This window comes from Pseudomonas orientalis (genome assembly GCF_001439815.1).
GTDB lineage: Bacteria > Pseudomonadota > Gammaproteobacteria > Pseudomonadales > Pseudomonadaceae > Aquipseudomonas > Aquipseudomonas orientalis.
Window position 1 is genome coordinate 112,855 of the sequence record NZ_JYLM01000002.1, and the last position, 57,671, is coordinate 170,525.

Annotated in this window: 33 protein-coding genes (2 of these 33 only partly in view); 18 read left to right on the top strand and 15 right to left on the bottom strand. The window is 62.3% G+C overall.

Going from position 1 to position 57,671, the window contains the following annotated elements; all coding sequences use genetic code 11:
- Positions 1-840, bottom strand: partial view of a monovalent cation:proton antiporter-2 (CPA2) family protein gene (locus TU82_RS04950; protein ID WP_057722014.1) — the start only. The gene continues 969 nt to the left of window position 1, outside the view; the window shows 840 of its 1,809 coding nt (coding positions 1-840); it begins with the start codon at positions 838-840; its stop codon lies off the left edge, out of view.
- Between the two features lie 257 nt (positions 841-1,097).
- On the opposite strand from TU82_RS04950, the gene TU82_RS04955 reads away from it, so the two are divergent.
- Positions 1,098-2,654 carry a DUF726 domain-containing protein gene (locus TU82_RS04955; protein ID WP_057722015.1) on the top strand — a complete coding sequence of 519 codons (1,557 nt, stop codon included), beginning with the start codon at positions 1,098-1,100 and terminating at the stop codon, positions 2,652-2,654.
- A gap of 38 nt (positions 2,655-2,692) precedes the next feature.
- Entirely contained in the window at positions 2,693-4,012 is a 1,320-nt protein-coding gene (locus TU82_RS04960) for an Nramp family divalent metal transporter (protein ID WP_057722016.1), read from the top strand.
- 27 nt (positions 4,013-4,039) lie between these two features.
- On the opposite strand, the gene TU82_RS04965 is transcribed toward TU82_RS04960, so the two are convergent.
- From TU82_RS04965 to TU82_RS04975, 3 genes are all read right to left on the bottom strand, one after another.
- On the bottom strand, positions 4,040-4,417 hold the full coding sequence (locus TU82_RS04965) for a type II toxin-antitoxin system VapC family toxin (RefSeq protein WP_057722017.1): 378 nt from the start codon (positions 4,415-4,417) through the stop codon (positions 4,040-4,042).
- Complete coding sequence (locus tag TU82_RS04970) at positions 4,414-4,773, bottom strand: type II toxin-antitoxin system Phd/YefM family antitoxin (protein WP_082631965.1); 360 nt, start codon at positions 4,771-4,773, stop codon at positions 4,414-4,416. Before TU82_RS04970 ends, TU82_RS04965 begins: the two co-directional genes overlap by 4 nt.
- 139 nt (positions 4,774-4,912) lie before the next feature.
- A complete protein-coding gene (locus TU82_RS04975; protein ID WP_057722019.1) occupies positions 4,913-5,845 on the bottom strand; it encodes a LysR family transcriptional regulator in 933 nt (310 codons plus the stop codon).
- Between the two features lie 114 nt (positions 5,846-5,959).
- Between TU82_RS04975 and TU82_RS04980 the strand changes: the two genes are divergently transcribed.
- The 3 genes from TU82_RS04980 (at position 5,960) to TU82_RS04990 (ending at position 7,174) form a co-directional block, all read left to right on the top strand.
- Positions 5,960-6,448 carry a DMT family transporter gene (locus tag TU82_RS04980; protein WP_057722020.1) on the top strand — a complete coding sequence of 163 codons (489 nt, stop codon included), beginning with the start codon at positions 5,960-5,962 and terminating at the stop codon, positions 6,446-6,448.
- Positions 6,449-6,452: 4 nt separating this feature from the next.
- Positions 6,453-6,908: a DMT family transporter gene (locus TU82_RS04985; RefSeq protein ID WP_057722021.1), complete on the top strand. Its 456-nt coding sequence runs from the start codon at positions 6,453-6,455 to the stop codon at positions 6,906-6,908.
- Between the two features lie 89 nt (positions 6,909-6,997).
- The gene (locus tag TU82_RS04990) at positions 6,998-7,174 is read left to right on the top strand and encodes a metallothionein (RefSeq protein ID WP_057722022.1); all 177 of its coding nucleotides are present in this window, start codon (positions 6,998-7,000) and stop codon (positions 7,172-7,174) included.
- A 110-nt stretch (positions 7,175-7,284) separates the two neighbouring features.
- Here the strand turns inward: TU82_RS04990 and TU82_RS04995 are convergent, their stop codons facing one another.
- From TU82_RS04995 to TU82_RS05005, 3 genes are all read right to left on the bottom strand, one after another.
- Positions 7,285-8,313 (bottom strand): purine-nucleoside phosphorylase, encoded by a 1,029-nt coding sequence (locus tag TU82_RS04995; protein WP_057722023.1) that lies wholly within the window; start codon positions 8,311-8,313, stop codon positions 7,285-7,287.
- 14 nt (positions 8,314-8,327) lie between these two features.
- Positions 8,328-9,278: a nucleoside-specific channel-forming protein Tsx gene (locus tag TU82_RS05000; protein ID WP_057722024.1), complete on the bottom strand. Its 951-nt coding sequence runs from the start codon at positions 9,276-9,278 to the stop codon at positions 8,328-8,330.
- Positions 9,279-9,449: 171 nt separating this feature from the next.
- Entirely contained in the window at positions 9,450-10,364 is a 915-nt protein-coding gene (locus tag TU82_RS05005) for an AraC family transcriptional regulator (protein ID WP_057722025.1), read from the bottom strand.
- A gap of 214 nt (positions 10,365-10,578) precedes the next feature.
- Here TU82_RS05005 and TU82_RS05010 point away from each other — a divergent pair, with 214 nt between their 5' ends.
- On the top strand, positions 10,579-11,352 hold the full coding sequence (locus tag TU82_RS05010) for an L-iditol 2-dehydrogenase (RefSeq protein WP_057722026.1): 774 nt from the start codon (positions 10,579-10,581) through the stop codon (positions 11,350-11,352).
- 65 nt (positions 11,353-11,417) lie between these two features.
- Here TU82_RS05010 and TU82_RS05015 read toward each other — a convergent pair whose 3' ends face one another.
- Positions 11,418-12,110 (bottom strand): NUDIX hydrolase, encoded by a 693-nt coding sequence (locus TU82_RS05015; protein ID WP_057722027.1) that lies wholly within the window; start codon positions 12,108-12,110, stop codon positions 11,418-11,420.
- 145 nt (positions 12,111-12,255) lie between these two features.
- Here TU82_RS05015 and TU82_RS05020 point away from each other — a divergent pair, with 145 nt between their 5' ends.
- The 7 genes from TU82_RS05020 (at position 12,256) to TU82_RS05050 (ending at position 20,177) form a co-directional block, all read left to right on the top strand.
- Positions 12,256-12,903, top strand: coding sequence for an isochorismatase family protein (locus tag TU82_RS05020; protein WP_057722028.1), 648 nt, complete (start codon positions 12,256-12,258; stop codon positions 12,901-12,903).
- An 11-nt stretch (positions 12,904-12,914) separates the two neighbouring features.
- On the top strand, positions 12,915-14,132 hold the full coding sequence (gene pncB, locus TU82_RS05025; protein ID WP_057722029.1) for a nicotinate phosphoribosyltransferase: 1,218 nt from the start codon (positions 12,915-12,917) through the stop codon (positions 14,130-14,132).
- A 1-nt stretch (position 14,133) separates the two neighbouring features.
- The gene (gene nadE / locus TU82_RS05030) at positions 14,134-14,949 is read left to right on the top strand and encodes an NAD(+) synthase (protein ID WP_057722030.1); all 816 of its coding nucleotides are present in this window, start codon (positions 14,134-14,136) and stop codon (positions 14,947-14,949) included.
- A 117-nt stretch (positions 14,950-15,066) separates the two neighbouring features.
- On the top strand, positions 15,067-15,534 hold the full coding sequence (locus tag TU82_RS05035) for a hypothetical protein (RefSeq protein ID WP_057722031.1): 468 nt from the start codon (positions 15,067-15,069) through the stop codon (positions 15,532-15,534).
- Between the two features lie 118 nt (positions 15,535-15,652).
- Complete coding sequence (locus tag TU82_RS28870; RefSeq protein WP_169794954.1) at positions 15,653-17,221, top strand: hypothetical protein; 1,569 nt, start codon at positions 15,653-15,655, stop codon at positions 17,219-17,221.
- A gap of 366 nt (positions 17,222-17,587) precedes the next feature.
- On the top strand, positions 17,588-18,943 hold the full coding sequence (locus tag TU82_RS05045; protein ID WP_057722032.1) for an MATE family efflux transporter: 1,356 nt from the start codon (positions 17,588-17,590) through the stop codon (positions 18,941-18,943).
- Between the two features lie 40 nt (positions 18,944-18,983).
- Positions 18,984-20,177 (top strand): MFS transporter, encoded by a 1,194-nt coding sequence (locus TU82_RS05050; protein ID WP_057722033.1) that lies wholly within the window; start codon positions 18,984-18,986, stop codon positions 20,175-20,177.
- Here TU82_RS05050 and TU82_RS05055 read toward each other — a convergent pair.
- Positions 20,156-20,509: a type II toxin-antitoxin system HicB family antitoxin gene (locus TU82_RS05055; protein WP_057722034.1), complete on the bottom strand. Its 354-nt coding sequence runs from the start codon at positions 20,507-20,509 to the stop codon at positions 20,156-20,158. The genes TU82_RS05050 and TU82_RS05055 overlap by 22 nt on opposite strands.
- Complete coding sequence (locus TU82_RS05060; RefSeq protein ID WP_057722035.1) at positions 20,506-20,757, bottom strand: type II toxin-antitoxin system HicA family toxin; 252 nt, start codon at positions 20,755-20,757, stop codon at positions 20,506-20,508. The genes TU82_RS05055 and TU82_RS05060 overlap by 4 nt, the downstream gene beginning before the upstream one ends.
- A gap of 209 nt (positions 20,758-20,966) precedes the next feature.
- Between TU82_RS05060 and TU82_RS05065 the strand changes: the two genes are divergently transcribed.
- Both TU82_RS05065 and TU82_RS05070 read left to right on the top strand, forming a co-directional pair.
- Positions 20,967-35,000: a non-ribosomal peptide synthase/polyketide synthase gene (locus tag TU82_RS05065; protein ID WP_057722036.1), complete on the top strand. Its 14,034-nt coding sequence runs from the start codon at positions 20,967-20,969 to the stop codon at positions 34,998-35,000.
- Between the two features lie 3 nt (positions 35,001-35,003).
- The gene (locus TU82_RS05070; protein ID WP_057722037.1) at positions 35,004-45,473 is read left to right on the top strand and encodes an amino acid adenylation domain-containing protein; all 10,470 of its coding nucleotides are present in this window, start codon (positions 35,004-35,006) and stop codon (positions 45,471-45,473) included.
- Positions 45,474-45,634: 161 nt separating this feature from the next.
- On the opposite strand, the gene TU82_RS05075 is transcribed toward TU82_RS05070, so the two are convergent.
- Positions 45,635-48,022 (bottom strand): TonB-dependent siderophore receptor, encoded by a 2,388-nt coding sequence (locus TU82_RS05075; RefSeq protein WP_057722038.1) that lies wholly within the window; start codon positions 48,020-48,022, stop codon positions 45,635-45,637.
- A gap of 152 nt (positions 48,023-48,174) precedes the next feature.
- Positions 48,175-49,827, bottom strand: a complete 1,653-nt coding sequence (locus tag TU82_RS05080) for a cyclic peptide export ABC transporter (RefSeq protein WP_057722039.1) — start codon at positions 49,825-49,827, stop codon at positions 48,175-48,177.
- Between the two features lie 198 nt (positions 49,828-50,025).
- On the opposite strand from TU82_RS05080, the gene TU82_RS05085 reads away from it, so the two are divergent.
- Positions 50,026-50,853: a formyl transferase gene (locus tag TU82_RS05085; protein ID WP_057722040.1), complete on the top strand. Its 828-nt coding sequence runs from the start codon at positions 50,026-50,028 to the stop codon at positions 50,851-50,853.
- A gap of 328 nt (positions 50,854-51,181) precedes the next feature.
- On the opposite strand, the gene pvdO is transcribed toward TU82_RS05085, so the two are convergent.
- The 3 genes from pvdO to pvdM are packed head-to-tail and all read right to left on the bottom strand — an operon-like array spanning position 51,182 to position 54,709.
- Positions 51,182-52,054, bottom strand: coding sequence for a dihydropyoverdine dehydrogenase (gene pvdO / locus TU82_RS05090; RefSeq protein WP_057722041.1), 873 nt, complete (start codon positions 52,052-52,054; stop codon positions 51,182-51,184).
- Positions 52,055-52,082: 28 nt separating this feature from the next.
- Positions 52,083-53,351 (bottom strand): pyoverdine-tailoring periplasmic protein PvdN, encoded by a 1,269-nt coding sequence (gene pvdN / locus TU82_RS05095; RefSeq protein ID WP_057722042.1) that lies wholly within the window; start codon positions 53,349-53,351, stop codon positions 52,083-52,085.
- Positions 53,348-54,709 (bottom strand): pyoverdine-tailoring dipeptidase-like protein PvdM, encoded by a 1,362-nt coding sequence (pvdM, locus tag TU82_RS05100; RefSeq protein ID WP_057722043.1) that lies wholly within the window; start codon positions 54,707-54,709, stop codon positions 53,348-53,350. Before pvdM ends, pvdN begins: the two co-directional genes overlap by 4 nt.
- Positions 54,710-54,851: 142 nt before the next feature.
- Between pvdM and pvdP the strand changes: the two genes are divergently transcribed.
- Together pvdP and TU82_RS05110 are read left to right on the top strand one after the other, a co-directional pair.
- Complete coding sequence (gene pvdP, locus TU82_RS05105) at positions 54,852-56,480, top strand: pyoverdine maturation tyrosinase PvdP (RefSeq protein ID WP_057722044.1); 1,629 nt, start codon at positions 54,852-54,854, stop codon at positions 56,478-56,480.
- 84 nt (positions 56,481-56,564) lie between these two features.
- Positions 56,565-57,671, top strand: partial view of a Fic family protein gene (locus TU82_RS05110; protein ID WP_057722045.1) — the 5' portion only. Its footprint extends 246 nt past the window's final position; 1,107 of the gene's 1,353 nt are visible here — the first part of the coding sequence; its start codon is at positions 56,565-56,567; the stop codon falls past the right edge of the window.

Below are 57,671 nucleotides of genomic sequence, written 5' to 3' on the forward strand. Positions count from 1 at the left end.
AAAGAACAGACCGAGCAGCAGGCCCTTGAAGGGTTCGATCTGGGATTCCAGTTCGTGGCGGTATTCGGAGTCCGCCAGCAGCAGCCCGGCGAGGAAGGCGCCGAGGGCCATGGACACGCCCACCAGCTCCATCAACCAGGCGGTGCCGATCACCACCAGCAGTGCGGTGGCGGTGGATACTTCGCGCAAGCCGGTCTTGGCGACGATGCGAAACACCGGGCGCAACAGGTAGCGCCCGCCGATGATCACCACGGCAATGCTGCCCAGTATCTGCAAGACGTGCTGCACGCCCTGGGCTTCGCTGGTCGGATGATCGCTGCCGGCCAGCAGCGGCACCATGGCGATCAAGGGGATTGCCGCGATGTCCTGGAACAGCAGGATCGCAAAGGCCAGGCGCCCGTGGGGTTGGTTGAGTTCCTTGCGCTCGGCCAGGCTTTGCAGGCCGAACGCGGTGGAGGACAGCGCCAGGCCCAGGCCCAGCACAATCGCGCTGTTCCATGACTGGCCAAACAGCCACAGCGCCACCACGCCCATGACCAGTCCGGTGAGCAGCACCTGGGCCAGGCCGACGCCGAACACTGCCTTGCGCATCACCCATAAGCGTTTGGGCGAAAGCTCCAGGCCGATGATGAACAGCAACAGCACCACGCCCAATTCGGAGAACTGCGCCACGCTTTGCGGGTTGCCGATCAGGCCCAACACCGATGGGCCGATGATCACACCGGCGAACAGGTAGCCCAGCACCGCGCCCAGTTGCAGGCGCTTGGCCAATGGCACGGCCAGCACGGCAGCGAACAGGAACACCACGGCTGCTTGTAACAGGTTGCCTTCATGGGGCATTGCAAACTCCATTGTTTACTTGGATCAACTGCTGACGCCCTGCATGGGCGAGGGCGCTATTAGAGCGCGTTTTCACATTTTGAAACTTGTATTTTTGATGCGACGATCAACGGATGCTGGGTGAAAGCCCGATTTACAGGGCGCTGACAATGTCGCGTGCCGAGCGGTCCTCGCTTGGCGACGCTTGGTGTTTTCATCTCGGCTTGATTGGCTCTTTGTTACCATGACAGTCCCTTGCCACCAGGAGTCACCGGCCCATGCAGCACCAGTGGGATGAAATGCACCGCACCCGCAAGCCCACGTTCGTCCTGTGCGGCGAGCCTCAGGGGGACGTGCTCAATCTCTATGTTCACGGTTATTCGGCGTTTTTCAGCCAGCAGCAATTGGCTGGCTTCAAGGAACAACTGGCGGGCATTGAAGGCTCGACCAACCTGATGTTGTTCTGGCCGGCGGGGCACTTCCTGGAAAACCTGTTTGCACCCTTCAAGGAAGTGATCGCCTCGATGCTGGGCGGGGGTGGCCTGGGCGCGGCGACGGTGGGGGTGGGCAAGGCGATTGCCTACTTTCTCGACCATTACAAAAGTGTCGAGGCGCGGGTCGATGAAGTGGCCAGGACCTTGCTGCCCGAGCTGGCGAGCTACCTGCACGCCGAATCGCTGCAGGTGCGACAAATCAATCTCATTGGGCACTCCCTGGGTGCGCGGATCCTGGTCAAGAGTGTGCTGGCCAGCCCTGAAGTCGCCCATGAACTGCCGTTGAACAATCTGTTGCTGATGGGCGGGGCGATCTGTACGTCGAGCCCTTGGGAGGCGGTGACGGCACCGCTCCAGGGGCGGGTGATCAATTGCCACTCCAGCAAGGACTGGGCACTGGCAATGAAGCCGGACACCGAGCGGTGCATTGGCCGCTATGCCATCGCGGTGACGCCGGCGCTGAAGGCCAAGGTCACCAATGTTCACTTGGCCAGCTTCGACCATGCCGCCTACTGGCCGCAGTTGAAAACGGTGGTGCAGTACACCGACCTGCTGCAGGAGCGTCGTGGCCTGATCCGCGCCGACCTGCGCAGCAGTGAAGTGCGCTTTGCCGAAGAGGACGCGGACTTGTTTCCGATCCTGGCGCAGGCGCGACCGGATGAGTTGAAGTTTCTTGCCGAGCTGATGGCGCAAAAGCGCAGCGCCTCGATTGATGCCAGTGTGCGCGAACCGCGCAAGCTCGCTATCGAGTTGCAGCGCATGGGTGGCGACAGTTTCATGAACCTGGCCCGTGGGCACGGCGTGGCCTATCGCCAGATCGCCGAAGCGGTGGCGCAACGCCTGGGCATCAAGTTCGACGATACCGTTGCCAGCGTTGCCCTGGCGGATATCGAAGCGCAGGTGGCGGAAAAACTGATCGAGCAGTACCAGGACAAACTCAGCACTGCCGACCGCCAGGCGTTCGACGCCGAACTCAAGGCCGCGATGCAAAAAGAGCAAGGCGTGTTCACGCGTTTCAACATGGGCCGTTCGGCCACCACTGCGTTGAGCGGCACGGCATTGGCCGGGCTTACCGGGTTTATTGTGCGGCGCGGCGCCGCCACGGCGATTCCGGTGGTGGGCCAGGCGGTGGCGGCCGCGATGTTGCTGGTCAGCGGCGTACGGGCGTTTTCCGGGCCGGCTTATTCGATCACGACCCTGGCGGTGCTGGTGGTCGGCGTGATTCGCCAGCGCCTCGAACGTGAGGCACTGAACCAGGAGCTGGGCCTGGTGGTGCAAGTGGTTGAAGCGTTTGACCTGCCTCGGGAGACGGTGATGCGCACGGTCGCGTCGGACTGCTAAGCTGGCGCCCTGACTTGTGTGTTTGCCTGGGATACCGCGTGAAATTCAGCCTGCCGAAAATTGCTACCGCCCCCTTCTGCCCGCCGGAAGTGGCCGGCTCCGTTGTCGTTGACCCCAAGGCGTCGTTCTTCAAGCGCGTGCTGATGTTCGCCGGACCCGGCCTGTTGATCTCCATCGGCTACATGGACCCCGGCAACTGGGCGACCGCCATCGAAGCCGGGTCGCGCTATGGCTACAGCCTGTTATTTGTGGTGTTGCTGGCGAGCCTCGCGGGGATGGCGGTGCAGTGCCTGTGCTCGCGGCTGGGTATCGCTACCGGTAAGGACCTGGCGCAACTGTGTCGCGAGCGCTACAGCAAGCGCTCGGCGCGCACCCAGTGGGCGTTGGCGGAGATTTCCATCATCGCCACCGACCTCGCCGAAGTGCTCGGCTGCGCCCTGGCATTTCACCTGCTGCTCGGTGTGTCGCTGACCACCGGTATCGTCATCACCGCCTTCGACACGCTGTTGATCCTGGCCTTGCAGAACCGTGGTTTCCGCCGCCTGGAAGCAATCATGCTGACGCTGGTCGCGACCATCGGCGTGTGCTTTTTTATCGAACTGGTGTTGATCAAACCCTACTGGCCGGACGTGCTCAGCGGTTTCACCCCATCCCTGTCGGCCATCAGCGACGCCGCGCCGCTGTACCTGGCCATCGGCATCCTCGGTGCGACCGTGATGCCGCATAATCTTTACCTGCACAGCTCCATTGTGCAGACCCGCATGATCGGCAAGGACCTGGCCAGCAAACAGGACGCGGTCAAGCTGGCGCGCATCGACACCATTGGCTCGCTGGCCCTGGCCCTGCTGGTCAACGCGGCCATCCTGGTGCTGGCGGCCGCCGCGTTCTACAAGACCGGCCATACCGATGTGGTGGAGATCCAGGACGCCTATCATCTGCTCGACCCGCTGGTGGGTGGCGCGTTCGCCAGTGTCCTGTTCGGCATCGCCTTGCTGGCCTCGGGCCAGAGTTCGACCTTCACCGGCACGATTGCCGGGCAGGTGATCATGGAGGGCTACCTGAACCTGCGCATCCCGTGCTGGCAGCGCCGCCTGATCACCCGTGGGCTGGCGCTGATCCCGGCGTTTCTCGGGGTGTGGCTGATGGGCGACGACGCCATCGGCAAGCTGCTGATTCTCAGCCAGGTGGTCCTGAGCCTGCAGTTGCCCTTCGCACTGTACCCGCTGATTCGCATGACCGGCGACAGGCAATTGATGGGGCCGTTCGTTAACCGCCTGCCCACGCGGATGCTGGCGTGGTTTCTGTTTGCGGTGATCAGTGGGGCGAATGCGTGGTTGATTGGGCAGTGGGTGTTCTGACTTACCCGTCTGCTGCGCGGCTGTGGCCTAGACCAGGATTGCGAGAGGGCTGTACTGGGCAACCTGCGCATCAGAGGTCAACAGCTTCATGGGTTCACTGATTGCCGTGGCGACAATCAGCCGATCAAAGGGATCTTTGTGATGTGGCTCGAGCTCCTTGACCGCAATCGCGTGCTCTGAGGTAATCGGCAATTCGATAAACCCGCTCTCCACACAGTGGTCACGAATTTCGTCCAGATCGACAGCGAGCTTGCCCACGCTGACCTTGATGGCCATTTCCCAGAAGGTCGCCGCGCTAACATACACATCGGCGGCATTTTCAATCAATCTGAGCGCTTTGCTGGATAACCTCGGATCATCATTGAGTGCCCAAAGCAGAATATGGGTATCCAGCAGTACCCTCATGAATGGACACCTTCGAAGGCATCCAGCAGATCTTCTGACAGTGGCGCGTCGAAGTCTGACGGAATGACCAGCTTGCCTTTCATCGCGCCGACTCGCCGAGCTTTGGACTTACCGATAGGAACAAGCTGCGCCACTGCGCGCCCGTGCTTGGCGATGGTAATGATTTTGCCGGCGGCAGCTTCATCAACCAGTTTCGACAGATTATTTTTTGCCTCGCCCAACGGTATGATGGTCATTTGGTTTTCCCCGTGTTTGGGCCAAATATAGCCAAAACTACGTGAGCTATCAAAAACGGCCAAACCACTTGCTGAAGCCGCCCGTTCAATGGGCGACGGTTTGCAGTACATGACATCCATGGCATTACTCCAAATAGGTTTTGCCGAAAGTCTGCCGCAGCTCGGCGCACCAGGGAATGCTGGCCCGGAAAAACAGAATGAGCCTACATTCTTCTTTAGGAATTCTCCCTCGCAGACGCCTGTTCAAAAGTCAGGAAACTCACCGATCCCAATACGGCACCGTCCCAAAACACTCCACAAAATAATCAATCACCGTGCGCACCTTCAGCGACAGCCTTCGGCTGCCGGGCCACAGTGCCGCGATCTGCTGGGGCTCCAGGGTGGTCGCCACCTCGTACTCGGTCAGCACTGCCTGCAAGGTGCCGGCGCGCAGGCTCTCGCCTATCAGCCAGGAGGGGAACACCACCAGCCCCAGGCCCTGTTCGGCAACGTGGGTCAGGGTATCGGCGTGGTTGCCGGTGATCGGACCTTTGACGCTGTAGGCGCTCCAGTCGCCCTGGTTGCCACGCAAGAACCAGCGCTCCTGGCCTTTGATGCCCTTGTAGGCCAGGCATTGGTGATTGACCAGTTCGTCGGGGTGGCTTGGCGTGCCGTGTCGCGCGAGGTAGGCGGGGCTGGCGGCGAGGCGAAAGCGTTGCGGTGCGAAGATTCGCGCCTGCATGCTGGAATCATTGAGTACGCCAATGCGAAACAGCAGGTCGGTGCCGTCTTGCAACGGGTCGACGAAGGTGTCGGTTTGCTGGATATCCAGTTGCAGCTTCGGATAGCGTCGGCACAGTTCCCCCAGCCACGGCGAAAGGTGGCGCTGGCCGAAGACCATGGGCGCATTGATGCGCACCAGTCCGCTGGGTTCGCTGTCGTGCTCCTGCAGGGCCTGGCTCGCAGTCTCCAGTTGCTCGAGCATCAACCGTGCATGGCGCCCGAGCAGGCGTCCAGCCTCGGTGGGGCTCACGGCGCGGGTGTGGCGGTACAGCAGCTGCTGGCCGAGGGCTTGCTCCATCAGTTGGATCTGCCGAGAAATGGACGAGGGCGCGAGGCCTTCGCGGCGCGCTACCTCAGAAAAACTGCCATGGTCCAGCACCGCGACGAACAGGCGCAGCGCTTTGAAACTCAACTCGTTCAAACCCTGCATCGTGTCTCCATGCTGTGCGTTATGCGCAAAGGTGTTGTTCGCATGCTGCCATTTATCGCACAAATCGACCACCGGATAATGCGCCCACGTTTTTTCTTGAAGCACGGGTGATGTATGCAGGCACGTTCTATTGAAGGTTCGGCACTAACCAGGCCGAACCGAAACATTCTTCGGTTGCTGTTGCTGCCGTTGGTCATCCTGGCAGGCATGGGCCTGTCGGTGGAGGCCGGTTTGCTCGGGCCTTTGGGAGTGCAGGTCGGGCATCTATGGGCGACTTTGAGCATCTTCGGCGTCGGCTCGGCGATCCTGTTTCTGCTGTTGCTGTTCAGCGGCCCGCAAAAGGGCCCGGCGTTCACGCAATTGCCGCGCTGGCAGTTGATCGGCGGTTTCCTGGGGCCGATGTACGTGGTGGTGCTGACCCTGGCGACGCCCCATATCGGTGTGGCCATGACGATGATTGCGATCCTGTCCGGGCAGGTGGGCAAGAGCGTGCTGATCGACCATTTCGGCTGGTTCGGCACGGCGCGCAAGCGGGTCAATGTGGAGCGCTGGATAGCGCTGGCGTTGATCGTGGCGGCACTTGTTCTGATTGCACGAGGGTAATGCGATGAATCTGATTCTGTTGTTGGTTTTGGTGGTCGCCGCAGGTGCGGTCTTGAGTGCGCAGGCCGCCATCAACGGCCGCCTGGGCCAGACCGTTGGGGTGTTGCGCAGCAGCCTGCTGACCTTTGCGGTCGGTGCACTCACCACCGCGCTGCTGATTTTTTTCTTCGAGCCCGCCCAGGCTGTCAGTTTGCTGGAGGTGCCGAAATGGCAACTGACCGGCGCCCTGTTTGGCGTGGTGTACATGATGGTAATGGTCGGCGCGGTGCCGGTGGTCGGTACGGCGGTTGCCACGGTGGCGGTGATCGTGGGGCAATTGGGCATGGGCATGCTGATCGACAACTTCGGCTGGCTGGGCAACCCGGCAATCGAACTGTCCGGCAGCCGGATCGTGGCGATGCTGTGCCTGGCCCTGGCCCTGGTGTTCATGTACCGCAGCAATACGCGCCAGGCTGACTGACGGCGCTGAACCTTGACGCCGCACCTGGAGTCACTGCTTAAGGTGTGGCGTTCGCCACACCGTGACGACCATGAAGAAGGAGTCTGACCATGCCGGATCAAACCTGCGCCTGCCCACACTGCAAATGCGTACTGGGCGTCGACGCGATAATGAAGGACGGTAAGGGCTACTGCTGCCAGGGCTGCGCCGAGCATCACCTGCACGGTGAGCCCTGCGCTGCGGCAAACGACTGCGAATGCGCCAAGTCGGCCGCCAACGCGAACTAAACCATCCAATGTGGGAGGGGGCTTGCTCCGATAGCGGAGTTTCAGTCACTGAATCTGTGCCTGAAACACCGCAATCGGGAGCAAGCCCCCTCCCACATTTCTGATCTGCATCAGGCTTCTGGGACGCCTTTTTCCCAGGCCGTCCAGTTGTTCAAAATCGCCTGTACCAGCGGATTGCCGGTGCGGTACAGGTTCTCCAACGCCGGTACAAACCCACCCTGATCGGCGTACTTGAGCAGGTTGTCCACTTCGCTGTAGCCCGGATACGGGCGGTCAAAGTCGGAGCCCGCACGCACCACCGCCAGGCGCTGGATATCTACCAGCCCTTCGCGACTGGCGCGCAGCAGCGCTTCATAGGTGGAATTGTCTTCCTGCTGGGTGGTGCAGTATTCGCCTTTATTGTCCGTCAGCAGCTTGGTCCACACCTCTGCGCGTTCGCTCAAGCGGGTGCCGGAGAACCAGGTGTTGCCCGCCAGGGTGTCGCAGCGTGTGACCTGTGGCGGCTGGTTGGCCGGGGCGGCGGGGTAGTGCTTGCGCCAGGCGGCGGATTCCTTGCTTTCCGTCAGCTCCACTGTGTGCGACAAGGCAAACGCCTTGGCCTGCAGCTTCGGGTTGAGTTCGAACACTTCGGTCTTGTAGTCCAGCGGCGGTTTTTCATTGGGCCCCTTGGTGTTGATGCCGATATAACCCGTCGGCCAATCCTTGGGTGCGTCCCGTGAGTCCAACTCCCACTGTGTGCCGAACTCCACCAGGTAATGCGCCCAGGCGGTCGTACCGATGGTGCCGTGCTTGGGGCTGATACCGGCAATCCCGGCGATCAGGAAATAACTCTGGCGCAGGTCGAACTTGGGCGACAGCGCCAGCGCCAGGGTCGAAGCAGCGGCGTTGGTCTGGCCCATGCCGGTCACGAGCAGGCACACATCCTGAGTGTTGCAGCGAATCGTCGGATACTCGGCGGACAGGCCCGGTACGCGCACCTGCTGCTTGAGTTCCAGGCGATCGATCCAGGTTTGCGCCTCGGGTGCGAACATGGTGATCAGCATCACCTTGGGTTTGATCGGTGCAGCGTTGTCCGCCAGCACCATGTGGGGCAGCAGGGCGAGGCCGATGGCTATCGACAGTCGGGTAAAAGTCTTCATTTGCAGCTCCTTGATCAGAATTGGTAGCCCACGCCGGCGTAGTAACCCCAGCCGTCGGAGCGGGCGCGAAAATTGCCTTCGCCGAAATTCAACTCGCTGCCATCCTCCCAGTTGCCGCCGTTATGGAAGTAACGGCCGACCAGGGTGAAGCGCAGGTGGGTAAACGAGTACAGCAACACGTTGGTCGCCACCAGAGAGTTGGCGGTGCGCGCCGGGTTGTCCTTGTGCAGTTCCGAGCCGAAATCGTAGTTGGTGAAGCCGATATAGGTCAGCGAGGCACCGTTGTCGAATTTGCCGATGGGCACGATGTATTTCATCTGCGCACGGTAGCCGTCCCAGGAATATTCATTGCTGGCACCGTAGTTTTCCCACTGGTAGCGCCCGTAGAAGTTGGCTGACAGGTTGACTCGCGAGTGGGTGTCGATGTCGGTGCCAAGGCCGCTGTACAGGGTGTTGGCGCGATTCTCCTTGTTGCTGCCATGGTCGTAGATCCAGTCGAACGCCACATACCATTCCTTGAACGGCCCGATCGCCAGGCTGCGCCCGGCCAGGTAGTCGATGGAGATACGCGGCTCGTGTTCCATGAACACCGGCGAGCCATGGTCCCACACGCCTTTGTCGTTACTGTTGCCGATGCCGAGGATCTTTGGCACGTCGATGTAGCCGTACAGCTCGAACGGCCCCTTGCGGCCGAAGTACTCGTATTCCAGGTAAACGTCATCCTGGGGCTTGGGGCCGAAGCTGATGTCCTTGCTGCCAATCAGCGTCAGGTCCTGATTGAACCATTCGGACAGGTAAACGCCTTTTTTCGCCGGCGGGCTGGCCTCGGGGCTGAGGGTTTCGCCCTGTGCCGAGTCATCCGCGGGTTGGTCGTGCGCCAAAATGGGTGCACTGAGTACTCCCGTAACGGCGGCCAGTAGCAAGGAAACACCAAAGCAAGCACGGGGCGTTGAGGTGGGGTGCATTGAAAGTCCCTGTTCGTACGCGGTTTGAACCCGATTGCTCGGGTGAGGTGAACCTGGCGGCCAAGTTCGTTGCGCAAACGTTTGCACAGGTTGTACCAACTTTATTCAATAGCTTGAATCAGCTTGAAAAAGTCTGAAATAACCGTCTTGTCGATCAGAAATGACTGGGTGTCATTTGTTCGAGTGGGCTGCCCAGATGGCACCGGTCTCGCGCCGATATTCACTCGGCGTCTGGTTCATCTCGATCCGAAAATGCCGGTTGAAATTGGACAGATTGGCGTAGCCCACTTCAAAACAGATGTCCGCCACCGACCTGTCGCTTTGCAGCAGTAACCGGCAGGCGCGCTGCACGCGGAATTTGCGCATCAGCTCGATAAAGCCGTGGCCGGTATTACGCTTGAAGAAACGCGAGAAGCCCGGTTCGCTCATGTCCAGTTGCCGGGCGATGTCCGACAGGCGTACGTCGCCGCTCAGTTCTCGCATCAGGTAGTCGAACGCCTTGTTGATGCGTTCGGCGCTGCGCGGGTCCAGGGTCGGCGCGTAGCACGGGCTGGCCAGCAGCTTGATTTGTCGGGGCGGGGCGTTCTTGAGGGTGTCGAGCAGTTGCAGGAACAGGACCAGGCGTTGCAGGCCCTGGGCGTCGCCGATGGCTTCCATCATCCGGGCCGCCTGCGCCGCTGTTTCACCGGTGAACTCCAGACCGCGCCGCGCCTGTTCAAACAGCGGCTGCAAGTCGCCGAGTTCCGGCAGTGCCTCGCGCAGGGCAAGGAGGGCGGCGCCGTCGAATTGCAGCACCACGTCGCGACCGCGCTGGTACTCGCCGGGGGCCAGGTCGCCAATCCAGTCGTGGGGCAGGTCGGGACCGATCAACGCGACATGCCCGACACCGAATGCACCGATATAGTCGCCCGCCACCAGCTTGCCACTGCCGTGGCGGATCAGGTGGATTTCGAATTCGGGGTGGTGGTTCCAGCGCGCGAGCTCGATCGGATAGTCATGTTCAAACCAGCGAAAGCAGTGCTGCGGCTCGGGCAGGATCACTTCACGTTCGGCGGGGCGCTGCTCGAACAGGGTGCGGACGGGCATGGCGCTGCCTCTTGTGCGTTGGATACCGCCAAAATACGCGCCTCGTCAGACACAGCGCTACCCACGGTGTCACTGGGCACTGATACTTTTTTGCATCCTTGAGGCCGGTTAAAAAAGTATCGGTCGAGGGTCTGCGGTGCGTTTGTGAGAAAACGGCCGTAGCTGCTGTAATCGAGCCTGTTAAGTAGCCGAAGTGATTGCAGAGGATATCGCCATGAAACGACTTGAAGGTAAAAGCGCGCTGATCACCGGATCGGCGCGCGGCATTGGTCGCGCGTTTGCCCAGGCTTATATCGAAGAAGGCGCCACCGTCGCCATTGCCGATATCAACCTGCAGCGCGCCGAGCAGACCGCTGCCGAGCTGGGCCCCCAGTCTTACGCGGTGGCGATGGACGTCACCGACCAGGCCTCCATTGACGTGGCAATTGCCACCGTGGTTGCCCGTGCCGGCAAGCTGGATATCCTGATCAATAATGCGGCACTCTTCGACCTGGCACCCATTGTCGACATCACCCGCGACAGCTATGAACGCCTGTTTTCGATCAACGTCGCCGGGACGCTGTTTACCCTGCAGGCCGCCGCGCGGCAGATGATCCGCCAGGGCCATGGCGGCAAGATCATCAACATGGCCAGCCAGGCAGGTCGACGCGGCGAGGCGCTGGTGGCGGTGTATTGCGCGACCAAGGCGGCGGTGATCAGCCTCACGCAATCGGCGGGGCTGAACCTGATCAGGCAGGGCATCAACGTCAATGCCATCGCGCCGGGCGTGGTGGACGGTGAGCACTGGGATGGGGTGGATGCGCTGTTTGCCCAGCACGAAGGCCTGGCGCCGGGCGAGAAGAAGAAGCGGGTAGGGGACGAGGTGCCTTACGGACGCATGGGCACGGCTGAAGACCTGACGGGCATGGCAATCTTCTTGGCGTCGAAAGAGGCTGACTATGTCGTCGCACAGACCTACAACGTCGATGGCGGCAGTTGGATGAACTAGCGGCCTGCACCGATCAACACGGTGGGGGCGAACAAGCATTCCAGCCGTTGATACTCGTCGTCGAGTCACTCGGCAAAGCTGCGATCAAAAAAGTAGACCTGCCCCGGCTTCAGCATTTCCACCGTCGCCTGGGGCCGGCCACCTTCACCCTGCTTCTTGCGCCCGGTTTCACGCAAATACCCCGCCTCAGCCAGCTTCAGCAAACGCTGGCGGATACTGGTCTTGAGCACCGGCCGGGCGAGCACCAATGAAAAAATCGTAGTCGCCTGCGGTGCGCTGAACTCACGCCCCAGGAACATCAACGGCAGGCTGCTGTACAACGATTTGGAAAACAATCGCTCCTGCACGGCCGCCACCAGGCTGTTGTGATCGAACGGCAACTTGATACTGCCATCGGCCACCGCATTCAGGGAAAACCAGGCCTGATGGTCACCCAGCGCGACTTCGTCGGCCACGATCCCCAGGTAATAAGTGGACGACGACCAGCAGCGCGGGTCGCGAAACGCATCGCCCACGGTGCCCACCTGTTCGCTCCAGACCAGCTCGAGGCCGACCTTGTCACTGCAGCGAAGCCGCTCCACCGCATCCTGCAGGCTCAGGTCCTGCACATCGCCGTTGACCACCACACCCGGCAACGCCCAGTGTCCGGCAAAAGGCTCGGCATCGCGCTTGTTGAGCAGCAGCTTCAATTCTCCGCAGGCACGGCAGTAACACAGCACGCACAAGTCGACGGTGTGCAGGTAGGGGCTCAATGGCATATGAAGTCCTTCTGGCAGCGGTGAAGCACAGTCTAACCCTTCGAACAGATATGTCATGTACTTGAGCTCAGGCAGGTAGAAAAATACTTGTTGCCACGAAAGTACATGACGTGTACTTTTGTTTCCAGGCCACCGGAGAATCACCATGACCCTCGCGAAAACCGCCATTGCCTCATTCGATGTGGACGCCCAGAAGAGTTTCACGCCGTTGTGTCCCGACGAATTGCCCGTCGCCGGGGGCGACCTGATCGGCGCCGAACTCAACTACATGGCCAGCCTTGCCGGACGCCGCATCGGCAGCAAGGACGCCCACACCCCGCAGGCGCCCTGGGTGGTCGCGCAGCACAGCCAGATGCTGCAACCCACCGGCCTGGCTCACGCCGATGTCACCTGGGTCAGCCACTGCGTGCCGGGTACCGAGGGCTTCACCTTGCTGGATGAATTGCCCAGTCCCTATGACTACGACTACTTCGTCTGGAAGGGCGTTGAACCCGACCTGCACCCCTACGGCGCCTGCTACCACGACCTGCACGACAAACTGTCGACCGGCGTCATTGAATACCTCAAGGCCCAGGGTATCGTCCGCGTGCTTGTCGGTGGCCTGGCCCTGGACTATTGCGTCAAGACCACCGCCTTTCAACTGCTCAAGGCTGGCCTGCAGGTGGTGCTGCACCTGCCGGCGTGTCGAGGGATCACAGAGGAAGGCAGCGTGCTGGCTGTCAATGAGTTGCTCAAGGCCGGTGCCGCCATCAGCCGCACCCGCGAAGAACTGGCCGCGATGGCCGCGCGTTAAGGAGACCTACCATGGAAAGCGCCTATGACGACGAGTCCCCGGTCATCCAGGGCTTGCTCGACACCGATTACTACACCTTCACCATGATGCAGGCGGTGCTGCACCAGCATCCCAATGTGGATGTGGAATACAACTTCATCGTCCGCTCCAGGGAAAAACTCGGGCACCTGATCCCGCAGTTGCGAACCGAGCTGGAAAAGCTTGCCGGCCTGCAGATGCGTGAAGGCGAGCTGCGCTTCCTGTTCAACCCGCGCTTTCGCGAATACCTCACGCCGGATTACGAGCGCTTCCTCGGGCTGTTTCGCTTCAACCTGCGCTATATCCATGTCAGTGAAGTGGACGGGCAATTGAACATCCGCGTGATCGGCCCGATGCTGCATTGCATCATGTTCGAGCAACCGGTACTGGCGCTGGTCAGCGAGCTGCGCAACCGCGACAAGTACCCCGACGTGACCCTCGAGGATGTCACCCGCAAGCTCTACCAGAAGTTCGACTGGCTGGAGAAAAACCTCAGCCGCGACGAGCTGGCCGACCTGCGCGTTTCCGACTTTTCCACGCGCCGGCGCCTGTCATTCAAGGCCCAGCGCGAGGTGGTGGACATCATGCGCCGCGACTTCCCCGGCCAGTTCCTCGGTACCAGCAACGCACACCTGGCCTATGAATTCGACTTGCCGCTGATCGGCACCATGGCCCACCAATGGCTGATGGTGCACCAGCAATTGGGGCGCCTGCGCGAAAGCCAGAACGCCGCACTGGAAAACTGGGTGCGTGAGTACCGTGGCCGTCTCGGTATGGCCCTGACCGATTGCATCAGTACCGATTTTTTTCTCAAGGATTTCGATCTGTACTTCGCCAAGCTCTACGACGGCCTGCGCCAGGACTCCGGCGACCCCATCGTGTGGGCCGACAAGGTACTGGCCAAATATAAGGAACTCGGTATCGACCCCATGACCAAAGACCTTATGTTCTCCGACGGTCTGAATTTCGAAAAATGCCTGCCGATCCTGCGGCACATCCGCGGCAAGGCCCGGTTCGGCTTCGGCATGGGCACCAGCCTTGCCTGCGATGTGGACGGCGTGGAGCCACTGAGCATCGTGATGAAGCTGGTGCGGGTACACGGCGAGCCCGTGGTGAAATTCTCCGATGATCCGGTGAAGAACGTCTGCGAAGACCCGTCGTTTTTGCAGTACGCGGCACAGGTATTCAACGTTGGTAACGTGGAGGTATGACATGCACACTCAAGAACGCATCGCCCGTGAGCTGAACGTCGATCGCTCGCTGGTCGCAGGCGGCGAGCCCCGGGAAATTCAACGGCGCATCGATTTCATCAAGACGACGTTGCGCGCCTCCGGCTGCAAGGCGCTGGTGCTGGGTATCAGCGGCGGTGTCGACTCACTGCTTGCGGGCCGCCTGTGCCAGCTGGCGGCGCAGCAACTGCGCGACGAAGGCTACGCCGCGCGCTTTATCGCCATGCGTCTGCCTTATAAAACCCAGGGCGACGAACACGATGCCCAGGCTTCGCTGGATTTTATCCTGCCGGACCATATCGACACCCTCGACATCGCCGCCAGTGTCGACGGCCTGATGGCCAGCCTGGCCGCCGCCGAAGCCAGTGCCGCGCAGCTCGATTTCATCAAGGGCAACGTCAAGGCCCGTGTGCGCATGGTCGCGCAGTATGCGGTTGCCAACCTGCACAATGGCCTGGTGGTCGGCACCGACCAGGCGGCCGAAGCGTTGATGGGGTTCTTCACTAAATTCGGCGACGGCGCCTGCGACCTGGCGCCGTTGTCCGGCCTGACCAAAACCCAGGTGCGCCTGCTCGCCACCACCCTCGGCGCCCCGGCGAACCTGGCGCAAAAACCGCCCACCGCGGATCTTGAAGAACTGGCGCCGGGGAAACTCGATGAAGACGCCTACGGTTGCTCCTACGACGAGATCGACGCGTACCTGATGGGTGAGCCGGTGAGCGAGCGGGTGAGGGCGATTGTCGAGGAGGCGTATGGCAAGACGGCGCACAAACGCGCGCTGCCGATTGCCCCGCAGTAAGCGCGGGCTGCAAGCTATATCAGGAAGTGTCTGGCTATGAAATGGAATTTTTCCTACATTCTTGAAGGATAGGGATTCTTTACGCTCTGAGCTTTCAATGAGTTCAGGATCAAGGGAATGGCTTCCAGCGTATTGAAAGCGAATGATTCAATAGCCAGCGTTTTGCGCCGTTACCTGCCAGTGCTTATTGGCACGACGGTCATGGCGATTTTGTCGGGCATCCTGGTGACAGTATTGGATGATTCGACCTATCTGCGCAGGTTCGACCCGTCGCTCAAAGCACAGATGTCCGGCTGGAGTCTTATTACGCTGGCGGCTGTTCTAGTATTTTCCAGTGTGATGATGGTGCGTGGGCGGCACTGGGCGAGCATTGTCCTGGCAGGCTATTTTGCGCTGTGTCTGATGCTGGTGGTACCGAGCATTCAGTACCACCCCCATAGCCTGGCCTATTCGTTGGGGGTCGTGTGCCCGTTGTGCGGATTGCTTCTGCTCAATACCGAGCGCCACCGCGAGATGCGCCAAAAGCTGTTTGAACTGCGTGTCCAGCGCTGCGGGGCCAGGCGTTCAGTCCTTGAGGATGCCTGATGGCCTCTGTGGGTTGGAACTGCCCGATTCCAGCGGGCCACATATGGCACGTGGGTCGCGGATGGCTTTTCCAGGACCGACACGTGGGTATTTCAGTTTCTGGACTTGGGGTCGTGATATGACAGACATAAATAACAGGCAACTCTATTCGCAGGTTGGGATTTACTCGCAGGCACCGAGCGTTTCACCAGAAAACGAGTACAAGGCAAAGTCAGACAAAGAGATCGCAGCGCTCTTCGGCAGCAACTTCGACTACTTTGAGCCTAAAGATGGCTTGGTGTCGCAGGATAAATTACGCACTATAGCGAATCGTCCGGTGCCGAGTGGTAATACAATTCATGATGCCATGACAATGTTGGCGCGTGAGATTATCAGTCGCGGTTCACTCAACTATCGTTTGGATAAAGTAGACGGTGAGTATAAAGGACCGGCCGATGGGATGATTAGTCTTAAAGGTATTGAATACGAGATCGCCTCCAACTCGAATAAGGAACCTCCCACGGATAATCGCTTTGCAGGCGCGCCCCGTAGCTTCAATAATTCGGTGGGGAACGCGAACCGCGGCCTGATGAATCCTGTGCAGAATCTTTCGATGGCACCTCAAGGGTTCAGCGGTCAGCCTGAGCCTGCAGAGCTGCCCTATGCCAAAATTGCCACTGATTTTGTAAACAACTTTAAAGAATTTCAGGACGCCGATGGTTTCGTGTCGATGGCTAGCATCGCGGCTATCGCCTATTGCCCTATGCCAGATGATCCTTTCGCCGACCGGATGATCTGGCTAGCCCAGGCAATCATGAGCAGTCCGCTGATGAGATTCATGTTGGACTCGAAGACACAAAACGGTCAACAGGATGGCCTTATCAGTTTCTCTGATGCGCAGGGGGTAGCTGAGCATTTCAATGGTGCGCCCAACTTTTCGACTGGGCAACAATTTCCTGTTGGACGAGGAGCTTACCAACCGTCCATGTATTCAGGGCTTAATGATTTTCCGCCTCAGTCGTATGGGCAGGTTTTTCCACAGCAGCCGCCGTCGCATGAACAAGCCATGGCTCAGCAGCCATATTATAATAATGGCCCCCTTCAGGAAGTTACGACGACCAGCAATAATCGTTATGCCTACGATAGCGATGAGGGATTTTCCAAAAAATTATTGCCCTACTTCGGCGTGCTGGAAGATCCCGCCACACCGGGTTATATATCCGATAACTCGCTTCGTTCAGTCGCATCGGGTTTCCGACCGGACGGGAGTAGGGCGACTTTAGAAGAACAAGAGATTGCTGAAAACTTTATGAGTCGAGGTGGTTTCTTTAAAAAACTGGACCGAGGCTCCAGCGGCAAACTTGATGGCCTGATCTCTCGTTCGGATCTGGGTGGATTTGCAACGGATTATAGCGGCTCAACTGATCACGATGTATTGAAGGGTATAAAGAAATATTTTCATGAGTACACGGCCGGGAAGGATGATGCTTATGTTAATTTCAATGAATTGCGAGAGGCTGCGGGCGAAATTCCGTCGACACGCACCTTCCCTGATGAAGCGCGTGAATATGCAAAAGAGTTTCTAAAACGTGTCGATCTGGCGGATAAGACCGATGTTGGGGTGTCCTGTTGGGGGTTGTTCAATGGTAAACGGGATGAGCGTTTTGATATGGACAACCTTGATTACATGCTCGACCAGACAAAATGAACGCCTGATTGCAGTCAGTGTCAACTGACTTGACCGTGGTCGGCGGCCGCCAGATGCCGCCGGATCACCCTCGCATGATGCCGCGTTCGGCGCTTTACAGCACCTGTCATGGTAGATACGCATGGGTTTTTTAAGCGGCGGCGATTCGCGCTTCCTGGGCTGCGGTGCTTATGTTGGTGATAGTATCAATCATGCGGACGATCGGCGGCGAACGGTCAGTTATCACGGGCTTCTCTCGCGGTATTTACCAAGACGGCGCTGACCATCGAGAGATCACGCATCGTCCGCAGGACATGCACACTTACCTGGCCTGGCTGTCTTGCATGCTTTTACTGCCTGATTCTTATCCCGGAAATTCGAGTCCCCATGCAAGTCACTCAACAACGGCCGCTGTGGCAGATCTACCTGTTCTTTCTGGCACCCATGGTGCTCTCCAACTTTCTGCAAAGCTTTTCCGGCACCCTCAACGGTATCTATGTCGGCCAGATGCTCGGCACCCACGCGCTGGCGGCGGTATCGGGCATGTTCCCCATCGTGTTTTTCTTCATTGCCCTGGTGATTGGCCTGGGAGCCGGTGCCTCGGTGTTGATCGGCCAGGCCTGGGGGGCCCGGGAGACGGGACTGGTCAAGGTAATCACCGGCGCCACGCTGACCCTTGGCGCACTGATAGGCTTGTTCGCTGCCGTACTCGGGGGGCTGTTTGCCCGCCCCGCGTTGCAGGCCCTGGGAACCCCCGTCGATGTGCTGGACGATGCGGTGGGCTATGCCCAGGTGATGATGCTGATCATGCCGCTGCTGCTGGTGTTTATTCTCTATACCCAGCTGCTGCGCGGCGTCAGCGACACGGTTTCGCCGTTGCTGGCGCTGATGGTGTCGACGCTGGTGGGCTTGGTGCTGACGCCGGCGTTGATCCGCGGTTGGATCGGCCTGCCGCCCATGGGTATCCAGAGTGCGGCGTACGCCGGGCTGGCGGGTAATGCGTTGGCGATGCTGTTCCTGATTCTGCGCCTGCGTCACAAGCACCATGTGATGGCGCCGGATCGCGACATGCTCGCCGCCCTGCGCCTGGACCGGGTGATTCTCGGCAAGGTCCTGCGCATCGGCCTGCCCACCGGTCTGCAAATGGTGGTGTTGTCACTGTCGGAGCTGGTCATCCTGGCGCTGGTCAACGGCCACGGCTCCCAGGCAACGGCGGCGTACGGTGCGGTGACGCAGATCGTCAATTACGTGCAGTTTCCGGCGCTGTCGATCGCCATCACCGCCTCGATCCTGGGGGCGCAGGCGATTGGCGCCGGACGCCTGGAGCGCATCGGGCCGATCCTGCGCACCGGGTTGTTGATCAACACCGGTCTCACCGGTGGCCTGATCGTGCTCGGCTACGGGTTGTCGCACTGGTTGCTGGGGCTGTTCATCACCGACGACACCGCGCGCATCAACGCCGAGCACCTGTTGCACATCATGCTGTGGAGCATCCTGGTGTTTGGCTTCCAGGCCGTGATCGGCGGGATCATGCGCGCCAGCGGCGTGGTGTTGATGCCGGTCGCCATTTCGATTTTCTGTGTGCTGTGCGTGGAATTGCCGGTGGCGTACCTGTTCAACGCGCACTTTGGCCTCGAAGGGGTGTGGATGGCGTTTCCGGTGACTTACCTGGCTATGCTGGTGCTGCAGACGGCCTATTACCGATTGGTATGGCGGCATAAGCAGATCAAGCGGCTGGTGTGATACAAGGTTGCCCACACAAAGGAGAGAAGGCGCTTCAGCAATGGCAAACCCCTACGCCGCGTTGTTCCAGGTGCCGGGCGCTCGCGCTTTTGTCCTGGCGGGCATGCTGGCACGCATGCCGATCTCCATGACCGGTATTGGCCTGATCACCATGCTCTCGCAGGTGCATGGCGGTTATGGTCTGGCGGGCTCGGTGGCGGCGGTATTCGCGTTGGCCACGGCGTTTTGCGCGCCGCAGGTATCGCGTCTGGTGGACCGCTACGGCCAGGGCAGGGTGCTGCCCATCGCCGCCCTGATTGGCGGTGGCGCGTTGTTGATGGTGCTGCTGTGCACGCGTTTGCAGGCGCCGGACTGGACGTTGTTCCTGTTCGCCGCGCTGGCTGGCTGCATGCCCAACATGTCGGCCATGGTGCGGGCACGCTGGACCGAGTTGTACCGCGGCCAGCCCAAGCTGCAAACCGCGTTCGCGCTGGAGTCGGTGCTCGATGAAGTGTGCTTTATCATCGGCCCGCCCATTTCGGTCGGCCTGAGCGTGGTGCTGTTTGCCGAAGCCGGGCCGCTGGTGGCGGCGCTGTTGCTGGCGGTGGGCGTGACCACGTTCGTGCTGCAACGCGAGACAGAACCGCCGGTGCATCCACATCACGACCACCATGGACGCTGGCTGATTGCCTCACCTTCGGTGCTGATCCTCATGACCCTGTTGCTGGCCATGGGCGTGATCGTCGGTGTGGTGGATGTGGTCAGCGTCGCCTTTGCCCAGCATCAGGGCCAGCCCGCGGCGGCGAGTATCGTGCTGTCGGTGTACGCCATCGGTTCCTGCCTGGCCGGCCTGGCCTTCGGCACGCTCAAGCTCAAGGCCTCGTTGTCTCGGCAGTTTCTGTTCTGCGGCGTGGCCACGGCGTTGACGACGTTGCCGTTGCTGTGGGTGACCGATATTCCGGGGCTGGCCGTGGCGATCTTTATCTCCGGTCTGTTTTTCGCTCCGACCCTGATCGTGTCCATGGCGCTGGTGGAGCAAGTTGTCCCACCGAGCCGCCTCACCGAAGGCATGACCTGGCTGATCACCGGCCTGAGCATCGGCGTGGCGATTGGCGCCGCGAGCTCAGGCTGGATGATTGACCACTCCGGCGCCGCCAGCGGGTTCTGGGTGGCGCTGGCGGCGGGGCTGGTGGTGTTGGGTTCGGCTGTGCTGGGGTTTCGGCGGTTGGGTCGTCAGCCAATCGCCGGACAATGATGTTGTAAAAACTCATTCAGCGCCTGGCGGGTCAGGTCGTTCAACGTCACTTTCTTGCGGTTCGCCGCCAAGGCCGCAGCCAGGTGCAGGTCATGGCCGACGCGTACGTTGAAGGAGCCCTTGCAAGGCTTTTCCGGCGTTTGCCCCAGGGAATGGCAGGTTGCGAGGTAATCGTCCACCGCCTCTCTGAAGGCCGCGTCCAACTCGGCGACGGTTTTGCCTTCGTAGCTCACCAGTGCCTTGATGAACAGGATTTTGCCGAACAGGCAATTGTCTTCGAGGCTGGCTTCGATGGAGCCGATGTAGCCTTTATATTTCAGCTGATTGTTCACTGAATCAGTTCTCCTGATTTCAATTGTTCGATGATCTGGCGCCGAATGTAGTGTTTCAGTTCGTTGCCGGGGTGAGGCTTGTGCAGGGTGATCAGTGCACTGGGGTCGCCGATATCGAATTTGACCCGGCTTCCAGCCCCTTCAATCTGTGTGTAGCCCAGTCGGCGTAACAGCGTTACGAGCTCGGACCAGGTGAAGGCCATGTGCTCATTGAGCAGTTTGGCGAGCAGCTTTTCATTTTTGGACACGGCGTTCCCTGCGTGTAACTAAATGTAGTTGCAAAAAGTGGTGTGCGTCAATGCTAGCTCGGGTTGATGTGTCTTTCTTGAGATTGATGTAACCCTTGATGACACCTCGCCTGCTGCCCCCCATTCCTCGCTAATTTTTCCCTCTCCGGTTCGTTTTATAGGGACGACGTGCCTTTGTGCTTCCTGCCTATTGCTCCGGACTCCAACAAATGAATGCTGAAGACTCCTTGAAACTTGCTCGCCGGTTTATCGGGTTGCCCCTGGAAAAACGCCACGTGTTCCTGCAGGCCCTGCAGAAAGAAGGTGTGGATTTTTCAAGGTTTCCGATTCCGGCGGGGGTGGAGGCAGAGGACCGCCAGGCGCTGTCCTACGCGCAGCAGCGCATGTGGTTTCTCTGGCAGTTGGATCCGGGCAGCGGCGCCTATAACCTGCCCGGCGCCGTACGCTTGAAGGGTGTGCTCAGCCTGGACGCGCTGGACCACGCGTTCGCCAGTCTGGTGGCGCGTCACGAAACCCTGCGCACGGTGTTTCAGCGTCAGGCCGATGAGCGTTTGGCCCAGGTTGCGGTAGACCCTGCTGTGGCGGTCGAACAACTGGATCTCAGCGCCTTGGCGCCGGCTGCACGTGAGCAGGCGGTCAACGAGGCCGCCACCCGGCAATCCCTGCTGCCGTTCGACCTGGAACACGGCCCGCTGCTGCGCGTGCAACTGCTCAAGCTCGATGCGCACGAGCACGTGTTGCTGCTGACCTTGCACCACATCGTCTCCGACGGTTGGTCGATGAATGTGTTGATTGACGAGTTCATCCGTTTCTATGACGCCCACGAGCGCAACGCGGCGCCGCAACTGCCTGCGCTGGCGATCCAGTACAGCGACTATGCCCTCTGGCAGCGCCGCTGGCTGGAAGCCGGCGAACAGGCGCGCCAGCTGGAGTACTGGCAGGCGCGCCTGGGCGATGAACATCCGGTGCTGGAGCTGCCGACCGACCGCCCACGTCCGGCCATGCCCAGCTACCAGGGTACACGCCACACCTTCGAGGTCGACCCGGCGCTGGCCACGCAACTGCGCACGTGCGCGCAAAAGCACAACGTCACCTTGTTCATGCTGCTGCTCGGCGCCTTCAATGTGTTGTTGCACCGGTACACGGGGCAGGGCGATATCCGTGTCGGTGTGCCCATCGCCAACCGCAACCGCACGGAAGTCGAAGGGCTGATCGGCTTCTTCGTCAACACCCAGGTGCTGCGCACCGAACTGACCGGGCAAACCCGTGTGGCCGAACTGCTGCAAGGCATCAAGGAACACGCCCTGGGTGCCCAGGCCCATCAGGAGTTGCCCTTCGAACGCCTGGTCGAGGCCTTGAACGTCGAGCGCAGCCTGAGCCATACGCCGCTGTTCCAGGTGATGTACAACCATCAACCGGTGGTGGCGGACATCGCCTCCGTCAGTACTGCCTCCGGCCTAGAACTGGCCTTGGTGGAATGGCAAGGCCGTACCACGCAGTTCGACCTTACCCTCGATACCTATGAAAAGTCAGGCACCTTGCATGCCGCGCTCACTTACGCCAACGATCTGTTCGATGCGCCTTCCATCCAGCGCATGGCCCGACATTGGATCAGCCTGTTGCAGGCAATGGTGGCCGACGGCGAACAGCGCATCGGTGAATTGCCGATGCTGGACGCTGACGAGCAGCAGCTGGTCAAGGCCTGGAACCAGACCGCCGCGGCGTACCCGACCGAGCGTGCGATCCATCATCTGATTGAAGGCCAGGCGCAACGTACGCCGGATGCGCCAGCGCTTGCATTCGGTGAGCTTACCCTGACCTATGCCCAGCTTGACGCGCGCGCCAACCAGTTGGCCCATGCATTGCGCGAGCGAGGCGTCGGCCCGGACGTGCTGGTGGGGATCTGTGTCGAGCGCTCCATCGACATGATCGTGGGCCTGTTGGCCATCCTCAAGGCGGGCGGCGCCTACGTCCCGCTGGACCCGGAATACCCTGGGGAGCGCCTGGCCTACATGATCGAAGACAGCGGCATCGAGCTGCTGCTCAGCCAGCAGCATTTGCTGGCGCGACTGCCGACCGCAGGCCTCCAGGTGATTGCCCTGGATCAGCCGGACAACTGGCTCGACGCCTACAGCACCGAGTCCCCGAACGTCACCCTCCACGGGCTGAACCTGGCGTACGTGATCTACACCTCCGGCTCTACCGGCAAGCCCAAGGGCGCCGGTAACAGCCATCGCGCGCTGGTCAATCGTCTGTGCTGGATGCAGCAGGCCTACGCACTCGATGCCGGCGACGCAGTGCTGCAGAAAACGCCATTCAGCTTCGACGTTTCCGTCTGGGAATTCTTCTGGCCGCTGATGAACGGCGCGCGCCTGGTGGTCGCCGCGCCGGGCGAGCACCGTGAGCCGGCACGCTTGATCGAGACCATCAAGCGGCACGCCATTACCACCGTGCATTTCGTGCCGTCCATGTTGCAGGCGTTCATTTATGAGCCAGGCGTAGGCGCCTGCGCCAGCCTCAAGCGCATTGTCTGCAGCGGCGAAGCCTTGCCGTTGGACGCCCAGCGCCAGGTGTTCGCCAAGCTGGCGAATACGGCCTTGTACAACCTCTACGGCCCGACCGAAGCCGCCATCGACGTGACCCACTGGACCTGCATCGACGAAGGCGCCGACAGCGTGCCCATTGGCCGGCCGATCGCCAACCTCGGCACCTACGTGCTCGATGCCCAGCTCAACCCGGTGCCGGCCGGTGTCTCGGGTGAGCTGTACCTGGGCGGCACTGGACTGGCGCGCAGTTACCACCGGCGCCCGGCGCTGACCGCCGAGCGCTTTGTGCCGAGCCCGTTCGTGGCCGGCGAGCGCTTGTACCGAACCGGCGACCGTGTGCGTCAGCGCGCCGATGGGGTGATTGAATACCTTGGCCGCCTCGACCACCAGGTCAAGCTGCGCGGCTTGCGCATCGAACTGGGCGAGATCGAAACGCGCCTGATGCAGCACCCGCAGATACGCGAAGCAGTGGTCGTGGTGCACGGCGGCAAGCAACTGGTGGCTTATCTGGTCCTTGAAAGCGACGCCCCCGACGACCTCAAGGCCTGGCTGCTCGGCAGCCTGCCGGAATACATGGTACCGACCCACTTCATCACGCTGGCCAAGCTGCCGGTGACCGCCAACGGCAAGCTCGACCGCAAGGCACTGCCAGTGCCGGACGCTGCGCCGCAACAGGCCTTCGCCGCTCCGGAAAACGCCCTGCAACAAGCCTTGGCCGCGATCTGGAGCGACGTGTTAGGCATCGAGGCCGTGGGCCTGGACGATAACTTTTTCGAGCTGGGCGGCGATTCGATCATTTCCATCCAGGTGGTCAGCCGTGCGCGCCAGGCCGGCATCCGCCTCAGTCCGCGCGACCTGTTCCAGTACCAGAGCGTGCGCGGTCTGGCGCTGGTGGCGCGTGTCGACGAACTGAATGCGATCGATCAAGGCCCGGTCAGCGGTGAGGTCATCCTGACGCCGGTGCAGCAGGACTTTTTTGCCCAGGCGATCCCCGCGCGTCATCACTGGAACCAGTCATTGCTGTTGACCCCGCGTGAAACCCTGGAGCCCGCCCGGCTCGACGCGGCGGTGGTGCAATTGATCCAGCATCACGATGCCCTGCGCCTGCGCTTCGTGGCGCAGGCCGAAGGTTGGCAACAGCACCACGCCGACCCGGCGAGCGCATCGGTGGTGTGGCAGGCGCGTGCCGGCAGCGAGGCCGAACTGGCCGCGCTGTGCGATGAGGCCCAGCGCAGCCTGGATCTGGAGCAAGGCCCGCTGCTGCGCGCCGCCCTGGTCGACATGGCCGACGGTACCCAGCGCTTGCTGCTGGTGGTGCATCATCTGGTGGTGGACGGGGTGTCCTGGCGCATTCTGCTGGAAGACCTGCAACAGGCTTATCGCGAACAGAAGTTGCCGGCCAAGACCAGCGCCTATCAGCGCTGGGCGCAGCAGTTGCAAGACCATGCGCAGGCCCTCGATCACCAGCTGTCGTACTGGCAGGCACAATCCATCGATGCCGAGTTGCCGTGCGATCACCCCGAGGGTGGCCTGCAAAATCGCCTGGGCGCCAAGCTTGAAACGCGCCTTGATGCCGAGCACACACGCCAATTGCTGCAAGAGGCGCCGGCAGCCTATCGCACCCAGGTCAATGACCTGTTGCTGACCGCCCTGGCGCGGGTGGTCAGCCGTTGGAGCGCTCAACCCGCCGCGCTGATCCAGCTGGAGGGTCATGGCCGCGAAGACCTGTTCGATGGCATCGACCTGACCCGCACCGTCGGCTGGTTCACCAGCCTGTTCCCATTGCGCCTGCAAGCGGATGGCGAGCTGTCCGGTGCGATCAAGGCGGTCAAGGAGCAACTGCGCGCCGTCCCCGAAAAGGGATTGGGCTATGGCCTGCTGCGCTACCTTGGAGCGCCACAAGCCCGCGAGTCCCTGGCCGGGCTGGCCGCGCCACGCATTACCTTCAACTACCTGGGCCAGTTCGACCGTCAGTTCGATGAGTCGGCGCTGTTCGTACCGGCCGGCGAGGGCAGTGGACAGGCTCAGGACCCCGAGGCGCCGCTGGCCAACTGGCTGACGGTGGAAGGGCAGGTGTATGGCGGTGAGTTGGCCTTGCAGTGGGGCTTCAGTCGCGAGATGTTCGACACCTCGACCATCCAGCACCTGGCGGATGAATACGCCGCTGAACTCAAGGCCCTGATCGAGCATTGCTGTGCCACACCGGCCGGGCAAGTCACGCCGTCGGATTTCCCCCTGGCGCGCGTCACCCAGGCGCAACTGGATGCATTGCCGCTGGCCGGGCCGGCCATCGCGGACCTTTACCCCTTGTCGCCGATGCAGCAGGGCATGCTGTTCCATACGCTGTTGGAGCCCGAAGCCCAGGCCTATATCAACCAGTTGCGCCTGGACATCGACGGCCTCGATCTGCTCGCGTTCGGCCGCGCCTGGCAGGCCGCGCTGGACCGTCACGACATCCTGCGCAGCAGCTTCCATTGGCAGGGCCTGGACAGCGCGCATCAAGTGATCCAGCGCCAGGTCGACCTGCAACTGCAAGTGATTGAAGACCCGCGTGCCGATTTTGATGCCCTGGCCAGCGCCGAGCGTGAACGCGGCTTCGAACTCAATGCCGCGCCGCTGTTTCGCCTGATGCTGGTGCGCGGCGCTGGGACCACCTGGCAGCTGGTTTTCACCAGCCACCACATTCTCATGGATGGCTGGAGCAACGCCCAGTTGCTCGGCGAAGTGCTTGCCCATTATGCGGGCCAGGCCGTGCCCGCACCGCTCGGGCAATTTCGCGATTACCTGGGCTGGCTGCAACAGCAAGGCAGCGGCGAAGCATTCTGGAAAGCCGAGCTGGCACCATTGCAGGCGCCGACCCTGCTGGCCCAGGCGCTGCGCGCGCCGGTTGGCGGTGCGGGGACTGCAGAGCATCACGTCGTGCTGGGCAGTGACTTCACCCACACCCTCGGTGAGTTCGCCCGCCAGCACAAGGTCACCCTCAACACCCTGTTGCAGGGCGCCTGGAGCCTGCTGCTGCAGCGCTACACCGGGCAGGCGTGCGTGGCCTTCGGCGCCACCGTGGCCGGGCGTTCCGCGCCGCTGCCGGGGATCGAGCAGCAGTTGGGCCTGTTCATCAATACCTTGCCGATCATCAGCGCCGCTTCGCCGGCGCAATCGGCCGTCAGTTGGCTCAGCGAGTTGCAGGCGCTGAACATCAACCTGCGCGATCACGAGCATGTGCCGCTCTACGACATCCAGAGCTGGGCCGGCCAGCAAGGCGCCGCGCTGTTCGATACGCTGCTGGTGTTTGAAAACTTCCCGGTGGCCGAAGCCCTGAAACAAGGCGCGCCGGCCGGCCTGACCTTCGGGCCGATGCATAACCATGAGCGCACCCATTACCCGCTGACCCTGGGCATTGAACTGGGTACCAGCCTGCGCCTGGAGTTCAGCTACGACCGCACACAGTTCAGCCAGTCTCAGGTCACGCGGCTGGGCGACAACCTGCACCATCTGCTGGAACAACTGTTGGCAGACGCCCGCATCCCTCTGGGCAATCTGCGCCTGCTCGACGCCATCGCGCAGCGCGACGTGCTTGCCCTCAGCCAGTTGCCGGCGACCGCCCGAGGTCATCAACACGCCCATGAGCGCATCGCGGCCCAGGCCCAGGCCACACCGGACGCGCTGGCGGTGCAGGCCGGCAGCCAACGCTTGAGCTACGCCCAACTCAACGCTCGGGCCAACCGCCTGGCCCATCGCCTGCTGGCACTGGGCGTCGGCCCCGGCCAGCGCGTGGGCCTGGCGTCGCGGCGCGGTCCGCAACTGATCGTCAGCCTGCTGGCGGTACTCAAGAGCGGCGCGGCCTATGTGCCGCTGGACCCGAAATACCCGGCCGAGCGCCTGGCCTACATGCTCGCGGACAGTCGCCTGGACCTGCTGCTCAGCGAAACCGGCTTGCTGACCGATGTGCCGTTGCCGGCCGGGCTGACACGAATCGGGTTCAGCGCCACGGGGGACGAGCTGGCCACCTGGCCGGCAACCAATCCGGCCAATCACGCGGCGGCGGCGGACCTGGCCTACGTGATCTACACCTCCGGTTCCACCGGCCAGCCCAAAGGCGTGGCCATCGACCATGCCGCCCTCGGCCAGTTCTGCGACAGCGCCGTGGTGTACAGCCAACTGAGCGCGCAGGACCGCGTGCTGCAGTTCGCGACCTTCAGCTTCGACGGCTTTGTCGAGCAGTGCTACCCGCCGCTGTGCGTGGGTGCGGCGCTGATCATGCGTGGCGATGACCTGTGGGACGCCGGGCAACTGGCGCGGGAAATCGTTGCACAGGGCGTGACCCTGGCCGACTTGCCCGCCGCCTACTGGTACCTGCTGGCCAAGGAATGCGCCCTGGACCGCCGCGCCCTGGGCCAGCTGCGCCAGGTGCATGTGGGCGGTGAAGCGATGTCCGTAGAAGGCCTGCGCGCCTGGCATGCTGCCGGGCTGGGCGGTGTGCGGCTGGTCAACACGTATGGGCCGACCGAGGCGACGGTGGTGTCCAGCGTGCATGCGTGCCAACTGGAGGATGCCGGCGACGCGTTCGGTGTGCCGATCGGGCGCGCGATTGAAGGGCGCTCGCTTTATGTGCTCGACAGCGGTTTCGAACTGCTGGCGACCGATGGCGTGGGTGAGTTGTGCATCGGCGCCGAGGCCGGTCTGGCCCAGGGCTATTTCGACCGTCCGGCGCTGACCGCCGAGCGCTTCCTGCCCGACCCGTTTTCCGCATTACCCGGCGCGCGACTCTACCGCAGTGGCGACCTGGCCCGTCACAACGAGGCGGGTGCGCTGGAGTACGTCGGGCGCATCGACCATCAGGTGAAGATTCGCGGCTTGCGTATCGAGATGGGCGAAATCGAGGCCGGCCTGCAAGCCTTGCCCCAGGTGCGTGAAGCAGCCGTATTGGCGCTGCCGAGCGCCACCGGTACGCAATTGGTGGCGTACGTGGTGCCCGCCGAGGGCATCGCCTTGGACAGCCAGGCACTGGCGGCCCGTTTGCGTCAGTCGCTGCCGGACTACATGGTGCCTGGGCAGTGGGTGGTGCTCGATGCCTTGCCACTGAACAACAGCGGTAAGCTCGACCGCCGCGCATTGCCGGCGCCGGACCTTAACTTGCACGCCCAGGCTTACGTGGCGCCCCGAACCCCGCTGCAGATCCAGTTGGCGGCGATCTGGCAGGCGGTGTTGCAGGTTGAGCAGGTCGGCCTGGAGGATCATTTCTTCGAGCGCGGCGGCCACTCGTTGCTGGCCACCCAGGTGATCTCCCGGGTGCGGCATGCGCTCAACCTGGAAGTGCCGTTGCGCGCACTGTTCGAACAGCCGACCCTGCACGCGTTTGCCGCCGCCTGCGCGGCATTGCAAGTGAGCACGGCGCAGCCCTTGATGGCGCTTGAACGCGACCAGCCGCTGGCGTTGTCCTTCGCCCAGGAACGCCAATGGTTCCTCTGGCAACTGGACCCCGCCAGCGCGGCCTATCACGTTCCAACGGCCCTGCACCTGCGCGGCCGGCTGGACATCGCCGCGCTGGAGCACGCGTTCCAGGCCCTGGTACAACGTCATGAGCCGCTGCGCACCACCTTTGTCGAGCAGGGCGAGCAGACCCTGCAGGTTATCCAGCCAGCCCTGGCAGTGACCATCGAGCGCCAGCGCGTCGAGGTGACGGCGATCGAACAGGCGGTGGCCGAGGAAGTCCGGCGTCCCTTCGACCTGCGCAGTGGCCCGCTGATGCGGGTCAAATTGCTGGAAGTGGCGACGCAACACCATGTGCTGGTGATGACCCAGCATCACATCATCTCCGACGGTTGGTCGATGCAGGTGATGGTCGATGAGCTGGTGGCACTCTACCAGGGCGACGGCGCATTGCCGGCGTTGCCAATCCAGTACGCCGACTATGCCCAATGGCAGCGGGACTGGATGGCGGCCGGGGAAAAACAGCGCCAGCTCGCTTACTGGTGCGCGCGCCTGGGCAGTGAGCACCCGGTGCTGGCGTTGCCACTGGACCATCCGCGCCCGGCGGTGCAAAGCCATCGGGGCGCGCGTCGGCAGATCCAGCTGGACAGCGCGCTGGTGGCCGAACTCAAGGCGTTGGCCCAGCGTCAGGACGTGACCTTGTTCATGTTGCTGCTGGCCTCGTTCCAGACCGTGCTGCATCGCTACAGCGGACAGTCCGAAATCCGTGTCGGCGTGCCGATCGCCAACCGCACGCGCCTGGAAACCGAACGGCTGGTGGGTTTTTTCGTCAACACTCAGGTACTGCAGGCCGAACTGCAGGGGCAAATGCCTTTCGCGCAGTTACTGGCCCAGGTCAAGCAGCGCGCCCTCGAGGCCCAGGCGCATCAGGACCTGCCGTTCGAACAACTGGTGGAAGCCTTGCAGCCCGAACGCAGCCTCAGCCATAACCCGCTGTTCCAGGTGATGTTCAACCATCAGGACAGCCTGCGCGCCGGCCCCGTGCACTTGCCGGGCCTGGCATTGCAGGCGCTGGACTGGGCCGCTCACACCACCCAGTTCGACCTCAACCTGGAAACCGAAGAATCCGCCGATGGCCTGTGGGCGTCGCTGACCTACGCCACCGACCTGTTCGAGCCGGCGACCGTGGAACGCCTGGCCGGGCATTGGCATAACCTGCTGCGCGCCGTGGTGCGCGATGAATCACAGGCGCTCGACGAACTGGCGATGCTCAGCGCGCCGCAATGGCAGCAAATGGTTGCAGACTGGAACCACACGCCCGCCGACTACCCACATGAGCACTGCGTGCACCAGGTGTTCGAGGCGCAAGCGCTCGCCCGGCCGGATGCCGTTGCACTGCGCTTCAATGACGACAGCCTGAGCTACGCCGAACTCAACCGCCGGGCCAATCGCCTGGCGCACCGTTTGATCGCGGCGGGCGTCGGGCCCGACGTGCTGGTGGCTGTGCATGTGGAGCGCTCCCTGGACATGGTGGTCGGCCTGTTGGCGACCCTCAAGGCCGGCGGCGCCTACGTGCCGCTCGACCCGCAGTTTCCGGCGGAGCGCCTGGCGTTCATGCTCGAAGACAGCGATGCCAGGGTGCTGCTGACCCAGGCGCATTTGCGCGGTCGTCTCGTACAGCCCCAGCACCTGCAGGTGCTGCTGACCGACGACGGCGACGGTGACGCACACAATCCTCAGGTGCACGTCACGCCGCAACACCTGGCCTACGTCATCTACACCTCCGGCTCCACCGGCACGCCCAAAGGCGTGATGGTGCGGCACCAGGCGTTGTGCAGCTTTACCTGCGGCATGGCCGATACCTTGTCCATTGGCGGCGATGCACGCCTGTTGTCGTTGACCACGTTCTCATTCGACATCTTCGCCCTGGAGCTCTACGTGCCGCTGAGTGTCGGTGCGACGGTGCTGCTGAGCGAACAGGCCATGGCCCTTGACCCGGAAGCCATCCTCGACCTGGCTCACAACCAGGTGGCCAGTGTGCTGCAGGCCACGCCGTCGACCTGGCGCATGCTGCTCGACAGCCCGCGTGCGCAGCTGCTGCTCGGTATCCAGTGCCTGTGCGGCGGCGAAGCGCTGCCGGCCGACCTGGCCCGGCGCCTGCTCGATCTGCAAGGCCCGGTGTGGAATCTCTACGGGCCCACGGAAACCACCATCTGGTCGGCGGCCCATCGTCTGCACGAGGCCCAGCCTTTTGTCGGGCGGCCCATCGCCAATACCTCGCTGTTCATCCTCAATGCCGGGCTCACCCCAAGCCCGCAAGGCGCGGCCGGTGAACTGCTGATCGGCGGGGTCGGCCTGGCGCGCGGTTATCATGCGCGGCCGGCGCTCACCGCCGAGCGTTTTGTACCGGACCCGTTTGGCGCGCCGGGCGCACGCCTGTACCGCACCGGCGACCTGGCGCGTTACCGCGAGGATGGCGTGGTCGAGTACATCGGCCGCGTCGACCATCAGGTCAAGGTGCGCGGCTTCCGGATCGAGCTGGGTGAAATCGAAGCCTGCCTGCGTGAGTACCCGGGCGTGCGTGAGGCGGTGGTGCTGGCAGACAACGACCGCTTGATCGCCTACCTGGTGACGACCTCTGCGGTGGATTCACAGGCCTGCAAAGCCGCGCTGCGCGAACAACTGCCGGACTACATGGTGCCGGCGCACTTGCTGGTCCTCGACCGTCTGCCGCTGACTCCCAACGGCAAGCTTGACCGCAAGGCCTTGCCCAAGCTTGATGCAGGTCAATTGCACAAGGGTCACCTGGCGCCCGTCACCGCCCGCGAACAACAGGTCGCGGCGATCTGGGCCGAGGTGCTGGAGGTGCCGCAGGTCGGCCTCGACGATCACTTCTTCGAGCTGGGCGGGCATTCCCTGCTGGCCACTCGGGTGGTGTCGCGGGTGCGTCAGGCATTGGCGCTGGAAGTCGCGCTCAAGACCCTGTTCGAGCAGCCCCTGCTGGGTGATTTCGTGCGCGCGCTGGGCGAGGAGGGCAGCACCGCACCGGCGCTGCTCAAGGCCGACCGCACGCACCCCTTGCCGTTGTCCTATGCCCAGGAGCGCCAATGGTTCCTGTGGCAACTGGACCCGCAGAGCGCCGCTTACCACATCCCCAGTGCCTTGCGTTTGCACGGCCCATTGAATGAGGCCGCACTGCAGCGCAGTTTCGACAGCTTGCTGGCCCGCCATGAAAGCCTGCGCACCCATTTGCGCCAGGAGGTCACTGGCGCGGTGCAGGTCATTCAAGCGTTGGGCCGGATCGAGATCGAGCGGGGCGCCTGCGACTATGCCGACCTCAAGGCCACCGTCGCTGCCGAGGTCGCACGTCCTTTCGATCTACTGCGCGGGCCGCTGTTGCGGGTCACGTTGTTGCGCCTGGCCGAGGAGGACCATGTGCTGGTGCTGGTGCAGCACCACATCGTCTCCGATGGCTGGTCGATGCAAGTGATGGTCGAAGAGCTGGTGCAACTGTACGCCGCGTTCAGCCAGGGTCAAACCTCCGACCTGCCGGCCTTGCCGATCCAGTACGCCGACTATGCCGTATGGCAACGCAACTGGATGGAGGCCGGCGAGCAAACGCGTCAACTGGCCTACTGGCGTGAGCAGTTGGGCGGCGAGCAACCGGTGCTGGAGCTGCCGTTCGACTTCCCGCGCCCGGCGCTGCCAAGCCATCGTGGTGCGCGCCTGGGCATCGAGTTGGCGCCAGGACTGCTGGAAGGCTTGCGCACACTTGCCCGCAATGCCGGTGTCACCTTGCCGATGGTGCTGTTGGCGTCCTACCAGGCGCTGTTGCATCGCTACAGTGGCCAGGAAGACGTACGCGTCGGCGTGCCGGTTGCCAACCGTAACCGCCTGGAAACCGAGGGCCTTATTGGTTTCTTCGTCAACACCCAAGTGCTCAAGGCCGAGCTTCACGGGCAGATGAGCGTCGAGCAGCTGCTGCGCCAGGTGCGCCAGCGTTCCCTGGACGCCCAGGCCCATCAGGACCTGCCGTTCGAGCAACTGGTGCAAGCGCTGCACCCGGAGCGCAGCCTCAGCCTGAGCCCCTTGTTCCAGGTGCTGTTCAACCACCGCGTGACGTCCGCCGAGCGTCAGTTGCAGCAGCTTGTCGACCTGCACATCGAAGTCCTGAACTGGGATGACGGCGTGGCCCAGTTCGACCTCGCGCTGGATGTGGAAGAAACCCCGACGGCACTGCTTGCTTCCCTGAGCTATGCCACCGACCTGTTTGCGCCCGCCACCATTGCTCGCATGGCCGGGCATTGGCAGAACCTGTTGCAGGCGATGGTTGCCGATCAGGCTCAAGCCATCGGCCAGTTGCGCATGTTGGATCAGGACGAGCAGCAGCACATCCTGCAATTGTGGAACTGCACCGATGCCGGCTACTCGGCGCAGCGACTGGTGCATGAACGGGTCGCCGACCGTGCGCGGGAAACCCCGGATGCGGTGGCGGTGAAGTTCGCCGACGAGCAGCTCACTTACGGCGAGCTGGATCGCCGGGCCAACCGCCTGGCCCACGCCCTGATTGCCCGTGGCGTCGGCCCGGAAGTGCGCGTGGCCATCGCCATGCCGCGCAGCGCCGAGATCATGGTGGCGTTCCTCGCCGTGATGAAAGCCGGTGGCGTGTACGTGCCGCTGGACATCGAATACCCGCGTGATCGCCTGCTGTACATGATGCAGGACAGCCGGGCGCAACTGCTGCTCAGCCACACCCGCGCCCTGGCGCAATTGCCGATTCCCGCTGGGCTGGAGACCCTGGCCATTGACCGCACCGAGCAATGGGCGCACGGCAGTGACAGCGCGCCGAACGTCGTGCTGGACGCCGACAACCTTGCCTACGTGATCTACACCTCCGGCTCCACCGGCATGCCCAAGGGCGTGGCCGTTTCCCACGGTCCGTTGGTCGCACACATCATCGCCACCGGCGAGCGCTATGAAACCCGCCCGGCCGATTGCGAGCTGCACTTCATGTCCTTCGCCTTCGACGGTTCCCACGAAGGCTGGATGCACCCGTTGATCAACGGCGCCAGTGTGCTGATCCGCGATGACAGCCTGTGGCTGCCGGAATACACCTATGCGCAGATGCATCGGCACAACGTGACCATGGCCGTGTTCCCGCCGGTGTACCTGCAACAACTGGCCGAACACGCCGAGCGCGACGGCAACCCTCCAGCGGTGCGGGTGTACTGCTTCGGCGGTGATGCCGTGGCCCAGGCCAGCTACGACCTGGCCTGGCGCGCGCTGAAGCCGACCTACCTGTTCAACGGCTACGGCCCCACCGAAACCGTGGTCACGCCGCTGTTGTGGAAGGCGCGCAAGGGCGACCCTTGCGGTGCCGTTTACGCACCCATCGGCACCTTGCTCGGCAACCGCAGCGGCTACGTGCTGGACGCGCAGCTCAACCTGCAACCCATCGGCGTGGCCGGTGAGTTGTACCTGGGCGGCGAGGGCGTGGCCCGGGGGTACCTGGAACGTCCGGCGTTGACCGCCGAACGTTTCGTGCCGGACCCGTTCGGCAAGCCCGGCAGCCGCGTGTATCGCAGTGGCGACCTGACCCGTGGGCGTGCGGATGGCGTGGTGGACTACCTGGGTCGCGTCGACCATCAGGTCAAGATCCGTGGTTTCCGTATCGAGCTGGGCGAAATCGAAGCGCGTCTGCGCGAACAGGACAGCGTCGGCGAAACCGTGGTGGTGGCCCAGGAAGGCCCCACCGGCAAGCAGTTGGTGGCCTATGTGGTGCCGGTCGATGCCACCCTGGCCGACCAGGCCGAGTTCCGTGACAGCCTGCGCCGCGCCCTGAAAAGCGGCCTGCCGGATTACATGGTGCCGGCGCACTTCGTGTTCCTCGCGCAGATGCCGCTGACCCCCAACGGCAAGCTCGACCGCAAGGGCCTGCCATTGCCCGATGCCAGCCAGATGCAGCAACAGTACGTGGCGCCGCACACCGAACTGGAGCAGCAGATCGCCGCGATCTGGGCCGAGGTGCTGCACCTTGCGCAAGTGGGCCTGAACGACAACTTCTTCGAAGTGGGCGGGCATTCCCTGCTGGCCATCCAGATCACCTCGCGGGTGCAGGCCGAACTGGGCCTGGACGTGCCGCTGATGGAACTGTTCCAGACCGAATCGCTGCGCGCCTACGTGCAGGCCGCAGCCACCTTCCGCGCCGGCAGCGTGGAAGATTTTGATGATCTTCGTGACTTTTTGAGCGAACTAGAGGCGATTTGAACCATGCTTTCCAACCCTAACATCGACCTGGTGTCGCGCTTTCTTCGCTTGCCTCTGGAACAGCGCCAGCAGTTTTATCAGCGCCTGCAAGGCCGGGGCATGAGTTTCGCTCAACTGCCGATTGCTTGCATCCGTGAGGACGGTCAACACCTGCCGCTGTCCTACGCCCAGGAGCGCCAGTGGTTTCTCTGGCAACTGGACCCCGGCAGCGCGACTTACCACATCCCCGGCGCCTTGCGTTTGCACGGGCAGTTGGACCTGGCGGCATTGCAGCGCAGCTTCGACAGCCTGCTGGCCCGTCACGAGAGCCTGCGTACGCAACTGGTCGAGGAGGGCGAGCAGGTGTGGCAGGCCGTGCTGCCCCAGGCACGGGTCGAGATTCAGCAGGCGCAGATCGACGAGGCGCAGTTGATGGCGCGCGTGGCGCAGGAGGTGGCACGGCCGTTCGATCTGCACCAGGCGCCGCTGCTGCGCGTGACCTTGCTGCAACTGGCTGAAGATGAGCATGTACTGGTGATGGTGCAGCACCATATCGTCTCCGATGGTTGGTCGATGCAGGTGATGGTCCAGGAGCTGGTGCAACTGTATGCGGCGTACAGCCAGGGCCAGGACCTGCAACTGCCGCCGCTGCCGATCCAGTACGCCGACTACGCCCTGTGGCAGCGCGGCTGGATGGAAGCGGGGGAGCGGGCGCGGCAGCTGGCTTATTGGCAGGCATTGCTGGGCGGTGAACAGCCGGTGCTGGAACTGCCGCTGGACCGTCCGCGCCCGGCGCAGCAAAGTCATCGCGGCGCGAGCTTGCAGGTGCACCTGCAACCCGAACTGGTCGCCGGCTTCAAGCGCCTGGCGCAGCAGGAAGGCGTCACCCCATTCATGCTGCTGCTCGCGTCCTTCCAGGCCTTGCTGTACCGCTACAGCGGGCAGTCGGATATTCGCATCGGCGTGCCGATTGCCAACCGCAACCGCGTCGAAACCGAAGGGCTGATCGGGTTTTTCGTCAACACCCAGGTGCTCAAGGCGGACCTGGACGGGCAGATGAGCTTTGTCGAGTTGCTGCAACAGACCAAGCGACGCGCCCTGGAAGCCCAGGCCCACCAGGACCTGCCGTTCGAGCAACTGGTGGTGGCGCTTTCGCCTGAGCGCAGCCTGAGCCACAACCCATTGTTCCAGGTGATGTTCAACCACCAGACCGACGCCCAGGGCGGGCGCGGCGGCCAGCAACTGCCGGGCCTGCGCGTGGTGGAGCTGGACTGGGACAATGCCACTACGCATTTCGACCTGAGCCTGGATACCCACGAATCGGCCGAAGGGCTTTGGGCGGCGTTGAACTACGCCACCGATTTGTTCGACGCGGCGACCATCGAACGCCTGGCGCAGCACTGGCAGCAGTTGCTGCAGACGGTCGTCAGCGCCCCGCACAGCCGTCTGGCGGAGCTTTCGCTGCTGGATGCCGCCGAGCAGCAGCGCATGCTCCAGGACTGGAACACGCCGGCCTGCGTTCGTGAATTGCAAGGCGTGCACCTGCTGTTCGAAGCCCAGGCCGCCGCGCAGCCCGCACGCCAGGCCCTGGCACTGGACGGGCAGGCTCTCAGCTACGGTGAACTGAACCGTCAGGCCAACCGCCTGGCGCATTACCTCATCGCCCGAGGCATCGGCCCGCAGGCCTTGGTCGGGATCGCCGTGGAGCGCTCCTTTGCCATGGTGGTCAGCTTGCTGGCGGTGCTCAAGACCGGCGCGGCCTATGTGCCGCTGGACCCTGAGTATCCTCGCGAGCGTCTGGTGCACATGCTCGAGGACAGCGCTGTGCGCCTGGTGCTGACCCAGTCGCACCTGCGTGATCACCTGCCATTGCCGGCGCACGTGGTGGCCGTTGAAATCGACGTCGCCCAGGCGCAGTTGGCGCTGTGTGATGAACATAATCCACCCGCTGTTTTCGAACCCAACAGCCTGGCCTACGTGATCTACACCTCGGGCTCCACCGGCAAACCCAAGGGCGTTGCCATCAGCCACGGCGCGTTGAGTGAGTTCGCCGGCATTGCAGCCGATTATTCGCAGTTGGTCGCGCAAGACCGGGTACTGCAGTTCGCCACCCTGAATTTCGACGGTTTCGTCGAGCAGTTGTACCCGGCGCTGACCCTCGGCGCCACGGTGGTATTGCGTGGCCCGCAACTGTGGGACGGCGCCGAACTGTATCGGCAGATCATCGAGCAGGGTATCACTCTGGCTGACTTGCCGACGGCCTATTGGAAGCTGTTCTTGCAGGATTGCCTGGCGGCGGGCGCGCGGTCTTACGGCGCCTTGCGCCAGATGCATATCGGCGGCGAAGCCATGCCCCTCGACGGCCCGTTGTTGTGGCAACGCGCGGGCCTGGGCCATGTGCGGCTGCTCAATACCTACGGACCGACCGAGGCCACCGTGGTTTCCAGTGTGCTGGACTGCACCGACCCGGACGTGATCAGCGGCGTCAGCGCCAGCCCCATCGGCCGCGCGTTGCCCGGGCGTGGCTTGTATGTGCTGGATCGCGACCTGAACCTGCTGCCCGCCGGCGCCGTGGGCGAACTCTACATTGCCAGCGCCAGCGGCCTGGCCAGCGCTTATCTGCGGCGCCCGGGCCTGACTGCCGAGCGCTTTGTCGCCAACCCGTTCAGTGCGTGCGGCGAGCGGCTTTATCGCAGCGGCGACCTGGCGCGTTATCGCGCCGATGGGGTGGTGGAGTATGTCGGACGGGTCGACCATCAAGTGAAGATCCGTGGTTTTCGCATCGAACTGGGCGAGATCGAAAGCGTGCTGCTGGCCCAGGACGGCGTGCGTGAAGCGCTGGTGCTGGCGGTCGACAACCAACTGCTGGCCTACCTGGTGCCCGCGCAACCGTCGAGTGAAGCCGAACGGTTGATGAACACCCTGCGCGAACAGCTGCCGGACTACATGGTGCCGGCGCACCTGATCTTCCTTGAGCGCATGCCGCTCAACCCCAACGGCAAGCTGGACCGTCAGGCACTGCCCAAGCCTGACGCCAGCGCGGCACACCAGGACTGGCAGGCGCCGGTCACCGCGTTGCAACAGCAGATCGCCGCGATCTGGGCCGATATTCTCGGCACCGAAAACGTCGGTTTGAACCAGCACTTCTTCGAACTGGGGGGGCATTCGCTGCTGGCGATGCAAGTGGTGTCGCGCATTCGCCAGACGCTGCAGCGCGAGGTGCCGCTCAAGGCCTTGTTCGAGCACCCACGGCTGGACGCATTTGTCGCGGCATTGCAGGCCCAGCACAGCCTGGCGCCGAGCGCACCGCCGTTGCTGCCGGTGGGGCGCGAGCAGGCCTTGCCGTTGTCCTATGCCCAGGAGCGCCAGTGGTTTCTCTGGCAATTGGAGCCGCATAGCGCCGCGTACCACATCCCCAGTGCGTTGCGCCTGAAAGGGCAACTGGACCTGGACGCGTTGCAGCGCAGTTTCGATACGTTGCTGGCCCGGCATGAAAGCCTGCGCACTTGCCTGCGCCAGGAGCATGAGCGTGCGGTTCAAGTGATCGCGCCGTCGGCGTCGTTGCAGATCGCTCAGGCCGATGTCGACGAAGCCGAACTCCAGGCCCAGGTCGAGGCACGGATCGCGCGGCCGTTCGACCTGGAACGCGGCCCGTTGCTGCGCGTGTCGCTGCTGCGCCTGGCCTTCGACGAGCATGTGCTGGTGCTGGTGCAGCACCACATCGTCTCCGATGGCTGGTCGATGCAGGTGATGGTCGAAGAGCTGGTGCAGCTGTATGCCGCGTTCAGCCAGGGCCAGACACCTGACCTGCCGACATTGCCGATCCAATACGCCGACTATGCCGTGTGGCAGCGCCATTGGATGGAGGCGGGCGAGAAGGACCGTCAACTGACGTACTGGCGCGACATGCTCGGCGGCGAGCAAAGTGTGCTGGAGTTGCCGTTCGACCACCCGCGCCCGGCCGTGCAAAGCCATCGCGGCGCACGCCTGGCCTTCGAGCTGGACCCCGAGCTGAGCCAACAGCTCAAGGCTTTGGCCCGGCAACAGGGCGTGACCCTGTTCATGTTGCTGCTGGCGTCGTTCCAGACCCTGCTGCATCGCTACAGCGGCCAGGAAGAAATCCGCGTCGGCGTGCCCATCGCCAACCGCAACCGCAGCGAAACCGAGCGGCTGATCGGCTTTTTCGTCAACACCCAGGTACTCAAGGCAGACTTGCACGGCCAGATGAGCGTCGAAGAGTTAGTGCAACAGACCCGACAACGCGCGCTGCAAGCCCAGGCCCATCAGGACTTGCCGTTCGAACAGTTGGTGGAAGCCCTGCAACCGGAACGCAGCCTGAGCCACAACCCGTTGTTCCAGGTGATGTTCAACCACCAGACCGACGTCGGCCAGGCCCAGGTCCAGCAGCAACTGCCGCAGCTTCTGGTCGAAGGGCTGGAATGGCAAAGCAAGACCGCGCATTTCGACCTGGACCTGGATATCCAGGAATCCACCGAAGGCATCTGGGCCACCCTCGGTTATGCCCAGGACCTGTTCGAAGCCGGCACCGTGCAACGCATGGCGCGTCACTGGCAGAACCTGCTGCAGGGCATGGTCGCCAACCCTCGGCAGCCGCTCGGCCAGTTGAACCTGCTGGACCCGGACGAGCAGCAACAGATCCTGCAACTGTGGGACCGCAGCGCCTCCGGCTTCTCGGCCCGGCGCCTGGTGCATGAATTGGTCGCCGACCGTGCGCGGGAAACCCCGGATGCGGTGGCGGTGAAGTTCGCCGACGAGCAACTCACGTACGGCGAGCTGGATCGCCAGGCCAACCGCCTGGCCCACGCGCTGATCGCCCGTGGTATCGGCCCGGAAGTGCGCGTGGCCATCGCCATGCCGCGCAGTGCCGAGATCATGGTGGCGTTCCTCGCCGTGATGAAGGCCGGTGGTGTGTACGTGCCGCTGGATATCGAATACCCGCGTGATCGCCTGTTGTACATGATGCAAGACAGCCGTTCGCGGTTGCTGCTGACCCACTCGACGGTGCAACAGCGCCTGCCGATTCCCGAGGGCCTGCAAGCCCTGGCGGTGGATCAGGTGCAGGCCTGGTCCGATGACGACTACACGGCGCCGAACGTCGCGCTGGACGCCGACAACCTTGCCTACGTGATCTACACCTCCGGTTCCACCGGCATGCCCAAGGGTGTGGCGGTTTCCCATGGGCCGTTGGTGGCGCACATCATCGCCACCGGCGAACGCTATGAAACCCGCCCGGCCGATTGCGAGCTGCACTTCATGTCCTTCGCCTTCGACGGTTCCCACGAAGGCTGGATGCACCCGTTGATCAACGGCGCCAGTGTGCTGATCCGCGATGACAGCCTGTGGCTGCCGGAATACACCTATGCGCAGATGCATCGGCACAACGTGACCATGGCCGTGTTCCCGCCGGTGTACCTGCAACAACTGGCCGAACACGCCGAGCGCGACGGCAACCCCCCGGCGGTGCGGGTGTACTGCTTCGGCGGTGATGCCGTGGCCCAGGCCAGCTACGACCTGGCCTGGCGCGCGCTGAAGCCGACCTACCTGTTCAACGGCTACGGCCCCACCGAAACCGTGGTCACGCCGCTGTTGTGGAAGGCGCGCAAGGGCGACCCTTGCGGTGCCGTTTACGCACCCATCGGCACCTTGCTCGGCAACCGCAGCGGCTACGTGCTGGACGCGCAGCTCAACCTGCAACCCATCGGCGTGGCCGGTGAGTTGTACCTGGGCGGCGAGGGCGTGGCCCGGGGGTACCTGGAACGTCCGGCGTTGACCGCCGAACGTTTCGTGCCGGACCCGTTCGGCAAGCCCGGCAGCCGCGTGTATCGCAGTGGCGACCTGACCCGTGGGCGTGCGGATGGCGTGGTGGACTACCTGGGTCGCGTCGACCATCAGGTCAAGATCCGTGGTTTCCGTATCGAGCTGGGCGAAATCGAAGCGCGTCTGCGCGAACAGGACAGCGTTGGCGAAACCGTGGTAGTGGCCCAGGAAGGTCCGACCGGCAAACAGTTGGTGGCCTATGTGGTGCCGCTGGATCCGGCCCTGCTGGACGATGCCGTCGCCCAGGCCAACGGTCGCGAAGCTCTGCGCCGCGCCCTGAAAACCCGATTGCCGGACTACATGGTGCCCACGCACCTGATGTTTCTCGAACGCATGCCGCTGACTCCCAACGGCAAGCTCGACCGCAAGGGCCTGCCGTTGCCGGATGTGAGCCTGATGCAGCAGGTGTATGTCGCGCCGCAGAGTGAGCTGGAGCGGCAAGTAGCCAGCATCTGGGCCGAGATCCTGGGCGTGGAGCGGGTAGGCCTGGCCGATCATTTCTTTGAGTCAGGCGGTCACTCATTGTTGGCGATGCAAGTGGTGTCCCGCTTGCGTCAGCTATTGGATCGGGAAGTTCCCCTGAGGACATTGTTTGAACAACCGCGGCTGCAGGGTTTTGTCGAGATGCTGGGCGACCTGCAGGCGTCTGTGGCAAGCGCACCGCCCATCCTGCCGGTCAGCCGTGAGCAGCCATTGGCGCTGTCTTATGCCCAGGAGCGGCAGTGGTTTCTCTGGCAATTGGATCCGCGCAGTGCGGCCTACCACCTGCCCAGCACGTTGCGACTACGCGGCTGGCTGGACCCAAGCGCCCTGCAACGCGCCTTCGAGCGTCTGGTTGCCCGCCATGAAAGCCTGCGTACTCAGGTGTACCAGGAAGCAGGGCGCGCCTTTCAAGTGATCCGCGAAGCAGGTGCTGTGGACATCGTCCATGCACCGGCCAACGAAAGCGATTTGCAGCGTCTGGTCGAGGCTGAAATCGCGCGCCCCTTCGATCTGCAGCAAGGTCCGCTGCTACGCGTAACCTTGTTGCGGGTCGCCGAAGGCGATCATGTATTAGTGCTGGTGCAGCACCACATCGTCTCCGATGGCTGGTCGATGCAGGTCATGGTGGATGAGCTGGTGCAGTTATACGCCGCTTATAGCCAAGGCCAGGATTTGCAACTGCCGGCATTGTCGATTCAATACGCCGATTATGCCCAGTGGCAGCGTGACTGGATGGCAGGGGGCGAGCGCATTCGTCAACTGCGCTACTGGCAGACGTTGCTGGGCGATGAGCAGCCCGTGCTGGAGCTACCGCTTGATCGGCCACGGCCGTCGGTACAGAGCTTCCGTGGCGCAGGTCTGGGGATCCTCCTTGATCCGGCGCTGGTGGCAGGGCTCAAGGGGCTGGCACAGCGTGAAAACGTCACGCTGTTCACTGTGCTGCTGGCCTCGTTCCAGACGCTGCTCCACCGTTATACCGGGCAGCAGGATATTCGCGTTGGTGTGCCAATCGCCAATCGTAGCCGGGTCGAGACCGAACGCCTGGTGGGGTTTTTCGTCAATACCCAGGTGCTCAAGGGCGATATAGATCCTCAACTGACGGTCACCCAATTGTTGCAGCAGGCCAAGCACCGGGCGCTCGACGCCCAAAGCCATCAGGACTTGCCGTTCGAGCAGTTGGTCGAAGCCCTGCAACCCGAGCGTAGCTTGAGCCATAACCCGTTGTTCCAGGTGATGTTCAATCATCAGAGCGAAGCCCGTCTGGCCAGCCGCGGCCAGCAACTGCCCGACCTGAAGGTTGAAGGGTTGGATTGGGGCACGCAGACCGCGCAGTTCGATCTGAGTCTGGATACTCAGGAAACCGTCGATGGGCTATCGGCGACGTTGACCTATGCTACCGACCTGTTCGACGTCGTTACGGCCAGACGCATGGCGCGTCATTGGCAGAACCTGTTGCAGGCCATGTTGGGTGACCCGCATCAACGGGTCGCTCAGTTACCGCTGTTGGATCCCCTGGAACAGCAGCTAATGGTCGAACAGTGGAACGACACGGCGCAGGCCTATCCGTTGCAACACACCGTGCAGCAGATGTTCGAAGCTCAAGCCAGGCGCACGCCGGATGCCCAGGCAGTGATGTTTGCCGCGCAGGCGCTCAGTTATACGCAGCTCAATGCCCGAGCCAATCGCCTGGCGCACCGCCTGATCCAGGCCGGTGTCGCGCCGGACGTGCTGGTGGGCGTGGCGATGGAGCGCTCGATTGAGATGGTCGTCGCGCTGCTGGCTGTGCTCAAGGCGGGTGGCGCCTATGTGCCGCTGGATCCGGACTATCCACGCGAACGCCTGGCCTACATGCTGCAAGACAGCCAGGCACAACTGCTGCTGACCCAGGCGCACCTGTTGCAGGCACTGCCTGTCAGTGATCCCTCGCACTGCCTGGTGGTGGAGCCTGGTGATCTCTGGCTGAGCGGATATGCCAATACCAATCCTGATGTTGCGGTGGATGCGGAAAACCTGGCGTACGTCATTTACACCTCCGGCTCCACCGGGCAGCCGAAGGGGGCAGGCAACCGCCACTGCGCGTTGACCAACCGATTGCTCTGGATGCAACAGGCTTATGCACTCGACGCCGAAGATACGGTGCTGCAGAAAACCCCGTTCAGTTTCGACGTATCGGTATGGGAGTTCTTCTGGCCCTTGATGACGGGGGCTCGGCTGGTAGTGGCGGCACCTGGGGATCATCGGGACCCCTCACGATTGGTCGAGTTGATCAATCGCCAGCAAGTGACCACTCTGCATTTCGTGCCCTCAATGCTGCAAGCGTTCCTCCAGGATTCGAAGGCGGCCAGTTGCCAGGGTCTGCGACGCATCATTTGCAGCGGCGAAGCCCTGCCGGTGGACGCGCAGCAGCAGGTGTTCGCCAAGCTGCCAAACGCGGGCTTGTTCAATCTGTATGGACCGACTGAGGCTGCCATTGATGTGACTCACTGGACCTGCGTCGACGAGCATCGCGACAGCGTGCCGATTGGTCGACCGATTGCCAACCTGCGCACGCATGTGCTGGATGCGCAGTTGCAGCCAGTCGCGCCCGGTGTTGCCGGCGAGTTGTACCTGGGTGGGGCCGGGCTGGCACGCAGTTACCATCGGCGCCCCAGCCTTACCGCAGAGCGCTTCGTGCCATGCCCGTTCCAGCCGGGCTCGCGGTTGTATCGCACCGGGGATCGGGTGCGCCAGCGTACGGATGGCGTGATCGAATACATCGGTCGGCTGGACTATCAAGTCAAGCTACGCGGTTTACGCATAGAACTGGGGGAGATCGAGGCACGGTTGCTGGAGCATCCGCTGGTGCGCGAAGCCTCGGTGCAAGTGCACGAAGGGCGATACCTCGTTGGCTACCTGGTGCTGCAGGATTCGACGCAAGCGTGGCGTGATGCCTTGAACATTCACCTGCTGGCGCATATGCCGGAATACATGGTCCCTGCGCAGTGGGTGCTGCTGGACCATATGCCGCTGAGCCCCAATGGCAAGCTGGACCGCAAGGCCTTGCCCGCGCCGGACGCCAGCGTGTATGAGCGGCAATTCGTTGCAGCACGCAGCCCACTGGAGCAGACGCTCGTGACCGTCTGGAGCGAGGTGCTGGAGCTTGAACAGGTGGGCGTCGAAGACAATTTCTTCGAGTCGGGAGGGCATTCGTTGTTGGTGCTGATGCTTAAGGAGCGCATCCGCAAGGTCGTCGGTGTGGATTTGTCGGTGAGCCAGTTGATGCTCAATCCGACCGTGGCCGCACAGGCGATGTGCCTGGAGGGCCGTGCCGACACGTCGTTGATAGTGAGGCTCAATAGTCAAACCCGAGGGACTCCGTTGTATCTCTTTCATCCCAGCTATGGCTCGGTGCATTGCTACAAGGCAATTGCCTTGGCGTTGCGCGAGCAGCGGCCGGTGATGGGGGTCGTGTGTCGCGCACTGGCCGAAAAGGGTAGCGAGGTTCCTGCCTGGGCTGAAATGGTCGAAGACTACACCGCGCAGTTGTTGAAGGCGCAACCCGAGGGGCCGTTCCGTCTGGCTGGCTGGTCCCTGGGCGGCAATCTGGCGATGGAAGTTGCCTATGGCCTGGAGCAAGCGGGCCGGCGGGTCGAGTGCGTCGGCTGGATCGATGCGTCACCGCCCCAGTGGCTCAAGGCGTTCTGGGATACCGCGGTGATGGTCGATGAGCGGGACATTTCTGCCAATGAGCGACGTGTGGAGCTGCTGGGGGTGATGTTCCCGGATTTCTCCGAGCAGATTCACGCCCAGTGGTCGGCGCTGCAATGTGCAGAGGCTGAGGATGGCGAACGGTGGGCCGAGTTCAGCCGCTGGGCCGAGCAGACCCTGGGCGAGCGCTTCCTTGAGCTTAAGGAGGAATTGCTCAATGGCCAGGAAGCGCAGATTTCCTGGGAGGTCGATCGCATTTTGGGTGAGCGCCTGCGCGATGCCGACTTCAAGGCGATCAAGGCACCGATCAGTTGCTGGTGGGCAGCCTTGAGCCGTACCGGGGTGCATCATCAATTGATCGAGGCAAGCATGCTGGAGGTGGCCGGGCATTCAGAGGTCGAGCGTTCGGTGCTGATCGAGACCAGCCACGACCGCTTGATCGATAACGCGCAGTTCATTCGCAGCTTCGCCGCAGCGATGGCCTGAGTCGCACTGCACAAAAAGCCCCCGGTCACCTTGAGTGACCGGGGGCTTTTTCGTGCGATCAAGTAGCGTGGCCCGTACACACTGAAACGCCACGGGCAGTAAGTGCCCCGGGGTGTTTGGAGTGCCACCGTCAGCCGCATCGGGGCGGCTGATGAGGCGCCTTAGAAGTCCCAGCGCGTGCTGAGCATGAAGTTACGGGGTTCACCGTAAGCTGCAGAGTTATAGAAGCCGATGTTGGTGTAGTAGGACTTGTCGAAAATGTTGTTGATGTTCAGCGTGGTCGACACGTTTTTAGTGAACTGGTAACGGGCCATCGCGTCCACCAGCCAGTACGACTCTTGGGAGAACTCTTCGTAGCCGCCACGGGGAGAGTTGTAGATATCCTGCCAGGCCACGCTCTGCCAGCGAGCACCACCGCCGACAGTCAACTTGTCCAGGTTGCCCTTGAGTTTGTACGTGGTGTAGAGGCTGACCTGATCTTCGGGTTCGAAGGTGGAAATTTTCACGTCTTTGTCGTCGCGCACGATCTTGTGGGTATAGCCGGCCTGGAGTTGCCATCCCGGAGCCAGTTCGCCGGACATCTCCACTTCATAACCCTTGGTCACCGCCTGGGTACCTTTGAACGCATAGTTCGAGGGGGTGGGTTTGAGGTTGTTGTAGTCGTCGTCCGAAACGGAACGGTTGTCTTCGTGGATCTCGAAGTAGGCTGCGCTGGCGTTTACACGACCGTCCAGGAAGTCTGCCTTTACACCCAACTCCCAGTTCTGGCCTTCGTCCGGTTCAAGCAGCTTGTTATCTCTGTCGCGGTTGTAGCTTTCCTGAGGCATGAAGATATCGGTGTAACTGGCGTAAACCGAGTAGGTGTCGTTCAGGTCGTACACCGCACCGACATAAGGTACGAAGCGCCCCGACTCGCGATAGCTCGGGTTGTTGCCCGTCACCGTATAGTTGACCACCCGACCACCCAGCAGCAGTTTGAGGTCGTCGGTGAGGCTCAGACGGGTTGTCATGTACATTCCGGTCTGGCGAACGGTGTCGTCGATTTTCGATTGCGGCCTGCCCCAATCCGGTTGAGGAGCGTTGCCGTGCCAGTTGTTGAAGTCCACCACGTTAGGGGCGAGGTTCCAGTATCCGTTGCCATTCCATTCCGAGGAGCTGATGGAACCACCGAATACCAGCTCATGCTCGCGGCCACCTAGGCTGAAAGGGCCGCTGACATACGCGTCGGCGGAATCGCTGACGGTTTCGCCGGTGTATTTGCCCGAGGTGAGCTGTGACGTACCATCCAATGCCGGGGTATCGCCCTGGATGGAACCCATCAACGCGTGATAACCGTTGATCTTGTGGTCCAGTTGCAGCTTGGTGATCCAGCCATCACCCAGGTCGTGCTCCACCATGGCGAAGACGGTGCGGGTGTATTGCTCCCAGCTGCTCCAGTCGGCGGCGTTATTGAATGAGCGCTTGACCGTGTTGCGATTACCCTGGGCGTCGATCAGTGGGAAGCTGCCTGACCACGACGAACCTTTCGGCAGGCTGTCTTGATAATCACCGCCTACTGTCAGCAGGGTGTCGGGAGACAGGTCGAACTCCATGATGCCGTAGTACGTCGGGCTTTTGCGCTCGTAGCGGTCCATGAACGAGTGTTTGTCCTGGTAGGCGGCGACCGCCCTGCCACGGATATTGCCGGTTTCGGTCAGTGGGCCGCTGACATCCAGTTCGCTGCGGTAGTTGTCCCAGGAACCAGCGCCCAGCGTGGCATGGCCCTGGAACTCGGCGGTCGGTTTCTTGCGTACAAGGTTGATGGTCGCACCCAGCGAACCGGCGCCGGTCAGCAGGCCGGTTGCGCCCTTGAGCACTTCGACCCGGTCGTAGATCGCCATGTCGCTCAGGGTATTCCCTGCGGAGTACGCCACATTGCGTGCGGTGGACGGGATTCCGTCATATTGGAAATTATTGATGGAGAAGCCACGGGCGTAGTAATTGCTGCGCTCGGTGTCGAAAGCGGAAACGGTGATGCCCGGTGTATGGCGCATCACGTCGTCCACATTGTTCAGGCCGAAGTCGTCCATGTGCTGACGCGTGACGACGGTCACCGATTGTGGGGTTTCCTTCGGCGTCAGGACCAGGCGCGTTGCGGTGGCGATGGAGCCTGGCGTATAGGAGCCGGTATTTTCGGTAACGTTACCCAGCATGTTGCCGGTAACCTCGGTCGGGCTCAGTTCCAGCCCGCCGGCGACGCTGGCGGCTGCCACGGTCAAGGTATTGCCGTTGAGGCTGTAGGTGGTCTGGCTGCCTGCCAGCAACGCATCGATGGCCTGCTGCGGTTGCATCTTGCCCTTGAGCGCACGGCTGTTCTTACCCTGCACGTCGCCAGGGCTGTACAACACTTGCACATTGGTCTGGCGGCCAAATTCCTGCAGTGCGCTCCCCAGCGGCTGTGCAGGAATGTTCAACTCGATCTCCTGGGCCTGAACATAGCCTGCAATCGGCAGCGACACCGCCAGTGCCAGGGCACTCGGAAGAAGGTTCATGTTCAGGGCCCTGCGCATGGATAACACTTTGCTCAGGGGGCTGAGACCGAGTCGTGCTGGCATGGATGCTTTCTCTTCTAGGTTTTAAGTGGGCAGTTATCGTATCTATTGAGGTTAATTCTCATTACCACTAGTGAGACGTTCCTACCTGGAAAAACCGGAAAATAAATTCACGCCGGTTCCAATTCGTGCACCACCTGGCCGGCGCGCAGGCGTACCAACTGGTCGGCGATGTCGAAATAACGGTCGTCGTGGCTGATCACGATGATGGTCTTGCCCAGGCGCTTGAGGTCCGGCAACAGCTCGGTGTAGAAAATCCGGCGGAACGCCGGGTCCTGGTCGGCGGCCCATTCGTCGAACACCAGCACCGGGCGTTCTTCCAGCCAGGCGTTGACCAGTGCCAGGCGCTTGCGCTGACCGGTGGAGAGGTCGGTGGTGCTGAATACGCCGTCCTTGACGCTGACCTTGTGCGCGATTTCCAGGCGTTCCAGGTACTTGGTGGCGCTGTCCAGGGACTGGGCGGCGCTGCCCTGGACCAGGTCGTCGAACAGGTAGTAGTCGGAAAACACCGTGGTGAACAGCTGGCGATAGTCGTCGCGCTCAGGGTCGGTGACCGCTTCGCCGTTCAGGCGAATCTCGCCGGCCTGGGGCGGGTACAGACCCAGCAGCAGTTTGATCAGGGTGGTCTTGCCGCTGCCGTTCTCGCCGACGATGAACACGATGTCGCCTTGCTGGATGCTCAGGTTGATCGGCCCCAGGTGGAACGGCTCGCTGCCCTCGACCGCCGGCGGGCTGTAGCTTACGTCGCGCAGTTCGAGGCTGTTGACCACCGGTTTCGGCGCTTCGCTGTCGTCCATCAACAGGTGCGGTTCCGGGGACGAAAAACGCTCCGACAGTTCACTGATGCGGCCGAACGCGATCTTGGCCTTGCCGACCACGGGCAGGTAACCCAGCAGGTGTTCCAGCGGGCCTTTCATGTACAGCAGCACCAGTACGAAGCCGGTGATCACCGTCGGGTCCGGGTTGGGGTTATACGCCTGCATCGCCAGGGCCAGGCCGATGACCACGAAGAACAGCATCGAGCCGAACGTCTTGGCGAGGATGTAGATGTTGACCGAACGCACCTGGATGTCGCTGATGCGGTCGGCGGTTTCCTGGATGCGGTGGGTGTTCATGCGAAACCGCCGAGGCCGGTGCATGCGCAATTCCTTGGCGCCGGACGCAATGGCGTTGTAGTAACGCTGCAACTCATCTTCGTGGCTGCGCGCCAGGTCGAAGCCCTGGATACCTTTACCGCCGGCGATGAACTGCACGGCGCTGCCGATAATGATCGCCACCACCATCATCAGGAACATCGGCACCGACAGGTAGGCCAGGTAGCCCAGGCAACCGAGGGTGACTGTGGCCGCGATGGCCAGCGGCGTGAACGCGAAGGAAAAGTCGCTGATGGTGTCGACGTCGTGGGTCAGCACCGGGATCAGGCGGTGGGAGCGATAGCGTTCGATCTGGCCGATGGGCGCCGACAGGACTTTCTCACCGAGGTCCTTGCGCAGGGCGGCGATGATCCGTTGCCCGACGTAATTGGTACCGATGTCGGAAATGATCGAACTGAGCAGCGCCACCACGCACAGTGCGGCAAAGGTCAGGACCACGCCCTGGGTCATGCCGGCCGCCGAGTGCAGCGCGTTATTGATGGTCGCCAGCAGCAACGTAATGGCCAGGCCGCCCACCATGCCGAGGGCAACGGAGACCGTCACAATGGTGCGAAAGGGCCGGAGCAGGGCGAGCAAACCTTTGAAGGCGCCGCGTTTGGGGTCGGTCATAAATACATCCCGGAGAGTGAAAAGAGGGGCTGGGCACACAGACCCTTACCCATGACAAACGAAGTGTCGGCGCGACTATTTAGCTCGGTGTGCCGGGCGGTGGCGGCGCTGGATAAATTGCGCGAGGGCTGGTTCGTTCTTGTGGTGTAGGCGCACGGGTATTCACGCCGTACGTATTCCTTCTGCGAGAGCGAAACAATGACGAAAAAGAACCTGGTGTATGTCTGGTCCCTGAGAAATGCCGCCGCCGACAAGGCCGGGCAGCCGGTGGCCTACAAGGACCACGAGCGCTACATGAAGTCGGTGCTGGAGTTTCTGGTGGGCTCGCTCAACGACACCGCGCTGGGCGATGCCTACAACCTGGTCGGGGTGGTGTACGACGATGATGAGCAGAATCTACGGGATCAGGCGCTGGTCGCCGATTATGGTTTCGCTTACAAGCCTGGCCGCCAATGGCTGTACCCGGGCGACCTGCGCGTGCAGGGCAGGTTGGTCAACGACCTGTTGCTGAGCGTACCCTCGACCTATCGTCGCCTGCCCCGGGGCAGCGCCGAGCATATCGCCGGCAAACAGGATTTCGAACGTCGCCTGCATGACGTGCTGGTGGAGTTGAAAGCCGACATCGTGGTGCTCGACGGCTTGCTGGTGATTCTCGATGACTTGGTGCGCCCAGGCGCGCCGTTTGCGCGGCGCATCATGAACATCCATCCGGGTATCACGCGGATCGAATCGCCGTACGAACGCCGTGGTGCCTATGCCACCTGGAACGCGCTGTATGGCGCACGTGGGCAGACCGTGGTGGACTGGGCGACCAAGGCCACCACGCCTTCGGAGCCGCTGTACCTTACTGGCGCGTCGTTCCACTATGTGGACAACGGCATTGATTCCGGCGAAGTGTTTCACGACGTATTGAAGACCGAGATCTCGCCGCAAGACACCATCCTCGAACTGCGCTGGAACAATTTCAACAACAGCCTGTTCCCGGCGTTGCATGAAGGCCTGGAATTGTTGGCCCAGAAGGGCTGAATACGCTCTTCGAGTGGTATGAAATTCCAATCTGGGAGGGTGCTTGCCCCCGATGGCGGTGGGTCAGTTGCAGAAGCATTCACTGACCCTCCCTCATCGGGGGCAAGCCCCCTCCCACATTGGATTGGTGTATGGCTTGGAGCTCGCGTACTACCCGAAGACCTATCCAGCTCACCCCGCGTTTGCGGGTAGATACATTGCTCCTGATGCATGGAGTCCAAATGTGGGAGGGGGCTTGCCCCCGATAGCGGTGGGTCAGATAAATGGATATTGACAGACCCACCGCCATCGGGAGCAAGCCCCCTCCCACATTGGGTTGGTGTATGGCTTAGAGATCGCGAACTACTCGGAAACCGATCCAGTCACCACGCGTCTGCGGGTAGATGTTGTTGCGGTTGCCGGAGCGGGAAAACACCGGTGCCTCGCCCCAGTCATTGCCGCGAATCTGGTAGGACTCGCAGTTCGGTTCTATCCAGGCACTGCCGTCAGTCGGCGCGCCGATGTAGTTCGGGTGTTCACAATCGGCGACCCGCTCATACACATTGCCGTGCATGTCGTACATGCCAAACGCATTCGGCGGATAGCTGCCCACCGGTGACGAATAGCTGTAGCCGTCCGCCGGGCCGTAGGTGTTGGCGTGCCTGGCGATGCTGTAGCCCTTGCCTTCGTCGAACGGGAAGGGGAACGGCCCGCTGGTGCCGGCGCGGGCCGCGTATTCGCGTTGGGCTTCGCTGACCATGTGGTACTGCTGGCCGGTCTTTTTCGACAGCCAGGCCACGTAATGTTTAATGTCGTCCATGTCCATGCACACCGCCGGCTGGCGCGGGCCCTGGGGGTAGCGCGGTTTGCCGGCGATACACTCGCGGCCGGGGCGATCATCGCCATTGGCGATCTTCACCCCGGCCTGGCGTACATAGCTGTCCCATTCACCGGCGGTGATGTGGAAGCGGCTCATGGCAAAGGGCTTGGCGAAGGTCACTGCATGCATCGGGCCTTCGTCCGGCTCACGGCCGACTTCGTCTTCCGGGGTGCCCATGGTGAAGGTGCCGGCAGGCAATACCACCATTTCCGGGCAGTCCTTGCAGTCCTTGAAGACTTTGCCCGGTTGCGGTGCCGCCGCCTGGGCCAGGCCAGGGAGCAGGGCACCACACAGTGCGGTCAGCGCCAGGGCCGTCAGGGGTTTGAGTCGAAATGGCGTCATGTGAGCGTCTCGTTCAAATAAAAAAGGATCACAGCCGTTGGCTCAGCAGCGCCATGAAGCGCTGGATGTCATCCGAGCTGTTGAGCAGGCTGGGGGAGGTGCGGATCACCGGGCCGACATCGCGGTCCACCGCGTCGATCACCACACGGTTTTTCATCATGTAGGCTGCCACCGCATCGCTGTCCTGGCCTTTGACCCGAAAAAAGGTAAAGCCTGCCGATAGCTCAGGACTGCGCGGCGTGACCAGTTCTATCTGCGGATGCGCCAGCAGTTGCTCTTTAAGCTCGGTGTTGAGTGCATGGATGCGCGCCTGTACCGGCGCCTTGCCCAGCTGGAAATGCAACTTGAAGGCTTCGTCGGCGGCCCAGCGATGCTCGAACGCGTGGTAGCCGCCGGGCGTCATGGTGGTGGCGAAATCCTTGTCTTCGGAGAAGGTCGGCACCATCGGCGTGACGTAGGTGTTGTCGGGGCTGCGAGCGCACACCAGGCCGGTGCCGCGCGGGCCGAACATCCACTTGTGGGTGCCGGCGATGAAGAAGTCGCAGTGCATGGCGGGAAAGTCGAGGTTTTCCACGCCGAAGCCGTGCACGCCGTCGACCACGTAGAGCAGGCGGTCGTTGTCGTCGCGGTTGCGGTTGTGTTCGTCGACCAGTTGGCCGATGTCGCCAATGGGCAATTTCACACCGCTGCCCGACTGCACCCAGGTCATGCCCAGCACGCGGGTGTTGGGGCGGATATTGCGCTGGATATTGCCCAGTACTTCATCGACGGACACGCCGCTGGCGCTGTCGAACAGGCGGATGCGGCGTACCTGGGTGCCTTCCCTGCGCACGCGAAAATCCAGCACGTTCTGCGTCGCGTAATGCTCATGCTCGGTGGTGAGGATTTCCTGGTCGGCGCGCACCTTGATCCCGCCGTAAATCATCGCCAGCCCCTCGGAGGTGCTGCCGGTCAGGGCGATCTGTGGCGGTGTGGCGTTCAGGTAGCGACCCGCCCACTCACGCACCTGGCCTTCGCGTTTCCAGGTTTCCTGCAGGTCCCAGTCCATCGCCAGGCCGGGATTGCGGTCGATCTGCGCGCGGTAGCGTTCAATGGCCTCGCGCACCGGCCTGGGGTGCGACGCCACCAGGAAGTTGGAAAAATGCAGGTAATCCGGGTCCTGGTTGAACAGCTGTTTGAAGTCCGTCCATGGGTCGTTCGTGGCGGCGGCCAGGGCCTGGGGAATCAGCGTGTTGCCCAGCGGCAGACTGGCGGCCAATACACCGGCCTGTTTGAGGAATGTACGACGGTCGGTCATGGACTTACTTCGTGATGGGCCAAGGGTTTGGCGGCTTTCCGGACCTGGTCCCACACTCGCAGGAAGTTGCCTCCCCACAGCTTGGCGATATCGGCTTCGGAGTAACCGCGCTGGATCAGTTCGGCCGTGACGTTGCGCACCTCACCGACGTTCTCCCAGCCCTGCAGACCGCCGCCGTCGTTGAAGTCCGAAGCGATGCCGACGTGGTCGATGCCGATCTTGCGCACGGTGTAGTCGATGGCGTCGCCCCAGTCCTTGAGAGTCGCCTTGGGTTCTTCTTCGAGAATCGCGTACAGCTCGCTGGCGTACTGGCCGAAGCGCTGTTCGGGCCACGCGGCGATGATCGCATCGCCCGGCATCAAGGCCATCGCCAGGTTCGGCAGCGGCGGCAGGTCGAAGCGCGCGCGCAGGGCGTTGAGCTTGTCCTGGGTCGGCTGGCTCAGGGGGCGCAGGTAGGCGGGAAAGCCCACCACCTGCACCACGCCGCCGCTGCGCTTGATCAGTTGCAATTCCTTGTCGCTGAGGTTGCGCGGGATGTCCACCGACGCCTGCGGTGCCGAGTGGGACGCCACCATCGGCGTACGGCTCAACTGCGCGACCTGTTCCAGGGCCTTGGTCGACATCTGCGACACGTCGATGATCACGCCCAGATCATTGAGGCGCTGCACCGCTTGCTGGCCGATGGGCGACAGGCCTTCGAGAGCGTCGGTGGTGTCATTGAAAAACGGCAGCGGACGCGACGAGTCCGACCAGGCGTTATTGCCGATGTAGCTGAAGCCGAACATGCGCATGCCGCGCGCCGCCCACAGGTCCAGCTGGTTCAGGTCGTTGCCCAGCGGGTAGGCGTTGAGCATGCTGATGAAGATCGCGAACTTGCCTTCGCCGTGCAGGCGGCGCATGTCCTCCGGCGTGTAGGCGATGCCCACCTGGTTGGGAAAATCGCGGACCATGCCGGAGATGATCTTGTAGCGCACCTCCTGCTCATGGCGGGCTTCCTCGACAAAACCGTCGGTGGGTTTGTGCGGGGCGTTGGGGCCGTTCCAGATTTCCGGCCAGCCGAAAATGGTCAGGGCCGCACCGGACAATCGCCCGCGCGCCGCTTTGGCCAGGTCGAACTGGCCGCCGCCATCCTTGTCGGCTTCATTGCCGGCGGTGCCGAGGTCCATGGGCACGGTGATATGGCTGTCGAACGACAACAGGCGGTCCTGCATTTCATTGGCCTGCTTGATCACCTCCAGCGGGTAGCCGGCGTTGCCCTTGAACCAATGCTCCCAGACCAGAAAACCAGCCCCGGCAGCGACCGCCAGTGCCAGCGGCAGGCCGATATACAGCGCCTTTTTCGAACGTGGTTTTGTCATTGCCATCTCAGTCAGTTGAGGCCTTTGCTATCAGGGAAGAACGAGCGATGACCGGGGAAATTTAGCGGGCGCTGCCCTGGCGGTAAATTTCCCCGGGCTGCAAACGTTCTAGCTCTGATTAAGCCGCTTCCTAAGGTAGACAATGACGATCTCTCGACGTGGGTTCATCGCAGGCCTGGCGCTGACCGGCGCGGCGGTGCCCGCGGCCTTTTACGCCCATCGCGAGCTGACGCGGGAAGAAGAATTTCCGGTCACCCCCGGCGAAGCCACAGTGGACCTGGCCGACACCCAAGGCCAGCACCTGGCGAACGCCTTGCGCGGTGTGTGGAGCCTGCGCCTGGAAGGTCGCGACGCCGGCCTCAGGGGCTTGCCGTCCCAGGGCCTGGAGCTGCTGCTGGATATCGCCCCCCGTGGCCGTGGCTTGCGTGGTTACCTGGACACTGCCGAGAACCTGCGGGCCGACGGCGAGCCGCGTTACCGCGTATTGGGCGATCTGCTGACGGGCGAGGGCGCCTTGCTGTACTGGCGGCTGATCGACCGCGATTCGTCGGCGGGTATCCCGGCCTACGAATTCAAGATGACCCTCGATGAAGTCTGGGCCGACTTCGGCAATGCCGGCAGCGGCACCCTCAGCGGGCAGATCCTCGACCTTGAACGGCCCCTGACGTTGACCGAGCGCGACAACCGGTTCATCGCCCACAAACAGCTGTTCCCCGAAGCCCGCCAGCGTATCGGCCTCAACCCGACCCTGCTGGCCTGGCTGATCGCCCCCGAACATCGCCTGTTTCATCAGCTGTGGCACGCCACCCGTGACCAATGGCACAAGCTGTCCGAGGAAAAACGCGAGGCCCTGCGCGGCATCGGCTGGCAACCCGGGCCGCGTGGCCGGGAACGCGATGCACGGGGCAAGCTCAAGGACCGTAACGGCTCGGGCATCGACTTTTTCTTCATGCACCGCCATATGCTCGGTACCGCCCGCTCCCTGCAGGACCTGCCGTCATGGCCGCATTTCCCCGAGCCCCAGCCGGCGCTGGAGCGCGATCGCCTGGGCTTCGTGCGCTACTTCGACAACCACGACGGCTTTGCGCTGCCGCCGTGCTGGTCGGCGCCGGACGACGCCGATTACACCCAGTGGGTCAGCGACATCAAGGCGGCCGAGACCTATCACAGCAATTTCCAGGTGTGGGAATCCCACTACCGCGACCCACGCTACCTGGCCAAATTGACCCTGGGCCAATTGGGCTCGGAGATGGAGCTGGGCCTGCACGACTGGCTGCACATGCGCTGGGCCTCGGTACCACGCGACCCATCCAACGGCGCCCCGGTGCCGTTTGCCCGCGACCCTGCGGACTTTGCGCCGCGCTGGTACGCGCCGGAGAACGACTTCCTCGGCGATCCGTTTTCATCCCATGTAAATCCAGTGTTCTGGCACTTCCACGGCTGGATTGACGACCGCATCGAAGACTGGTTTCGCGCCCACGAGCGCTTCCATCCGGGCGAAGTCACCCGGCTTGAGGTCAACGGCGTAGCCTGGTTTGCGCCGGGGCGCTGGGTTGAAGTCGGCGACCCCTGGCTCGGCCCGGATACCCACGGCTGCAGCACCACGCCGGGACTGAAGCAGGGCCGCTCGATGGAAATGGACCCGGAAATCATGAAACTGGCCCTGCGCATCACCTTCGGCGCCGATGAGGAGCGGCTCAAGGGCCTGTTCAAGCGCGTGCCGCAGCGGCCCTGGTATGCGCGGCACTTGAAGGTCAAGCGTGAGGCCTGAATGCGTGTGTCAGCTGCGTGATCCTTGACATCGCGGCATTCGCGCGCAACGATCGACTCAATTTCTTAAAATTGAGTTTCAGTTGTGGCGAAAATTCAAAAACCCACTGATTTCGCGGCTTTGTTAGGTCGTCATGGCCTGCAGGTTTTCGAGCTTGCACGCGTTTTCAAGGCGGTGGATGACAAAGGCCGATATTTGCACTGGGACGAATTTCGCCGTTATCCGACACCGGGCGTCAATAAGGAGGCGGCATGGGCGGCCATCAAGATGTCCCGGGCGTGTGGGAGCAAGACGCTTGAGCTTAAGAGCGAATGCGGCAATGCTTTTTTCTTGTGCTCTACGGATTTCAGCGATGCGGTGATTCACGCTGTCGAGTCGGTGACATCCCGTTTAGGCGGGGCGGCAGCGTCGTCTCCTCAATACCGTGATAACGCTCAGTACCTGGTCGACTCCTTGATGATGGAAGAGGCAATTTCCAGCGCCCAACTGGAGGGTGCCGCGACCACGCGCAAAATCGCCAAGGACATGCTGGCCAAGGAGCGCCCGCCGCAGAATGACGATGAGCGGATGATCCTCAATAACTATCAACTGATGAAGCATGCCAAGTACAACCAGGGCGAAGACCTGTCTGTCGCACTGATCTGTGAGTTTCATGGCATCGCGACAGCAGGTATTGAGGAGGACGATATTCGCCCTGGGCATATCAGGGAAACCAATGACATTTTTGTCGGCGGTGCGGGGAATGAAATCGTTCATCAACCCCCTCAGGCTGTACTGTTACCGGACAGGCTTGAGGCACTTTGCAGGTTTGCCAATGACCGGCATGACGGTCAAGGCGGCAGGCACTTCATCCATCCGCTGGTCAAAGCCATCATTCTTCATTTCATGCTGGGTTATGAGCACCCCTTCCGGGACGGCAACGGCCGGACCGCGCGCGCTTTGTTCTATTGGTTCATGCTCAAAAGTGGTTATTGGCCCTTTGAGTACATTTCCATCAGCGCATTGCTTAAAGAAGCCCCTATGCAATACGGGCGTTCGTATGTCCATACGGAAACCGACGGGTTCGATTTAACCTATTTCGTCATTTATCAGTTGCGGGTCATCGAACGCGCAATGAACGAATTCATGCTGTATTTCGAAGGCAAAAGGCGAGAAGCCGTGGAGCTGATGAGCTGGCTGGATGCCCTTGAT

Coding starts and splice junctions, on each gene's coding strand:
- TU82_RS04955 (WP_057722015.1), top strand. CDS start 1,098: ATGCAGCACCAGTGGGATGAAATGCACCGCACCCGCAAGCCCACGTTC.
- TU82_RS04965 (WP_057722017.1), bottom strand. CDS start 4,417: ATGAGGGTACTGCTGGATACCCATATTCTGCTTTGGGCACTCAATGAT.
- TU82_RS04970 (WP_082631965.1), bottom strand. CDS start 4,773: ATGGATGTCATGTACTGCAAACCGTCGCCCATTGAACGGGCGGCTTCA.
- TU82_RS04975 (WP_057722019.1), bottom strand. CDS start 5,845: ATGCAGGGTTTGAACGAGTTGAGTTTCAAAGCGCTGCGCCTGTTCGTC.
- TU82_RS04980 (WP_057722020.1), top strand. CDS start 5,960: ATGCAGGCACGTTCTATTGAAGGTTCGGCACTAACCAGGCCGAACCGA.
- TU82_RS04985 (WP_057722021.1), top strand. CDS start 6,453: ATGAATCTGATTCTGTTGTTGGTTTTGGTGGTCGCCGCAGGTGCGGTC.
- TU82_RS04990 (WP_057722022.1), top strand. CDS start 6,998: ATGCCGGATCAAACCTGCGCCTGCCCACACTGCAAATGCGTACTGGGC.
- TU82_RS04995 (WP_057722023.1), bottom strand. CDS start 8,313: ATGAAGACTTTTACCCGACTGTCGATAGCCATCGGCCTCGCCCTGCTG.
- TU82_RS05000 (WP_057722024.1), bottom strand. CDS start 9,278: ATGCACCCCACCTCAACGCCCCGTGCTTGCTTTGGTGTTTCCTTGCTA.
- TU82_RS05005 (WP_057722025.1), bottom strand. CDS start 10,364: ATGCCCGTCCGCACCCTGTTCGAGCAGCGCCCCGCCGAACGTGAAGTG.
- TU82_RS05010 (WP_057722026.1), top strand. CDS start 10,579: ATGAAACGACTTGAAGGTAAAAGCGCGCTGATCACCGGATCGGCGCGC.
- TU82_RS05015 (WP_057722027.1), bottom strand. CDS start 12,110: ATGCCATTGAGCCCCTACCTGCACACCGTCGACTTGTGCGTGCTGTGT.
- TU82_RS05020 (WP_057722028.1), top strand. CDS start 12,256: ATGACCCTCGCGAAAACCGCCATTGCCTCATTCGATGTGGACGCCCAG.
- pncB (WP_057722029.1), top strand. CDS start 12,915: ATGGAAAGCGCCTATGACGACGAGTCCCCGGTCATCCAGGGCTTGCTC.
- nadE (WP_057722030.1), top strand. CDS start 14,134: ATGCACACTCAAGAACGCATCGCCCGTGAGCTGAACGTCGATCGCTCG.
- TU82_RS05035 (WP_057722031.1), top strand. CDS start 15,067: ATGGCTTCCAGCGTATTGAAAGCGAATGATTCAATAGCCAGCGTTTTG.
- TU82_RS28870 (WP_169794954.1), top strand. CDS start 15,653: ATGACAGACATAAATAACAGGCAACTCTATTCGCAGGTTGGGATTTAC.
- TU82_RS05045 (WP_057722032.1), top strand. CDS start 17,588: ATGCAAGTCACTCAACAACGGCCGCTGTGGCAGATCTACCTGTTCTTT.
- TU82_RS05050 (WP_057722033.1), top strand. CDS start 18,984: ATGGCAAACCCCTACGCCGCGTTGTTCCAGGTGCCGGGCGCTCGCGCT.
- TU82_RS05065 (WP_057722036.1), top strand. CDS start 20,967: ATGAATGCTGAAGACTCCTTGAAACTTGCTCGCCGGTTTATCGGGTTG.
- TU82_RS05070 (WP_057722037.1), top strand. CDS start 35,004: ATGCTTTCCAACCCTAACATCGACCTGGTGTCGCGCTTTCTTCGCTTG.
- TU82_RS05075 (WP_057722038.1), bottom strand. CDS start 48,022: ATGCGCAGGGCCCTGAACATGAACCTTCTTCCGAGTGCCCTGGCACTG.
- TU82_RS05080 (WP_057722039.1), bottom strand. CDS start 49,827: ATGACCGACCCCAAACGCGGCGCCTTCAAAGGTTTGCTCGCCCTGCTC.
- TU82_RS05085 (WP_057722040.1), top strand. CDS start 50,026: ATGACGAAAAAGAACCTGGTGTATGTCTGGTCCCTGAGAAATGCCGCC.
- pvdO (WP_057722041.1), bottom strand. CDS start 52,054: ATGACGCCATTTCGACTCAAACCCCTGACGGCCCTGGCGCTGACCGCA.
- pvdN (WP_057722042.1), bottom strand. CDS start 53,351: ATGACCGACCGTCGTACATTCCTCAAACAGGCCGGTGTATTGGCCGCC.
- pvdM (WP_057722043.1), bottom strand. CDS start 54,709: ATGACAAAACCACGTTCGAAAAAGGCGCTGTATATCGGCCTGCCGCTG.
- pvdP (WP_057722044.1), top strand. CDS start 54,852: ATGACGATCTCTCGACGTGGGTTCATCGCAGGCCTGGCGCTGACCGGC.